This window comes from Streptomyces sp. H39-S7 (genome assembly GCF_027158205.1).
Classification (GTDB): domain Bacteria; phylum Actinomycetota; class Actinomycetes; order Streptomycetales; family Streptomycetaceae; genus Actinacidiphila.
Window position 1 is genome coordinate 173,015 of record NZ_JAPVLU010000010.1, and the last position, 49,944, is coordinate 222,958.

Genomic DNA, 49,944 nt, shown 5'->3' on the forward strand with positions numbered 1-49,944 from the left:
GCGGCCTGGCCGGGTACCGCGCGGTGCTCGCGGAGCCGGGGCACCGGCGCGCGGTACGGGCGCTGGCCGCCGACGGCGACCTGCGGACCCGCCGCTTCGGCATGGAACTGGCTTTGGAACTGGGGGAGTACGTACGCGGCGACCTGTTGAGGACCGCGCTGCACGACCGGGACCAGGCGTGCCGGCGGCTGTGCGCGGAACGGCTGCTGGAGATCGATCCGGAGCAGGCGGGCCAGCTGATCGCGGCGCACAGCGCGGTGGTGCGGGAGCTGGCGGTGGCCGCGCTGCCCTCCGATGTGCCGGCCGCGCGCCTGGTGGCCGTGCTCGCCGATCCGGCCCGGATGGTGCGGGCACAGGCGCGGTGGCAGCTCTACCGGCGCGGTGATCCGCCGGCCCGGGTCTACCGCCGGCAGCTCGCCCGCTGCGCGCCCGGCGTTCCGGCGGGGCTGGTGGCCGGGCTGCTGACCGGCCTGGGGGAGTGCGGGGACGGGACGGACGTTCCGGCGCTGCTGCGCTTCACCGAGCCGGGGCCGCCCGCCCGGCCGCCGCGGGTGCGGCGCTGCGCCGTGCGGGCGCTGGGGCGGCTCGCGCCCGCGGAGGATCTGGTGCGGTTGCTCGCGCCGCTGGCGCCCGACCCGGACGCGGGGGTGGCCAGGGAGGTGTTCGACGCGCTGGCGCGGGTGGCGGCGCAGGTGCCCGCCGAAACGGTCCGGGCGGGGCTGACCCGTACCGAGCCCGCGGTGCGCAGGGCGGCCGAGCGGCTCGCGCCGGACGGGGGCGCCGCGTCCGTCAGGAGCAGTCGGGGCACAGACCGCGGAAGGTGACCTCGACCGCGGCGACGGTGAAGCCGTAGCGCTCGGTCGCCGGAAGGCTCGCGAGCGGGTCGCCGGAGGGGTGCACGTCGCGGATCGTGCCACAGCGCGAGCAGATCAGGTGCTGGTGCGGCCGGTGCGCGTTCGGGTCGTACCGCTTGGCGCGGCCGTCCGTCGCGACCTCGATGACCTCGCCGAGGGTCACCATCTCGCCGAGCGTGTTGTAGACGGTCGCCCGGGAGATCTCCGGCAGCCGGGAGGCGGCGCGGGCGTGCACCTCGTCGGCGGTCAGGTGGACGTGCTCGCCGTCGAGGACCTCGGCCACCACCCGCCGCTGGGCGGTGAGCCGCCAGCCGCGTTCGCGCAGTCGTCCCAGTAGGTCACTCATGCGGGCCAGCTTAACAGTGCTCGGTCCGGAGTCCGAATGAGTCTGGTGATGGTTCTCTTCTTGACTTAGACTCTGTCTATCGTAGGATCGAATCCGGCGACAGCCGAGGACAGGTCGATCAGGATCCAGGGAGACGTACGTGACGGTTCAGGAAACGGGCCCGCTGACCACCGAGGCCGGCGCGCCGGTGGCGGACAACCAGAACAGCCAGACGGCGGGACCGGGCGGCCCGGGGCTGATCCAGGACCAGTCGCTGCTGGAGAAGCTCGCGCACTTCAACCGGGAGCGCATACCGGAGCGCATCGTGCACGCCCGCGGCGCCGGCGCCTACGGCACCTTCACGCTGACCCGCGACGTCTCGCAGTGGACCCGGGCGAAGTTCCTCTCCGAGGTCGGCAAGCGGACCGAGACCTTCCTGCGGTTCTCCACCGTGGCGGGCAACCTGGGATCCGCGGACGCGGTGCGCGACCCGCGCGGCTTCGCGCTGAAGTTCTACACCGAGGACGGCAACTACGACCTCGTCGGGAACAACACCCCGGTGTTCTTCATCAAGGACGCCATCAAGTTCCCCGACTTCATCCACACCCAGAAGCGCGACCCGTACACCGGCTCCCAGGAGGCGGACAACGTATGGGACTTCTGGGGTCTGAGCCCCGAGTCGACGCACCAGGTGACCTGGCTCTTCGGTGACCGCGGCATCCCGGCGACGCTGCGCCACATGAACGGCTACGGCTCGCACACCTACCAGTGGAACAACGCCGCGGGCGAGGTCTTCTGGGTGAAGTACCACTTCAAGACCGACCAGGGCATCAAGAACCTGACGACGGCCGACGCCAACCAGCTCTCCGGCATGGACCCCGACTCGCACCAGCGCGACCTGCGCGAGTCGATCGAGCGCGGCGACTTCCCGTCCTGGACGGTGCAGGTCCAGATCATGCCGGCGGCCGACGCGGCGAACTACCGCTTCAACCCGTTCGACCTCACCAAGGTGTGGCCGCACGCGGACTACCCGCCGATCGAGATCGGCAGGCTGGAGCTCAACCGCAACCCGGAGAACATCTTCGCCGAGGTCGAGCAGTCGATCTTCTCCCCGGCACACTTCGTGCCCGGCATCGGCCCGTCCCCCGACAAGATGCTCCAGGGCCGGCTCTTCGCGTACGGCGACGCCCACCGCTACCGCGTCGGGATCAACGCCGACCACCTGCCGGTGAACCGCCCGCACGCCACCGTGGCGCGGACGAACAGCCGTGACGGCCACCTGTACGACGGCCGCCACAAGGGCACCAAGAACTACGAGCCGAACAGCTTCGGCGGCCCGCGCCAGACCGACGAGCCGCTCTGGCAGCCGATCCCGGTCACCGGTACCGACGGCGCCCACGAGGCGCCCTCGCACGCCGAGGACAACGACTTCGTGCAGGCCGGCAACCTCTACCGCTCGCTGTCCGAGGACGAGAAGGAGCGCCTGGTCGACAACCTGGCGCAGTTCATCTCCAAGGTGTCGCGCGACGACATCGCCGACCGCGCGGTGAACAACTTCCGCCAGGCGGACCCCGACTACGGCAAGCGGCTGGAAGCCGCGGTCCAGGCCCTCCGCGGCTGACCGGACGCTTGCCGTAACGACCCGGGGGTTCCCCCCGGGTCATGGACCGAAGAGGCCGGACGCCACGGGGCTCCGGCCTCTTCGCCGTCCTCAGCCGGCCAGCACGCCCTGGGCTCCGGCGCCGGCGCGGGCCGGGGCCCAGCAGCGGATGATGTCGCGGACCGACACGATCCCGACCGGTTCGCGGCCGTCGAGCACGATCAGATGCCGGAAGCCGCCGTGCACCATCGCGGACGCGGCGTCCTCCAGGGTCCACTCGGGCGTCGCGAAGACGACGTCGGTGGTGGTGTGGTCGTGGGCGGTCTCGACGTCCGGGTCCAGTCCGGTGCCGACGGCGTTGAGGATGTCGCGCTCGGTGAGGATGCCGAGTCCCCAGGTGTCGGAGTCGAGGACGACGGCCGCGCCGATCCGTCGGGCGGCCATCAGGCGGGCGGCCTGGCGCAGTGTGTGGGCGGGTCCGATGGTCAGGACGACGGTGCTCATGGCGTCTCGGACGAGCATGGGCTACCCCTAGAGAATGCGTTCACAAGTTCACAAGCTCGGGCATTCTCATGTTCACATGCTCCGCTCCGCGCAGCAAGGGGGCGCGGAGCGGTTCGTTCAGCCCGTGCGCCCGAGGTACCCCAGCAACTCCTCGTGGAGGAGCCCGTTCGACGCCGCCGCGTTCCCGCCGAACGGGCCGGGCACGCCGTCCAGGCTGGTGTACCGCCCGCCGGCCTCCTGGACGATCACGGCGGGCGCCGCCATGTCCCACAGGCTCAGCTCCGGCTCGGCGCAGATGTCGACCGAGCCCTCGGCGACCATCATGTACGGCCAGAAATCGCCGTAGCCACGGGTGCGCCAGCAGTTCCTGGACAGGTGCAGGAAGCCGTCGAGGCGGCCCTGCTCCTCCCAGCCGCTCAGCGAGGAGTACGCGAAGGACGCGTCGTCCAGCTTGTTGATCTTCGACACCTGCAGTCGCGTGGCGGCCGACAGGCTGCGCCCCGTGTACGCGCCCCGGCCCTTGGAGGCCCACCAGCGCCGCCCGAGCGCCGGTGCGGAGACCACGCCCACGACACCCTCGTCACCGTTCTCGCCGCTCACCACCAGCGAGATGAGAGTCGCCCAGACGGGGACCCCGCGCACGTAGTTCTTGGTGCCGTCGATCGGGTCGACGATCCACCGGCGCGGCCCGTTGCCGTGGCTGCCGTACTCCTCGCCGAGCACCGCGTCCCGGGGCCGGGCGCGGCCCAACTGACTCCGGATCAGCTCCTCCGCCGCTTTGTCCGCCTCGCTGACCGGCGTCATGTCGGGCTTGGTCTCCACCTTGAGGTCCAGAGCCTTGAAGCGCTCCATGGTGGTGGCGTCGGCGGCATCCGCGAGGATGTGGGCGAGGCGCAGGTCGTCGTTGAAGTCGGGCATAACGCGAACAGTAGCGATCGCAACCGGCCGAGGTCACGCGGACCGTGCGCGGAGCCTTGACAGGGGTCTGCGGCGCGTCAATTCTTTGCCCACGGCCGCTGTCGGGGCATATGCGGGGCCTTGGAGGCAATCGATGCCTACTGCGCGGGAATCATTACTGGACGCGGCTCTGGCCGCACTGGGCGCCCGGCCCTGGGCGGCGGTGCGGATGGTCGACGTGGCCGTGTCGGCCGGGGTGTCCCGGCAGACCCTCTACAACGAGTTCAGCAGCAAGGAAGGCCTCGCCCGCGCGCTCGCGCGCCGCGAGGCCGACGTGTTCCTGGCGGGGGTCGAGAACGCCCTGGCGGAAGCGGAACGGCACGGCGCGGACGCCGGCGACTGCTTCGCCGCCGCGACGGCCTGGACGCTGCACAGCGCGCGCCGCAGCCCGCTGGTCCGTGCCACGCTGACGGGCTGCCGCAGCGACCGGCTCCCCGCCGCGGTGGTCGCCGGGATCCCGGTGCAGCGCTCGCCGCATTCGGGGCGAACCGCTTCTGCGCACACCCCGGGGGCGCGCACCCCGGCGGCCGCGGCCCCGCCCTCGCCGACCGAACTCGTCACGGAGATCCGCGACCGGGCCGTCGGCGCCCTCGAACACGGTTACCCGAAACTGGACCTGGCCGACATCGGCTGGGCGTGCGAGGTCGCGGTCCGGCTCACGCTCGCCCACGTCGTGGCCCCTTCGGCCTCCGACGAGGACGCCTGCCGGCAGGTCGCACGGCTGGTCCGCGGGCTGCTGGCGCGCGGCTGGTGAGCCGTGGCCTCCGGCCCGGCGTCAATGCGAGGAGCCGGACAGCTGGAGGCCCACAACTCCCGCCAGCACCAGGCAGATCGAGACGATCTTGAGCGTCGAGACGATGTCGCCGAGGAAGACCATGCCGTAGATGGCGGTGCCCGAGGCGCCGATTCCCGTCCACACCGCGTACGCGGGACCGACGTCGAGCTTCTTCAGGGAGAGCGTGAGCAGGCCGAAGCTCCCGAGGGCGAAGACCGCGAAGGCGATCGTCGGCCACAGGCGGGTGAACCCGTGGGAGAGCTTGAGACAGACCGCGAAGCCGGTCTCCAGGATGCCTGCGACCACCACGAGCAGCCATGCCATTCGGGGTGCCTCCCGTTCCGTCGCCGTGCCCGCCGTCCGAGGAGCCGCCGTCGGACTGATGGATCATCACACAGCATGCCCAGAAATGGCGGCATCGCTCCTCGGATGAACGGGCAAACGGGCGAACGGACGGACGGACGAGCGGGCGGGGGATCAGTCGCCCTCGCGGCGTTCGCGGGTCGCGAGCAGCCGGCGCAGCGAGTCGAGCCGGGCCGGATCGGCGTGCCCGGCGGCGACCCACGCGTCCAGCGCGCACTCGGGTTCGTCGTGGCTGCAGCCGCGCGGGCACTCCTCGGTCCCGGCCACCAGCTCGGGGAAGGCCAGGATGACGCGTGACGGGTCGATGTGGTGCAGACCGAAGGAGCGCACGCCCGGGGTGTCCACGACCCAGCCGTCGTCGCCGGGCAGCGGGAGCGCCAGCGCCGACGTGGTGGTGTGCCGGCCGCGGCCGGTGACCGCGTTGACGATGCCGGTGGCGCGCTGCCGCTCGACGAGCGCGTTCACCAACGTCGTCTTGCCGACACCGCTGTGCCCGACGAACGCGGTGATCCGGCCCTTGAGGCGCTCACGGACCGCGTCCACCCCGCCGGTCAGGAAGTTGTCCCGGTTGGTGACCACGTAGGAGACGCCCAGCGTGGCGTAGGTCTCCAGCAGCTTGTCCGGCGAGGCCAGATCGGACTTGGTCAGCACGAGCAGCGGCTCCAGGCCCGCGTCATACGCCGCGACCAGACAGCGGTCGATCATGCGGGGGCGCGGCTCGGGGTCGGCCAGCGCGGTGACGATCGCGAGCTGGTCGGCGTTGGCGACGACCACGCGCTCGTACGGATCGTCGTCGTCGGCGGTGCGCCGCAGCACGGACTTGCGCGACTCGACCCGCACGATCCGCGCCAGGGTGTCCTTGCCGCCGGACAGGTCGCCGACGACCGCGACCCGGTCGCCCACCACGGCGCTCTTGCGGCCCAGTTCACGGGCCTTCATCGCGACGATGGTCCGGTCGCCGATCAGTACGTGCAGCCGGCCGCGGTCCACGGTGAGGACCATGCCCTCGGCCGCGTCCTCGTGCTTGGGCCGGATGTTGGTGCGGGGACGGTTGCCCTTGGTGTTCGGGCGGACCCGGATGTCGTCCTCGTCGGGGTTCTTGCCGTAGCGGCGCATGGCGCGGTCAGCCCCGCCCCGCCGTGACGGAGGAGGCCCCGAGCATCTCGGCCCACAGCTCCGGGAACTCCGGGAGGGTCTTGGCGGTGGTGGCGACGTTCTCCACCTGGACGCCGGGGACGGCCAGGCCGAGCACGGCCGCCGCCGTCGCCAGCCGGTGGTCCTCGTAGGTGTGGAAGACCCCACCGTGCAGCGTCCGGGGCCGGATCCGCAGGCCGTCCTCGGTCTCGGTGACGTCGCCGCCCAGGCCGTTGATCTCCGTGACGAGCGCCGCGAGGCGGTCCGTCTCGTGCAGCCGCAGGTGCGCGACCCCGGAGAGCACGGACTCCGACTCGGCGAGCGCGGCGACCGCCGCGATGACCGGCGTCAGCTCGCCGACCTCGTGCAGGTCCGCGGTGATCCCCAGGACCCGGCCGGTGCCGGTGAACGTCAGGCCCAGCTCGGTCAGCTCACAGGTACCGCCCATGCGGGTGAAGATCTCCCGCAGCGCCTCGCCCGGCTGGGTGGTCCGCTCCGGCCAGTCCGGCACGGTGACCCGGCCGCTGGTGACCAGCGCCGCCGCGAGGAACGGCGCCGCGTTCGACAGGTCCGGCTCCACCGTCAGGTCCCGGCCGAGCAGCGCGCTCGGCGCGACCCGCCACACGTCCGGCTCGCCGCCGTCCTGCGGGGAGTCCACCTTCCCGCCCGCGAGCCGCAGCATGTCGATCGTCATGCGGATGTGGGGGAGGGAGGGGAGGGTGCGGCCGGTGTGCCGCAGCTCGAGGCCCTGGTTGAAGCGCGGCCCGGACAGCAGCAGCGCGCTCACGAACTGCGAGGACGAGGACGCGTCGACCTCCACCGTCCCGCCGGACAGCGAGCCGGCGCCCTGCACGGTCAGCGGCATCGCGCCGCGTCCCTCGTCGTCGATCCGGGCCCCCAGCGTGCGCAGGGCGTCGATGACGCCCTGCAGCGGCCGCTCGTACGCCCGCGGGTCGCCCTCGAAGCGGACCGGGCCGTCGGCCAGCGTCGCGACCGGCGGCAGGAAGCGCATGACGGTGCCGGCGTTGCCGACGTCGACCCGTGCCGGGCCGCGCAGGCCGGCCGGGATGACCCGCCAGACCTCGCCGCTGCCGACGGTGTTCACCTGCTCGTCGATCTGCACGCCCATGGCGCGCAGCGCGTCCGCCATCAGTACGGTGTCGCGGCTGCGCAGCGGGCGCCGGATCCAGCCGGGCTCCGACGCGTGTGCCGCGAGCACCAGCGCGCGGTTGGTGACCGATTTGGATCCGGGCACAGTGACCGTCGCGTCGACGGGGCCGGGGGCGACGGGGGCGGGCCAGAGAGCGGTGTGCGGGGAACTGTCGGTCATGGGAGCCAAGCCTAGGGCCTGTCGTCACATTGGCGGCGTCCGCCCGCAGGGCGGGCCCGGCGGCGTCCGGTGCGTGCGATGGCAAGGCGGAGGGTCGCCCCTGTACTGGACGTACTGGGGCGGGCCCGACAACGCAGCCGGCGTGCGTGCCAGGCGGCGCCGGGCAGGCGCCAATGTGAGGACAGGCCCCGTGGCTGGCGGCGGACCCGCTCCGGGTGCGGAGGCCGGGCCGGCGGCCGCGGGGAGGCGTACCCGCGGAGGCCGGGTCGGCGGCCGCGGGGAGGCGTACCGGAGTCCGATCACGGCCCCGTGGGGCTCACAGGCCGAGCAGCCAGCGCCCCCCGCCGACGAGCGCGCAGACGGCCGTCGCGTAGAAGAGCAGTAGCCACAGCCCCACCGGCGTGTGTGTCAGCCGGCCCAGCTGGTCCGCGTCCGAGGTGTTCGACCGTTCGCGTCTGCGGGTGCGCTGCAGCTCGAAGACCGGGCGCGAGCCGCCGAGCAGCAGGAACCACACCACGAGGTACGCGAAGGCCGCCTGCACCTGCGGCCCGGTCAGCCAGGAGACCAGCAGGAACGCGGCGCCGGTGATCAGTACGGTGAGCGCCCCGTAGGCGTTGCGGATCATGACCAGCATCGCCAGCAGCAGCGCCGTGGCCCCCCACAGCAGTGCCGTGATGTGCCCGGCGGCCAGCAGCGCGGCCCCGGCCAGGCCCAGCAGGGGCGGCGCGGTGTACCCGGCGGCGGCCGTCAGCACCATGCCGAGCCCTGAGGGCTTGCCGCGCGAGACGGTGAGGCCGGAGGTGTCCGAGTGCAGCCGGATGCCCTCCAGGCTGCGTCCGGTCAGCAGCGCGAGCAGGCCGTGGCCGCCCTCGTGCGCGATGGTGATCGCGTTGCGGCTCAGCCGCCATATGCCGTCGGGCAGCACGGCGGCCAGTGCTATCAGCGCCGTACCGCCGACCAGCCAGGCCGACGGATCGGGCTGGGTGCCGACCACGCGGTCCCACAGTTCCGTGAAGCTCTTGATATCCATCGTTCCCCTGCAACGTGCGGCGTGGTGTCGGAGTGCCGTGGCAGTCTGGCACTCATGTGCGGTCGATATGCGGCGAGTCGGCAACCCGAGGACCTGGCGGCTCTCTTCGAGGTCCGGCAGCAGGCTCCCGAGGAGGAGCCGGCGCCGAGCTGGAACGTGGCGCCGACCGCCTCGGTGCACGTCGTGCTGGAGCGACCGGTGAAGGGCGCGCCGAGCCCGGAGCCGGTGCGGCAGCTGCGGCGGCTGCGCTGGGGGCTCGTGCCGTCCTGGGCGAAGACCCCGGACGTCGGGGTGAAGATGATCAACGCGCGGGCCGAGACGGTGCACGAGAAGCCGTCCTTCCGCCGCCCCTTCACCGCCCGCCGCTGCCTCATACCCGCCGACGGCTACTACGAGTGGGTTACCGCGAAGGAGGAGCGGCAGCTGGAGGAGCAGGGGAAGAAGAAACGGGCGCGCAAGCAGCCGTACTTCGTGACCCCCGCCGACGGCTCGGTGATGGCGATGGCCGGCCTCTACGAGTTCTGGCGGGACCGGACGCTGCCCGACGACCATCCGCAGGCCTGGTGGTCCACCTGCACCGTCATCACGACCGAGGCGGAGCGGACCGCGCCCGCCGGATTCACCGGCGAGGGGCCGGCCTCCCTGGCCGACATCCACCCCCGGATGCCGCTGGTGCTCACACCGGACCGGTGGGACGCCTGGCTGGACCCGGCCAGCACCGACCCCGACGCGGTGCGCGCCCTGCTCGTGCCGCCGCCGGCCGGGGCGATGCGGGTGTACCCGGTGGGCACGGAGGTCAGCAACGTCAGGAACAACGGGCCGCGGCTGATCGACGCGCTCGCCGCTCCCGAGGAGGAAACCCTTTTCTGACCGGTACCGGCAGGATGGGGCGGGTGATCGACACCCCGGCGGGCGAGGCCCGCGTGACGTGGCATGACGGCGGGCGCGACGCGCGGGCGGTCCTCGCGCTGGGACACGGCGCCGGGGGTGGGATCGAGGCGCGCGACCTGGTCGCGCTGGCCGCCGCGCTGCCCGCCCTGGGGGTGAGCGTGGCGCTGGTGGAGCAGCCGTGGCGGGTGGCGGGGAAGAAGGTGGCGCCCGCGCCGAAGACGCTGGACGTGGCGTGGCGCGCGCTGTGGCCCGTCCTGGCGGAGCCCGGCCTGCCGGTGATCGCGGGCGGCCGCAGCGCCGGAGCCCGGGTCGCCTGCCGTACGGCCGTGGAGCTGGGGGCGGTCGCCGTGCTGGCGCTGTCGTTCCCGCTGCACCCGCCGGGCAGGCCGGAGAAGTCGCGGGCCGCCGAGCTGCTGGGCGCCGGCGTTCCCACCCTGGTGGTGCAGGGCGGCCGGGATCCTTTCGGGCCGCCGGAGGAGTTCCCCGGCGGGACGGAGATCGTCCCGGTTCCCTACGCGGACCACGGCTTCGCCGTGCCGAAGAAGGCCGACCTCTCCCAGGAGGACGCACTCACCGTGATCACGGACGGTGTCGGGGCCTGGCTCTCCGGACTCGGCCACACGTCTGTTCGCACACGGGCGCGGGGGTGACGGGAATGACGGCCGGGACGCGTGCGTTGTCCGGATCACCGGTACGAAAACACAGAGTGAGGAAGTCAGCCGCATGGTTTCAGCCGCATGCCAGCCACGCGCGAACGCGAAGGCGAAGGCACCTTACCTGGACTGGGCCCAGTGGCCCGCGACAGGCGGCGGGACCGGCACGCCCGGCACGCCGATCTCCAGCGGGATATCCTCCGAACCGAGCGGGTCCGGCTTCGGCCCCGTGACCGTTTTGGAGGAGGTGGTTCCGGTCACCGGCACCGACGACGGCACAGCGGGTGCTGCGGGCACGGCCGGCGAGGAAGCACAGGAGAGCTCCGCGGAGCGCAACGAGCGTTTCGAGCGCGACGCCCTCACGTTCCTCGACCAGATGTACTCGGCCGCGCTGCGGATGACCCGCAACCCCGCGGACGCCGAGGACCTGGTGCAGGAGACGTACGCGAAGGCGTACGCGTCCTTCCACCAGTTCCGCGAGGGCACGAACCTCAAGGCGTGGCTCTACCGCATCCTCACCAACAGTTTCATCAACTCCTACCGCAAGAAGCAGCGCGAGCCGCTGCGCAGCGGGTCGGAGGAGATCGAGGACTGGCAGCTCGCACGAGCCGAGTCGCACATGTCGACCGGCCTGCGTTCGGCCGAGTCCCAGGCACTCGACCACCTGCCCGACTCCGACGTGAAGTCGGCGCTGCAGGCGATCCCCGAGGAATTCCGCATCGCGGTCTATCTCGCGGATGTCGAGGGCTTTGCGTACAAGGAGATCGCCGACATCATGGGGACACCCATCGGCACGGTGATGTCCCGACTGCACCGCGGGCGGCGCCAGTTGCGCTCGATGCTCGAGGACTACGCCCGTGAGCGCGGGCTCGTCCCGGCCGGCGCGGGAGACGAGAAGGGCTCAGGGACATGAGCTGCGGCAACGCACATGAGACGGACTGCTCCGAGGTGCTCGACCACCTCTACGAGTACCTCGACGAGGAGATGTCCGACGACGCCTGCGCCAAGTTCAGGGAGCACTTCGACGAGTGCCACCCCTGCTTGGAGAAGTACGGCCTCGAGCAGGCGGTGAAGAAGCTCGTCAAGCGCTGCTGCGGCCATGACGACGTTCCCACCGACCTCAGGTCGAAGGTCATGATGCGGATCGAGCTGATCCGTTCCGGCGAGATCGCGCCGGTGCCGGAACAGGCACCCGAGATCATCGCCGGGAGCGGAGCCGAAGCTCACCCGTAAGGGTGACTGACGACGGCGCCATTCCGCCCAAACCGCACATCGGTCTCCCGCCCGACAGGCGCGGCCCTATCCTCCGAGGACTCATCGGGGGCTGAGCCGCGCCCGTCGCAGGCACTGGGAGGCAGGGTGCTGGGTTCGAGGATCCTGGCGGGCCGCTCGGCGGTCGGGGCGAACCGCCTGCGGTCGAGGATCGGCGTGAGTCTGCGGACCCTGCCGCCGATCGCCCGCGGCTACATCGCGGTGGTCCTGCTCGGGGCCGCCCTCTGCGCGGCCCCGGCGCTCGACGGCCGGACGCCCTGGCCGACGGTCGGTGTCCTCGCCGTCCTCTACGCGGTCTGCGAGCTGGGCTTCCTGCCCGCGGGACGCGGGGACCAGCCGGCCGCGGGCCGGGACACCGGGGGCGACGCGCCCGCCGGGATCGGCTCGTTCTACCCCGTGCTGCTCGCCGCGGCCCTGATGCTGCCGCCGTCCGCCGCCGCGCTCGTCGCCCTGCCGGGATCGCTGGTCGGCCGGGTCGGACGGAGCCCGCGGTGGCTGAGGCGCTTATGGCGGGCCGGCCAACTCGCCGTCGCCACCTTCGCCGCGGGTCACGCGCAGCGGCTGCTGGACGGCGAACGCGCCCTGCGCGAGCTCGACTTCCCGTATCTGCTGCTGCCTGCCGCCGCGGCCGCGCTCACCTTCTGCGCGGTGGCGACCACGCTCGTGGGCGGCGTGCTCGTCACCGCCGAGCGCTGCCCGCCGCGTGCCGCCTGGGCCACCCCGCTGCTGGGATCGATCGCCCCGCACCTGACCTACGGGATGGTCGGGCTGATGATGGCGGCGCTGTGGCGCGGCTCGTACGGGGCCTTCGCCGCCGTCCTGGTGCTGCTCCCCATGCACATCGCCTGCTGGGTCTTCGCGCAGGTCCACCGGGAACACACCGCACACCGGGCCACCGTCCGGGCCCTCGTGCAGGCCGTCGAGATCAAGGACCGCTACACGCGCGGCCACAGCGAACGCGTCGGCCGCGCCTCGGTGTTCATCGCCCGCGAGCTGGGCATGGCCGAGGACCGGGTCGACGCGCTGCGCTTCGCCGGGATCCTGCACGACATCGGCAAGATCGGCGTTCCCACCCGGCTGCTGCGGAAGAACGGGCCGCTGACGCCGGAGGAGCGCCGGGTGATCGAACTGCACCCGGAGTACGGCCATGAGGTGGTGCGCGGCATCGCGTTCCTCGGCGAGGCCCGCGCCGCGATCCTGCACCACCACGAACGGATGGACGGCCGCGGCTACCCCTTCGGGCTGACCGGCGACGAGATCCCCGAGTTCGCCCGTGTCGTCGCCGTCGCCGACGCCTTCGACGCGATGACGTCCACCCGCAGCTACCGCCGGGCCAGGGGCGTCGGCGAGGCGCTGGCCGAACTCCGCCGCTGCGCGGGGAGCCATTTCGACCCGGTCATGGTCACCGGCCTCATCAGCGCGCTCGACCGGCACGTCTGGACCCCCACCGCGACGGCCGACGTGCCCGACCTGCCCGCCCCCGGCGCTCCCGACCTCCCGCCGCCGCGCTCCGCGGGCAGCGCCACCACCCCCGCACCGGACCGCCGCCCATGACGGCGCCCCGGGACGATTCCGCCGCCCGGCCACCCCGATGGCCCCCGGCCGGCAGACCCCGGCACGGACGGCACGGCCAGGGCACGTCCCGAGGCCCCCGCACGCCCGCCGTCGTGGGGGCCGCCTACGCGGCGACCACGCTGCTCACCGCCGTGGCGATCGGCTGGACGGCGTGGACCGGCGTCGCGGAGCCCGCGACGGCCGCCGCCTTCGGCGCGCTGGTCACGGTGGGGGAGGCGACCCGGATCCCGCTGCCCGGCGACCGCGAGGCGGCGCCGCTGGCCACCGCGGGGGCGCTGGCTTACGCGCTGCTCGGCGAGACGGATGGCAGCCGGACCTCGCACGGCGTTCTGCAGGTCGTCGCGGTCGTCGTGGTGGCCGCCGCGCTCGGCCGGTTCGCCCGTGCCCTGCCCTGCGCCCGCAGGGCCGTCCCCCGCGCCGCGGACGCCGGTGACGCGCGCTCCCCCGACCACGCCGCCCGCCGCGTCCTCGCCGTGGCCTTCGCCGCCACCTGCTTCCAGCCGCTCCACAACTCCGGCCTGCTGGTGCGGTTCCTCGACCCCGGCCCGCTCTACGCGCTGTTCCTGTTCGCGCTGCTCGCGCTCACCGCGCTGTGCGACGCCGTCCTGGCGGCCGTCCTCGCCACCGCCAGGACCGGGCACCCCTTCACCCCGGTCCTGCGAGACGAGCTGCGCGCGCTGGCCACCATCGGCTCCGCCGTCTGCGCGGGCGGTGTCGTGATGGCCCTGGCGGTCGGCGTCGCCGGGCTCTGGGCGCTACCCGTCTTCAGCCTCCCGCTGCTCCTCACCCAGGCCTCGTTCCGCCGCCACGCCGCGATCCGGGCCACCTACCGGCAGACCATCGCCTCCCTCGCCCGCGCCACCGAGGTGGCGGGCTACACCCCCGCCGGCCACGCGCGCCGGGTGACCGCCCTCAGCCGGGAGGTCGGCCGGGAGCTGGGGATGGCGCAGCGCGAGCTGCTGCTCCTGGAGTACGCCGCCCTCATGCACGACATCGGCCAGCTCTCCCTCGTCGACCCCGTACCGGGCGGTGCCACCGAGCCGCTCGCATCCGGGGAGCAGCGCCGCATCGCGCTGCTGGGCGGTGTCGTAGTCCGGCAGACCGGCGTTCCGGCCGAGGTCGCCGTGATCGTCGAGAGCCAGGCCGACCCGTACCGCGAACAGCCCCTTGCCGGCCGTATCGTCCGCGCCGTCAACGCGTACGAGGACCTCACCGGCGGGTCGGCGGCCCTGGAGCGCCGTCTGGCGGCCGTGGAGCGGCTGCGGCTCTCCACCGCCAGGGACTACGATCCGGCCGTCGTGCGCGCGCTGACCCGGGTTCTCGCCCGTGGCGGGGCGGGCGGGCCACCGGGGGGAAACGGACGGTAATGAGCGGTGCCCGCGACCGGCATGGTTGGATGCGGCTGGGGATGGCAAGGAGGAGTGGTGAGGGCCGGAATCCGGGCTGAGACCACGGCCGATATGTGGAAGGTTGTCACTGACCGGGGAGACAACCTGCGGGGGAACGGGAGCGTCGTCATGCTGGAGACCGTGGAGCGGGAAATCCCGGTACTCACCGAGATGCCGGGAATCGTCACCGGGCTGAAGGTGTCCGAGGGGGACGTGGTGCGGAAAGGCGACGTCCTGGCCGTGATCGGCTGAGCAGGCAGGCGGGAATCGTGAGGATCTTCGGCAGAGTGCGGCACCGGCCCTCCCCTACGTGGCGGCAGGCCACCGACCGCGCCTTCTCGCTCATCGGCGACGGGCGCTACGAGGATGCGGGAGCGCTGCTCACGCGTGCCGCCGACATGGAACCGTGGCTCTCGGAGTCCTGGTACAACCTCGCGCTGCTCCACAAGTTCCGCCACGACTGGGAGCAGGCCCGCACGGCCGGGCTGCGCGCCGTGGCCCTGCTGGACCGTGACGCGGGCGCCCCGGACTGGTGGAACCTCGGCATCGCGGCCACGGCCCTCCAGGACTGGCCGCTGGCCCGCCGCTCCTGGCAGGCGTACGGGCTGCGGCTGCCGTCCGGCTCCGCGGAGACCGCGTCCGAGGAGGCGGTCCGGCTGGCACTGGGCAGCGCCGCCGTCCGGCTGTCGCCGGAGGGCGAGGCCGAGGTCGTCTGGGGCCGCCGGCTGGATCCGGCGCGCATCGAGGTGCTGAGCATCCCGCTGCCGTCCTCCGGCCGCCGCTGGGGCGAGGTCGTGCTGCACGACGGCGTCCCGCACGGTGAGCGCGCGACCGCGGAGGGCTCCGCGAAGTCGGTGTACCCGGTGTTCGACGAGATCGAGCTGTGGGCGCCCTCGCCGGTGCCCACGTGGCTGGTCCTGCTGGAGGCCGCCACCGCTGCCGACCGGGACGCCCTGGAGCGGCTGGCCGCCGACGCGGGCTTCGCCGCCGAGGACTGGTCGTCGTCCGTGCGGCTGCTGTGCCGTACCTGTTCGGAGAGCCGGATGCCCACCGACGACGGCTCCTCGACCTCCCGGGACCCCCACGACCACGGGGAGCCCGGCCACCCGGGCCATCTCAGCCACCACAGCGCGGGCTCCTTGTGGGTCCCCGAACGTGAGTGCGGCATAGCGGCACCCGCCGCCCTCGTACGGGGCCTTCTCGACAGCTGGATCGCCGACAGCCCGGACACCCGGGACTGGCGGGATCTGGAGGAGGTCTGCTGACCTTGCGCGGCCCCGTACGCTTGACGGGTCTATGACGGAACTGGGAAGGCGTACGGCGGAACATGTCGCAGCAGGAATCCGAGAAGCAGCAGGACCGGCACGTCCACGTGCACGATGAGGCGTCGGGGTTCCTCGACGACGTCACGGACGCCGAGGCGCGCGAGCTGGCGTACCGCGAGCGCGGGACGGCCCGCCCGATCACCGTCGTGGGCAACCCGGTGCTCCACAAGGAGTGCCGCGACGTCACGGACTTCGACGACGCGCTGGCCGCCCTCGTGGACGACATGTTCGCGAGCCAGAAGGCCGCCGAGGGTGTCGGCCTGGCCGCCAACCAGATCGGTGTCGACCTCAAGGTCTTCGTCTACGACTGCCCGGACGACGACGGCCTGCGCCACACCGGCGCCATCTGCAACCCCGTCCTCGACGAGATCCCCGCCGACCGGCGCGTGCTCGACGACTCCAACGAGGGCTGCCTCTCGGTGCCCGGCGCCTACATGGAGCTGGCCCGCCCGGACTACGCGATCGTCCGTGGCCTGGACCTCCAGGGCAACCCCATCGCCCTGGAGGGCACCGGCTACTTCGCCCGCTGCCTCCAGCACGAGACCGACCACCTCTACGGCCGCCTCTACATCGACCGCCTCTCCAAGCGCGACCGCAAGGACGTCCTGCGCCAGATGGAAGAAGCCACCCCGAAGTTCGAAACGGTCCCCAACGACTGACCGCCGCTTTCAGCAACGCGTAAGGGCCCCGCTCCTGGAGCGGGGCCCTTACGCGTTGCCCGGCGCGCCGTCTAGAAGTCGTCGTCGAAGGCGACCGTGCCCTCGACCGCCACCTGGTAGGCGGAGGCGCGGCGTTCGAAGAAGTTGGTCAGTTCCTGGACGCCCTGGAGCTCCATGAAGGAGAAGGGGTTCTCGGAGCCGTAGACCGGCTTGATGCCGAGCCGGGCGAGGCGCTGGTCGGCGACGCACTGGAGGTACTCGCGCATCGACTCGGTGTTCATGCCCGGCAGGCCGTCACCGCACAGGTCGCGGCCGAACTGCAGTTCCGCCTCGACGGCCTCGCGGATCATGTCGGTGATCTGCTGGTCGAGTTCCGCGTCGAAGAGGTCCGGCTCCTCCTCGCGGACGGTGTCGACGAACGCGAACGCGGCGTCCATGTGGCCGGTCTCGTCCCGGAAGACCCAGTTGGTGCCGGTCGCCAGGCCGTGCAGCAGGCCCCGCGAGCGGAACCAGTAGACGTAGGCGAAGGCGCCGTAGAAGAACAGCCCCTCGATGCAGGCCGCGAAGCAGATGAGGTTGAGCAGGAAGCGGCGGCGGTCGGCCCTCGACTCCAGCCGGTCGATCTTCTCGACCGAGTCCATCCACTTGAAGCAGAACTGCGCCTTCTCGCGGATCGACGGGATGCTCTCGACCGCGTCGAACGCGGCGGCCCGGTCGTCCGGGTCGGGGAGGTACGTGTCGAGCAGCGTCAGATAGAACTGGACGTGCACGGCCTCCTCGAAGAGCTGGCGGGACAGGTAGAGCCGGGCCTCGGGCGAGTTGATGTGCTTGTAGAGCGTGAGCACGAGGTTGTTGGAGACGATCGAGTCGCCGGTCGCGAAGAACGCGACGAGACGCCCGATCATGTGCTGCTCACCGGGGGAGAGCTTGGCGAGGTCCGCGACGTCGGAGTGGAGGTCGACCTCCTCGACGGACCAGGTGTTCTTGATCGCGTTGTGGTAGCGCTCGTAGAACTCCGGGTACCGCATGGGGCGCAGGGTCAGCTCGAAGCCCGGGTCCAGCAGGTGCTTCTCTTGGTTCGTTGTGGTCGGCATTACTGGCAGGCCTCGCAGGACTCGGGGTTTTCCAGGGAGCAGGCGACGGCGTCGTCGTCGGTCGTCTGCTGGAGGGGGATGGGTGCGGCCACCGGTGCCGCCGGGGCCGCCGCGGCGGCGCGGGCGATCCGGGTAGCGGGGCGGGACCGCAGGTAGTACGTGGTCTTCAGGCCCTGCTTCCAGGCGTACGCGTACATCGAGCTGAGCTTGCCGATGGTCGGCGAGGCCATGAAGAGGTTCAGCGACTGGCTCTGGTCCAGGTACGGGGTGCGCGCCGCGGCCATGTCGATCAGGGCGCGCTGCGGCAGCTCCCAGGCGGTGCGGTACAGGGCCCGCACCTCGGCCGGGATCCAGCTGAAGCCCTCGACGGAGCCGTTGGACTCGCGCAGGGCCTCGCGGGACTGGGCGTCCCAGACGCCGAGTTCCTTGAGCTCGTTCACCAGGTAGGAGTTGACCTGGAGGAACTCACCCGACAGCGTCTCGCGCTTGAAGAGGTTGGAGACCTGCGGCTCGATGCACTCGTAGACGCCCGCGATCGAGGCGATCGTCGCGGTCGGCGCGATGGCCAGCAGCAGGGAGTTGCGCATGCCGGTCTTCGCGATCCGGGCGCGCAGCGCGTCCCAGCGCTCCGGCCAGAGCGAGTCGGCGGTGTCGTAGTGGTCGGGGTGCAGCACGCCCTGGGCGGTACGGGTCTGCTCCCAGGCGGGGTGCGGGCCGTGGCGCTCGGCGAGGGTGGCGGACGCCTCGTACGCGGCGAGCATGATCCGCTCGGAGATCCGGGTGGAGAGCGTCCGCGCCTCGGCGGAGTCGAACGGCAGCCGCAGCTTGAAGAAGACGTCCTGCAGGCCCATCAGGCCCAGGCCCACCGGCCGCCAGCGGGAGTTCGACGAGCCGGCCTGCTCGGTCGGGTAGAAGTTGATGTCCACCACGCGGTCGAGGAAGGTGACGGCGGTGCGGACCGTCGCGTCGAGCTTCTGCCAGTCCATCTCACCGTCGGTACCGAGGTGCTGCGAGAGGTTGACCGAGCCGAGGTTGCAGACGGCGGTCTCGCCGTCGTCGGAGACCTCCAGGATCTCGGTGCACAGGTTCGAGGAGTGGACGACGTTGCCGGGCAGCGCCGTCTGGTTGGCGGTGCGGTTGGCGGAGTCCTTGAAGTTCAGCCAGCCGTTGCCGGTCTGCGCGAGGGTGCGCATCATCCGGGCGTAGAGCTGGCGGGCCGGGATGGTCTTGATCGCCAGGCCGGCGTCCTCGGCCTTGCGGTAGGCCGCGTCGAAGTCGCCGCCCCACAGGTCGACGAGCTCGGGCACGTCGGCGGGGGAGAACAGCGACCAGTCCGTGTCGGCGTCCACCCGGCGCATGAACTCGTCGGGGATCCAGTGCGCGAGGTTGAGGTTGTGCGTGCGCCTGGCCTCCTCGCCGGTGTTGTCGCGCAGCTCCAGGAACTCCTCGATGTCGGCGTGCCACGTCTCCAGGTAGACGGCGGCGGCGCCCTTGCGCCGGCCGCCCTGGTTGACGGCGGCGACGGACGCGTCGAGGGTGCGCAGGAACGGGACGATGCCGTTGGAGTGCCCGTTGGTGCCGCGGATCAGCGAGCCGCGGGAGCGGATCCGGCTGAACGGGATGCCGATGCCGCCGGCGTGCTTCGACAGCCGGGCGACCTGGTGGTAGCGGTCGTAGATCGAGTCCAGCTCGTCGAGCGGGGAGTCCAGCAGGTAGCACGAGGACATCTGCGGGTGCCGGGTGCCGGAGTTGAAGAGTGTGGGGGAGCTGGGGAGGTAGGAGAGCGTGCTGGTCAGCGCGTAGAGCTCGCCGACCTCGACGAGGGCGCGCACCGAGTGGTCCTCGGCCAGGCCGCAGGCGACGCGCAGCAGGAAGTGCTGCGGGGTCTCGATGACCTGGCGGGTGATCGGGTGCCGGAGCAGGTAGCGGCTGTGCAGGGTGCGCAGGCCGAAGTACTCGAGGCGGTCGTCGGCCGTGTCGTCGATCATCGCGTCCAGGCGGGCGGCGTGCAGCAGGACGAACTCGGCCGTGGCGTCGGCGATCAGGCCTTCGCGGTGCCCGACGGCGATGGAGGCGGAGAAGGAGACCGCGCCCTGCCCCGCCGCCTCGTCGGCGACGGCGCGGGCCAGCAGCCTGGCCGCGAGCCGGCTGTACTGGGGGTCCTCGGAGATGAGCCCGGCGGCGGCCTCCGTGGCCAGCGCCCGCAGTTCGGCCTCGTCCGATCCGGCGTTGCGGCCGCGCAGGGCCGCGGCGGCGACCCGGCCGGGGTCGGTGTCGGGGAGGTCGACGGTCAGTTCCGTCAGGGTGTGCAGCAGGATGGTTCCTGCTGAGGCGGGGGCTGCGGGCGCGATGGTCACGTTGGTGCTCTCTCCCTCGAACGCGGCGACGGCGTCGCGAGGGGAGGAGCAGGCGCGTTCGGGCACACCGCATCAGCGCAGGGGTGTGCCATGTCGCGTCCGCCGACCCAACCCGCGAGGCCCGGACAACACTGCATCCGGAAGGCAGGACCGGATGCGCCGTCGGCAGGTGGCCGGACTGTGCGGGCGTGCGCAGGCACGACCGCTCACCGTTGCGGGGCAGTGCCGGATTCTCACCGGCTTCCCCTGCGTGGACAGCGGTCCTGAGCATACATCTAGTGGCGCCTCGCAGCGTTACCCCCAGATGTTGTGTCTGGTGTGTTGCGCGGTGGACGGTATGCGTCGCAAGGGGAGGGCGTGCCCGGCACGTTGCCGCGCTACAGCGGCAGGGCGTACGTGAACAGGTCGACGTTCGGAACGGGCGACCAGTCGCGCTCCGGGGTGCGCCGGAACCCGAGCCGTTCGTAGATGCGGTGGGCGCCGCTCATCGACTGCTGGGTGGACATCACCAGTTGCCGGACGCCCAGGGCGCGGGCCCGCTCCACGCAGGCCAGGACGAGGGCCTCGCCGGCGCCGCGGCCGCGCGCGGCGGGGTCGACGCCGAGCATCCGGAACTCCGCCTCGCCGTCCCGGGCTATGTCGCCCCATGGGCTGCCGGGAGGGGCGAACGTCACACAGCCGAGGAGCGTGTCGTCCGCCGCGTCGACCGCGACGAGCACCTCCGCTGCCGAGGCGCGGGCGCGGGCGTCCCGCAGCTTGGGGGCGTAGGTGCCGTCGGGCGAGGTGTGGCCGTCGGCGATGAAGGCCTCGGCGGTGATGCGGCCCGCCTCTTCGAGCTCGTCCGCTCGCGCGGGGCGGATGACGATGTCCATCCCCGCAGTCTGCCGCATGGCCCGTGGTTGCCCGTGTCGGCCCGTGGGGAGCGGCGCGTGGGGGTTCAGACGATCGGGCTGAAGGAGCCGCGGGTGAGTTCCTCCCCCACCCTCCGGGCGGGGGTGCCCCCAGTGCGGGCGGTCGCCGACTGCTCCTCGAGACGCCGCTCGGCGGCCCGGGCGGCGCGGATCTGACGGGAGATGCGCAGCTCGGCCCGGAAGGCGATCAGGGACGGCAGAGCGACCAGGAGGATCAGGGCGGTGGCGGCCAGGAAGCCGAGGAATGTGTTCATGCATCTATTTTCGCGGGGGCCGCCCCGGACCGGGAGTGGCAGGACTGACGCGCTACCGCAAATTACTGCCAACCGAGACTGCCCAGGGGAACCGCCGGGTGAGATGCTGGGGCCATGCTGGAAAACGTGGCAGTGGTTCTGATGGAGGGCGGACACACCTTCGAACTGGGCGTCGTCTGCGAGGTCTTCGGCATCGACCGCAGCGAGCAGGGGCTGCCCGTCTACGACTTCGCCGTCGTCGGGATCGGCGCCTCCCCCGTCCGGCTGCAGAACGGCATGGACGTCACGGCGCCCTACGGCGTCGACCGGCTGGAGGAGGCGGACCTCATCGCCGTCCCGGCCGGGTGCGACTTCCCCGATCGGGCGGAGTACCCGCCGGAGCTGCTGCGCGCGCTGCGCGGCGCGGTGGAGCGCGGCGGCCGGGTGCTCAGCGTGTGCTCGGGAGCGTTCGTGCTGGGCGCGGCCGGGCTGCTGGACGGGCGGAGCTGCACCACGCACTGGCGGCACACGGAGGCGCTGGAGCGCCGTTTCCCGCTCGCGCGGGTCGAGGCGGACGTGCTGTACGTGGACGACGACCCGGTGATCACGTCGGCCGGCACGGCGGCGGGCATCGACGCCTGCCTGCACCTGGTCCGCAAGGAGCAGGGCAGCGCGGTCGCCAACGGCATCGCGCGGCGCATGGTGGTGCCGCCGCACCGGGAGGGCGGCCAGGCGCAGTACGTGGACCGGCCGCTGCCGCGCGGCCAGTGCGACACCGTGGGCGCCGTGCTGACCTGGATGGAGCGCCATCTGGACCGCGAGGTCACCGTCGAGGAGCTGGCGACCCGCGCCCACATGTCGCCGCGCACCTTCGCGCGCCGCTTCCAGCAGGAGACGGGCACCACCCCGTACCGCTGGCTGCTGGGGCAGCGCGTGCTGCTGGCGCGCGAGTTGCTGGAGGGGACGGACGAGACGATGGACGCGATCGCCGCCCGCGCGGGCTTCGGCAGCGCGGCGACCCTGCGCCACCACTTCGTCCAGTGGGTGGGCACCACGCCGCAGTCCTACCGCCGGACGTTCAGGGACCCGGTGCCCGCGCCGAGCGCGTGACACCGGGTCCCCGGGAAGCGGGCCTCAGGCGGTCGCCAGAGGCAGTTCCTCCTTGACGCCCGGCTCGCCGGAGTCCGCCGTGTAGTCGGACGGGGACGTCTCGTCGACGCCCTCGGGCGCCTTGAGCGCCTTGAGGACGAAGGTCAGGACGACCGAGATGACGATGTTGATCACGAAGGCGGTGAGCCCGATGTACCCCTTCTCACCGATGTACGGGATGAGGTCGGCGTTGCCGGCGAAGTGGTTCTGCGCCGGGGTGTGCTGCTCGTACGCCTTCCACGTGCCGTAGGCCATGCCCGCGGCCCAGCCCGCCAGCAGCGCCCAGCGGTGGAACCACCGGGTGAACAGGCCACCGACGATGGCGGGGACGGTCTGCAGGATCCAGATGCCGCCCAGCAGCTGGAAGTTGATCGCGACCGTCTTGTCCATGGTGAGGACGAATATCAGCGCGCCCACCTTCACCAGCAGCGACACCAGCTTGGAGACCTTGGTCTCCTGCGCGGGCGTCGCGTCGGGCTTGATGAAGTCCTTGTAGATGTTGCGGGTGAACAGGTTGGCCGCGGCGATCGACATGATGGCCGCGGGCACCAGTGCGCCGATGCCGATGGCGGCGAACGCCACTCCCGCGAACCAGTCGGGGAACATGTTCTCGAACAGCTGCGGGATCGCCGTCTGCGGGTTGTACCCCTTCACCCCGACGCCGACGCCGGCCGCCAGCGCCATGAAGCCGAGCATGGCGAGCAGGCCCAGCATCAGGGAGTACAGCGGCAGGATGGTGGTGTTGCGGCGGATGACGTTGCGGCTCTTGCCGGACAGCACCGCGGTCACCGAGTGCGGATACAGGAACAGCGCCATGGCCGAGCCGAGCGCCAGCGTCGCGTACGCCCACTGCGCCTGCGGCCCGGAGACCAGCGAGCCGCGGGGCTTGCCGGTCGCCGGGTTGACGGTGGCGTACGCCTTGCCCGCCTTGTCGAAGACGTCGTCGAAGCCGCCCAGCTTGTACGGGATGTAGATGATCGCCACCGCGATGACGATGTAGATCAGCGCGTCCTTGACGAACGCGATCATCGCGGGCGCGCGCAGCCCCGAGGAGTACGTGTACGCCGCGAGCACCCCGAACGCGATCAGCAGCGGGAGGTCCTTCATGAACCAGCTGGCGTTCTCACCGCCGCCCACGCCCATCACGTCCAGGACCGCCTGGATCCCGACGAGCTGCAGCGCGATGTACGGCATCGTGGCGAGGATGCCGGTGACGGCCATCGCCAGCGACAGGCCCTTGGAGCCGAAACGGCCGCGGATGAAGTCCGAGGACGTGATGTAGCCGTGCTTGTGCGAGATCGACCAGAGCCGCGGCAGGAAGAGGAAGACCAGCGGGTACGTGATGATCGTGTACGGCACCGCGAAGAAGCCGGCCGCGCCCGCCGCGTAGATCGCCGCCGGGACGGCGACGAAGGTGTACGCGGTGTAGAGGTCGCCGCCGAGCAGGAACCAGGTGATCCAGGTGCCGAAACTCCGGCCGCCCAGCCCCCATTCGTCGAGGCTCAGCGAGTTCTCCGCGCGCCGCCAGCGCGCCGCCAGGAATCCCATGGCGGTGACCGCCACGAAGAAGAAGATGAAGACGCCGAGCGCCACACCGTTGACGCCACCACTCATGACGAGGCCCCCTTGCGTGCGCGTTCCTCACGGCGGACCAGGAGGTAGGCGATCGTGGTCAGTCCGGCCGAGATGAAGACCCAGGCCATCTGGTACCAGTAGAAGAACGGGATGCCGATGAACTCCGGCGTCAGGCGCGCGTAGGAGCTGACCCACAGCATCGCGATCAACGGGATGACCAGGCATACACCGGCCACCACACGCGAAGGTGTGACGACCGGTGTGCGGTTGGGCGTAGGCGGTGTTTCCGGTGGTGCTGACATCTTCTCGGCTCCGTCCCCTAGAGCGAATCTCCTGCGTAATGCGCAGGAAATCTAGGGCAGCACTCCGCCACACGTCACTAGCGGTCCGCATATCGGTACGGACTCGATCCCCGACGAGGGGGGAATCGGGTGGATCGGTGCGGTTATCGGCCGGGAGCCGGCCCGGGTCGGGCCCGCGTTCAGTCGGTGGGGCGGCTCAGCCTGGCGACGAACTTGTACCGGTCGCCGCGGTAGACGGAACGCACCCATTCGACCGGTTCGCCCGTGGTGTCGATGGAGTGCCGGGACAGCATCAGCATCGGCAGGCCGACGTCCGTGCCGAGCAGCCCCGCCTCGCGGGGGGTGGCCAGCGAGGTCTCGATGGTCTCCTCGGCCTCCGCCAGCCGCACGTCGTAGACCTCCGCCAGCGCCGTGTACAGCGAGGTGTACTTGGCGAGACTGCGGCGCAGCGCGGGGAAGCGCTTCGCCGACAGGTGGGTGATCTCGATTGCCATCGGCTCGCTGTTGGCGAGCCGCAGCCGCTCGATGCGCAGCACCCGGCCGCCGGCCTTCATGTCGAGGAGGCCGGCGAGCCGGTCGTCCGCGGTGATGTAGCCGATGTCCAGGAGTTGCGACGTGGGCTCCAGGCCCTGGGCGCGCATGTCCTCGGTGTACGAGGTGAGCTGCAGTGCCTGGGAGACCTTCGGCTTGGCGACGAAGGTGCCCTTGCCCTGAATGCGTTCGAGCCGCCCTTCGACCACCAGTTCCTGCAGGGCCTGCCGCACGGTGGTGCGGGAGGTGTCGAACTCCGCCGCGAGCGTGCGCTCGGGCGGGACCGGTGTGCCGGGCGGCATCGTCTGGGTGATGTCCAGCAGATGTCGCTTGAGGCGGTAGTACTTGGGCACACGCGCGGTGCGCCCGGCGGCGCCCGCCGTCTCCGGCACGTCCGATGCCGGCGTGCCGCCGCCCCCGTCGCTGTCCATGACGTCTACTCCCGACTGCTGTCGTGCTGCCGTCACCGGCTCCTCCGTCTATCGCGGCTCACATGGTGGCACGGGCTGCTGTGGTGGAGGGAGGCGATGGCAGGTGACGTCCCCCTCAGGTGTCGGTCCGATAACAGACCTAACAGCGCTTCTTATACACCCTTGACACCCCTAAAGGTCTAGGCCAAGCTGCGCTCACTGGTCTAAACCATTAAAGACCAATCCCAGACCCACAAGCAGGACGCGGCATTTGTCGTGTCTCGCGGCAGCCGGATTTCGGGCCGTGGGGGGTGGTTTCGGGCATCCTGAGGAGGGTGGCATGAAGCGTAAGCTCATCGCGGCAATCGGTGTCGCGACCATGATCGCTGGCGTCGCGGCCTGTGGCAGCGACAAGAAGGACGACGCGGCCGCGAAGCCGGCGGACCGCAAGGACACGGTGACCGTCTGGCTCATGAGCGACGCTCAGAGCACCTGGCCGGAGCTGGTCAAGAGCGTCAATGACGAGTTCAAGGCGAAGTACCCGAACGTCACCGTGAAGGTGCAGTACCAGCAGTGGAGTGACAAGGTCCAGAAGCTGGACGCCGCGCTCTCCGGCTCCAGCGCTCCGGACGTCGTCGAGCTCGGCAACACCGAGACCATGACCTACATCCTCAACGGTGCCCTCGCCGAGGTCGACAAGACCAAGTTCGAGAACTCCGCCACGTGGATCAAGGGCCTTGAGGACACCTGCTCGTACCAGGGCAAGCTCTACTGCGTGCCCTACTACGCCGGTGCCCGCGTGGCGATCTACAACACCGCCATCTTCAAGAGCGCCACCGGTTCGGCCGACCTGCCGAAGACCGAGGCCGACCTGACCGCCGCCCTGGACAAGATCCAGGCCGCGAAGGGCGGGGACAAGGCGTACTCGCCGCTCTACCTGCCGGGCGAGTACTGGTACGCGGCCATGTCCTACGTCAAGGCGTACGGCGGCCAGATCGCCAAGTACGACGGCGGCAAGTGGACCGGCACCCTGTCCTCCCCGGAGGCCCAGGAAGGCCTGAAGCACTTCATCGAGCTGGTCACCAAGTACAACCACGGTGACAAGACGAAGGACGAGGCCGACCACGCCGCGGTCATGGCGCAGGAGAAGACCGCGCTGATCTACGGCAACGGCTGGGAGTCCGGCAGCGTCGTCGACACCAAGGCGCCCGGCAACCCGAAGCTGAAGGACGTCATCAAGACGGCCGGCATGCCCGGCCCGAACGGCAAGGCGCTGCCGTCCTTCATCGGTGGCTCGGACCTCGCCGTCGTCGGCAAGTCCAAGGCCCAGGACCTCGCCAAGGAGTGGATCGCCGCCTTCACGAGCGAGAAGTCCGAAGCCGTGCTGGCGAGCAAGAAGATCCTCCCGAACAACACCAAGCAGCTCGAGCCGCTGAAGACCGACCCGGCCACCGCGCCGATCGCCAACGCGGTGCCCGACGCCTGGTTCACCCCGATCGCTCCGGGCTGGGCCACCATCGAGAAGCAGAACATCCTGAAGAACATGCTGCTCGACATCATCAAGGGCAAGTCCATCGCGGACGCCACCAAGGCGGCCGACGACAAGATCAACTCGCTGATCAACAACGCCTCCTGATCCCAGGCCCCGCCCGCGGGCGGGGAGAACGGCCTGAGGGGCGGACGGTCCACAGTCGTGGGCCGTCCGCCTCCGCACCCGGCCTGGACGACGAAGAAAGGTCAGCGAGATGAGTGCCGCCGACACGCATGCCACCGAGCCGCTGGAGCGGGGTCTCGCGAAGAGCCCGCCATCGGCTCAGGACCTGCCCGCGCGAGGGCGGGGCGGCCGCCGCCGGCCGGCCACCCGGCAGAACAGAACCCTGCCGTACCTGCTGATCGCCCCGGCCCTGCTGGTCATGGCGGGTGTGCTCGGCTGGCCGCTGATCGACACCGTGGTGCTGTCCTTCCAGGACATGCGCCGCAACAACCTCTGGGGCGGAACGACGCCCCCCTGGGTCGGCTTCGACCAGTACACGGAGATCCTCGGGGACTCCGAGTTCTGGCACGTGTTCATCCGCACGGCCGTCTTCGTCATCGTCTGCGTCTTCTTCACCATGCTGTTCGGGCTGCTCATAGCCATGCTGCTGCAGCGGGTGTCGCCCTGGCTCCGAGTGATGATCACGAGTGCGATGGTCGCCGTCTGGGCGATGCCGCTGCTGGTCTCCACCTCGGTCTTCAAGTTCATGTTCGACTCGGACTACGGGCTGGTCAACGAGCTGCTCAGCAAGCTCCCCGGAGTCGACTACGCCGGGCACAACTGGTTCCTCAACCCCACGTCCGGCCTGGCGATCATCGCCGCCCTGGTGGTCTGGGCGGCCATCCCCTTCATCGCCATCAGCCTGCACTCGGCGCTCACCCAGGTGCCCAAGGAGCTGGAGGAGGCGGCAAGGATCGACGGCGCCAGCGGCTTCGGCATCTTCCGGTTCGTCACCTTCCCGGTGATCAAGCCGGTCTTCGTCATGACCACCACGCTGTCGATCATCTGGGACTTCGGGGTGCTCGGCCAGGTGCTGCTGATGCGCAACAACCACCCGGAGCCGGACTACCAGCTGCTCGGCCTCTACTCCTTCACCCAGGCGTTCACCAGCAACTCCTTCAGCAGGGGTGCCGCGATCTCCATCATCACCGTGGTGATGCTGTCCGGTGTCTCCGTCTACTACCTGCGCCAGCTGATGAAGATCGGAGAGGTCGAGTGACTACCGCCGTCAAGGTCACCTACAAGAGCAAGAAGAAGAACCGGGCCGGCTGGAACGTCCTCGGCCTGCTCGTCTTCGTGGTCATGGGCTTCCCGGTCTACTGGATGGTCATCACCGCGCTGCGGCCCAGCACCGAGATCCTCAGCTACCACCAGAAGCTCTGGCCGAGCTCGATCACGTTCGACCAGTTCGACCGGGCGATGGACATGCCCAACTTCTGGGACAACGTGAAGAGCAGCGTCATCATCTCGGTGTTCGCCGTCCTGATCGCCATCGGCGTCGGACTGCTCGCCGCCTACGCGCTGGGCCGCTTCCACTTCTGGGGCCGCCGCGGACTGATGATCACGCTGCTGCTGATCCAGATGATCCCCGGCACGTCGATGCTGATCCCGATCTACATCCAGCTCAACGACATGGGCGGGCTGAACGAGTACTGGGGCGTCATCATCGTGTACGCGGCGACGACGCTGCCCTTCTCGGTGTGGATGCTGCGCGGATTCATCGTCAACATCCCCAAGGAGCTGGAGGAGTCGGCCATGGTCGACGGCTGCAGCCAGATGGCGGCCTTCCGCCGGGTGGTCTTCCCGCTGCTGGCCCCCGGGCTGGTCGCCGCCTCGATCTACGCCCTCATGACGGCGTGGAACGAATATCTTTTCGCCTACGTCCTGCTTCAGGACAACGACAAGTACACACTCAGCATTTGGCTGCTGAACTTCACCGGTCAGCGCGGCACCGACTTCGGCGCGCTGATGGCGGGCTCCATCCTGGTGGCCCTGCCCGTGGTGATCTTCTTCGTCATGGTCCAGCGCAAGGTCGCTTCCGGTCTGACCGCCGGGGCGGTGAAGGGATGACCGTCATTTCTACCGACTCCGCCCCCGACACTCTGACGCGGGACGCGCTCGCCGTCCTGCAGCCGGGGTTCATCGGGACCACCGCGCCCGAGTGGCTGCTGCTCCGGCTCGCCGAGGGGCTCGGCTCCGTGGCGCTCTTCGCCCGGAACATCGAGTCTCCCGAGCAGCTGTCCGCACTCACCGCGCAGTTGCGCGCGGTACGGGAGGACGTGCTGGTCGCCGTCGACGAGGAGGGCGGCGACGTCACCCGCCTCGAAGCGCGCACCGGGTCGTCCTTCCCCGGCAACCTCGCGCTCGGCGCGGTCGACGACGCGGACCTGACGCAGGAGGTGGCGGCGGAGCTCGGCCGCCGGCTCGGCACCTGCGGGGTCAACTTCAACTGGGCGCCGGTCGCCGACGTCAACTCCGACCCCGGCAACCCGGTGATCGGCGTACGGTCCTTCGGCTCCGACCCGCACCTGGTCGCGCGCAACACCGCCGCGTACATCACCGGTCTGCAGTCCGCCGGGGTGGCGGCCTGCACCAAGCACTTCCCCGGCCACGGTGACACGGCCGTCGACTCGCACCACTCGATGCCCAACATCGAGGTCGGCCTGCAGACCCTTCAGGACCGTGAACTGGTGCCCTTCCGGGCCGCCGTCGCCGCCGGGACCAAGGCCGTGATGAGCGCCCACATCCTGGTGCCGGCCCTCGACCCGGACCGGCCGGCCACGCTCAGCCCCAGCGCGCTCAACGGGCTGCTGCGCGCGCCCGTCGCGGACGGCGGCCTGGGCTACGACGGCGTCATCGTCACCGACGGCATCGAGATGCAGGCCATCGCGGCGACGTACGGCATCGAGCGCGGCACCGTCATGGCGCTGCTGGCCGGCGCCGACGCCATCTGTGTCGGCGGAGGTCTCGCCGACGAGGAGACCGTGCTGCGGCTGCGCGACGCCATCGTGCGTGCGGTGCGCGACGGCGATCTGCCCGAGGAGCGGCTCGCCGACGCCGCCGCCCGGGTGCGCTCGCTCGCGGCATGGACGGCCGAGCGGTCGGGTGCGGCGGAGGGGACCGCACCCGACCCCGAGGTCGGCCTCATCGCGGCCCGCCGGGCCGTCCGGGTGACCCGGACGGAGGAGTACGTGCCGGTCGCGACCGCGCCGTACGTGGCCGCCTTCACCCCGGTCGCGAACATCGCCGTCGGTACCGAGACGCCCTGGGGCGTGGCGGCGGAACTGGAGCGGCTGCTGCCCGGCACCGTGACGGGCACCTTCCGCGTGGCGGACATCGAGGACGGCGGAGTGGAGGGCCTGCGCGCGAAAGTGCTGCAGTCCGCGTCCGACCGTAGGATCGTCGCAGTGGTTCGTGACGTCCACCGCCACCCGTGGATGGCCGACGCGCTGGACGCCCTGCTCGCCGCCCGGCCGGACACGGTCGTGGTGGAGATGGGAGTGCCCCAGGCGCCGCCGTCCGGCGCGCTGCACATCGCGACCCACGGCGCGGCCCGTGTGTGCGGGCAAGCAGCCGCGGAGGTCATCGCCGGCAAGGAAGCCGGGGTCTGACCGGCGCGGACGACACGCAACAGCCTGGAGGCCCACCGCATGTCCGCCCCGACGCCGGCCCGGCAGATCCTGATGCCGGGCCGGATCATGTCCGGCGAGATGGCCGAGCAGCCCGCCGTGCTGCGACGCATCCTGGAGCGGGGGGCGCCCCGGATCCGCGCGGTCGCCGCGAAGGTCGCGGCGCGCGACCCGCGCTTCGTGCTGCTCACCGCCCGCGGCACGTCCGACAACGCGGCGCTGTACGCGAAGTACCTGATCGAGGTGCTGCTCGGCAAGCCCGCGGGGCTGACCTCCATGTCCACCACCACCGCGTACGGCGCCAAGCCGGACCTCACGGACTGCCTGGTGATCACCGTCAGCCAGTCCGGCGGCTCGCCCGACCTGGTGGCCTCCACCCGGGCGGCCCGCGAGGCCGGTGCGATCACCGTCGCGGTGACGAACAACCCGGACTCCCCGCTCGCCGAGGTCTCCGAGTTCCACATCGACGTGCTGGCGGGTCCGGAGAAGGCGCTGCCGGCGACCAAGACGTACACCGCCGAGCTGCTGGCCCTCTACCTGTTCGTCGAGGGGCTGCGGGGCGGCGACGGCGGGGCCGCCACGGTCCTGCCGGACCTCGCCGAGGGGATCCTGGCGCGCGGCGCCGAGGTCAAGGCGCTGGCCGGCCGCTACCGCTTCGCGGAGCGCATGGTCATCACCTCTCGCGGCTACGGCTACCCGACCGCGAGGGAGGCCGCGCTGAAGCTCATGGAGACCAGCTACATCCCGGCCCTGGCGTACTCGGGTGCGGACCTGCTGCACGGCCCGCTGGCCATGGTCGACAACATCTCGCCGGTGATCGCCATCGTCACCGAGGGCAAGGGCGGGGAGGCCCTCCAGCCGGTCCTGGACCGGCTGCGCGGCCGGGGCGCGGACCTGGTGGTCATCGGCCCGCAGGCGCAGGTGGACGCCGCCTCCGCGGGCTTCGCCCTGCCGACGAAGGGCGTCGCCGAGGAGGTCCAGCCGATCCTGGAGATCCTGCCGCTGCAGATGCTGGCCTACGAGGTCACCATCGCCCGCGGCCAGGACCCGGACGCCCCGCGCGCGCTCGCCAAGGTGACGGAGACGCACTGACCCCCACGGGTCGGACCGAACGTGAGAGGCCCCGTCGCGTGCTGCGACGGGGCCTTCCGCATGCGGTGGGGGTCTGCGTATGCGGTGGGGGCGGCCGGAACGGTGCCGGAAAACGCCACGGGCCGCGGCGCCGGGAAGGGACCCTCAGCCCTTCCAGCACCGCAGCCCGGAGCTGATGTCGACGCCGTGGCCGACGGGGTGTGCGGTTCCCCGTGGCCCATCAGGAGCCGACCGGTGAGGCCGCGGCGTAGTCAGGGCAGAGAACGCCTGGCCTCGATCCACCCTCCTGTGCGGGGAGGATGGAGGTCTGTTCGGTCCATTCTGGACTAGACCATTCTCCCTTGTCCATGCCATCGCTGGCATCGGTGGAAAAAAGGCCGGGCACGGATGGCGCGAATTGGCCTGTACGCTCGCAGACGTGCCCTCCATGAACGACCTCGTACGCCAGCACACCGGCCTGGACGACTCCGATCTCGAATGGCTCCACCTGCTGGTCTCGGAGTGGCAGCTGCTCTCCGACCTGTCCTTCGCCGACCTCGTCCTGTGGGTGCCGACCCTGGACGGCACACGCTACGTCTCGGTCGCCCAGATGCGGCCGAACACCGGGCCGACCTCGTACCAGGACGACATGGTCGGCCACCTGGTCCCGCGCGGCCGCCGCCCCATGCTGGACGCGGCCCTCGACGAGGGCCGGATCGTCCGCGAGGGCGACCCCGAATGGCGTGACGAGGTCCCGGTCCGGGTCGAGTCGATCCCGGTCCGCCGCGAGGGCCGGGTGCTGGGCGTCATCGCCCGCAACACCAACCTGCTGACCGTCCGCACCCCCAGCCGGCTCGAGCTGACCTATCTGCAGAGCGCCTCCGACCTGGCGCAGATGATCGCCGCGGGATCGTTCCCGTTCCCCGCCGAGCAGGTCGACATGGACGCGGCGCCGCGCGCCGGCGACGGCCTGATCCGGCTCGACGCGGACGGCGTCGTGCAGTACGCCAGCCCCAACGCGCTCTCCGCGTACCACCGCCTGGGCCTCGCCGCCGACCTGGTCGGCCTGCACCTCGGCAAGGCCACCACCGAACTCGCCCCCGCCCGCGGCCCGGTGGACGAGGCGATGGTCAAACTCGCCAGCGGCTGGGCGCCCCGTGAGGCCGAGGTCGAGGGCGGCGACGGCGTCATCCAGCTGCGCACCATCCCGCTGCGGCCCAAGGGCACCCACATCGGCTCGCTGGTCCTGCTGCGCGACGTCACCGAGCTGCGGCGCCGCGAGCGCGAGTTGATGACCAAGGACGCCACCATCCGGGAGATCCACCACCGGGTGAAGAACAATCTGCAGACCGTCGCCGCGCTGCTGCGGCTGCAGGCCCGCCGGATGGATTCCGACAAGGCGCGCGAGGCGCTGGAGGAAGCGGTCCGCCGGGTCGGCTCGATCGCGATCGTGCACGAGACGCTCTCCCAGAACCTGGACGAACGCGTCGAGTTCGACGACATCGCCGACCGGGTTCTCGCGATGGTCGCCGAGATCTCACCCGGTCGGGTCACCGCCCGCCGCACCGGCCGGTTCGGCATCCTGACCGCCGAGGTCGCCACCCCGCTGGCGATGGTCCTCACCGAACTCCTGCAGAACGCGCTGGAGCACGGCTTCGGCCCGGGGGAGAGCGGCACGGTCGAGGTGGGGGCGACGGTCGGCCGCGAAAAGCTGATCATCACCGTGCAGGACAACGGCCGCGGGCTGCCGGAGGGCTTCGACCCGCAGCGGGCCGGAAATCTCGGGCTGCAGATCGTCCGCACCCTGGTGGTGGGCGAACTGTCCGGCACGTTCGACATGGTCCCGGCGCCGGAGGGCGGCACCAGGGTCGTCCTGGAACTTCCCGCCGAGGCCTAGCGTTTGGGGTGCGGTCGTCGGGGGCGAACAGCAGTAAGCCCCGACCGCCAGGCGGTCGGGGCTTACTGGATGCTGTGTGCTGCGCGTACGAATTCGGGTGCTGCGCGCTGCGGCTCGGGGGTAAGGCGCGGGCGTCAGACGCTGGCGTTGCGGGCCCTGTTGCGGGCGGCGCGGCGCTTCATTGCGCGACGCTCGTCCTCGCTGAGGCCGCCCCAGACGCCTGCGTCCTGGCCGCTCTCCAGCGCCCACTGCAGGCACTGCTCCATGACGGGGCAGCGGCGGCAGACGGCCTTGGCTTCCTCGATCTGCAGCAGCGCAGGACCGGTGTTGCCGATGGGGAAGAAGAGTTCCGGGTCTTCCTCGCGGCAAACGGCGCGATGACGCCAGTCCATGGCTGCTCCAACTCCTTTGTGACAAGCACGTTGCTTGTGAATGTGAACGCTTTCACGAATCCCCTCACAGGGCACGGAACTACGCCCAGTTTCCTGGTGCAGTCTCGCTGATGTGAGGTGGTGGATTCGGGCTCTCAAGGGACTCCGGTTGTTGGCCGTCCCGATCGCCATGTAGAGACTCGCAAACCTGGGCTGCGGATACAACCCTTTCAGGAAAGTTTTTTTTGATTCCTCGGTGTCGCCTGCATCACAGCCGTACTTCCATGGGGTGCAGGGCAGCCTAAACGTTCGAGTAAAAGGACTTTGGGCTCTTCCGCTTACACAATCACACGCAGTGCACGGCGTACGCCTGTGAAGGTTGCGCTGGTACGCAGCCCCAGGTGGTCACCGTCCACCTGGAAGGGGAGCGGCGCCTGCGAATGCAAGGTGAAGTCGGTCAGGTCGTGCAAGGAGGCCACATGCTTGCCGTGCGGGCCTCGATCGGGGGTCGAACGGAGCAGTTGCGTGGCGTAGCGCATCGCTGACGATGTCGACATCTTGGACACCCCCAGCACATCGAGACCGGTGTCGAAGGAGGCGTCGGGGGAGGCGTACACCGGACGATTGCCCAGGTAGGTCCACGGAGCGGTGTTGCAGACTATCGACAGCACCAGCCCTCGGACGGGGTCCTCGTCCGGCCGCTCCAGCGTGATCGAACCGACGCCCCGGTGCGTCTCCGCCAGGAACTGGCGCATCACCTGGCGCATGTAGAGCGCGTGCGTCGAGCGCTTGCCCATGTCGCGTTGCTGTTCGACCCGGCCGACCACGCCGGCGTCGAAGCCCAGCCCGGCGCAGAAGGTGAACCAGCGCGACGGGACTCCCTCGTCCTCCGTGCCGGGCGTGCCGCTCACCAGGCCCAGGCCGACCGTGCGCGACGACCGGTCGTGCAGGGCGTCCAGCAGTGCCCCGGTCGCCTCGACGGCGTCGTTGGGCAGTCCCAGGGCGCGCGCGAACACATTGGTCGATCCGCCGGGCACCACGGCCAGCTGCGGCAGCCGGTCCGGATCCGGACCGTTGTGCAGCAGTCCGTTGACCACCTCGTTGACCGTGCCGTCACCGCCGAGTGCGACGACCAGTTCGATCTCGCCGCCCTCCGCTGCCTGACGGGCGAGGTCCCGGGCGTGGCCGCGGTACTCCGTGGCCGCCACGTCCAGCTTCAGATCGCTGGCGAGGGCGTGGGCCAGAACGTCACGTACCCGCGCACTGGTGGTGGTGGCAGCAGGGTTGACCACGAGAAGTGCGCGCATGAGGGGAAGCGTACCTACCCATAAGTACACCGGGCTACGCTGGCCGGTGTGAGCCAGATCCCCTCGACCCCGTCACCCCGACCGCGCCGGCTGACCGCCGCCGCGGGCCTCGCGGCCCTGGAAGGCCTCGCCCTGGCCGGCTGCGGGCTCGTCCTGCTGGTGCTGGCGCTGACCGGGCACTCCGACAACGTCCGCAACGCCGTGGTGGGTGCGGTCACCGTCCTCGCCCTCGGCGCGATCCCGCTGGCGGCGGCGTACGGGCTGCTGCACGCCCGGCGCTGGAGCCGGGGCCCCGCGCTGATCATCCAGCTGCTGGCGCTGCCGGTGGCCTGGACGCTGCTGCACGCCGCGGCGGCGTTCGTGGCGGCCGGCGTGGCCCTGGCCCTCATCGCCCTGGCCGGGCTGGTCCTCCTGGTCCACCCCGCGACGACCGCCGCCCTCGGCATCGGCGAACGCGGCGAGGCCTGAACCAGGACTCGAACCACGACGGCCGGACAGATCCTGGGATCTGTCCGGCCGTCGTCGTCACGGGCTGCTCCCCGGTTACTCCTCGACGAGGAGCTTCTCGCGGAGCTGCATGAGGGTGCGGGCCAGGAGCCGGGAGACGTGCATCTGGGAGATGCCGACCTCGATGGCGATCTGCGACTGGGTCATGTTGCCGAAGAACCGCAGCATGAGGATCTTCTTCTCCCGGGGCGGCAGCGACTCCAGGAGCGGTTTGAGCGATTCCCGGTACTCGACGCCTTCGAGGGCCTCGTCCATGGCCCCGAGGGTGTCCGCGACGGCGGGGGAGTCGTCGTCGGTGTCCGGGACGTCGAGCGAGAGGGTGCTGTAGGCGTTCGCGGATTCGAGGCCCTCCAGCACCTCCTCCTCCGTGATCTTGAGCTGTACCGCCAGCTCGTGCACGGTCGGTGCCCGGCCGAAGCGCTGGGAGAGCTCTCCGGTGGCGGTGGTGAGGGCCAGCCGCAGCTCCTGGAGCCTGCGGGGGACGCGGACGGCCCAGCCCTTGTCCCTGAAGTGGCGTTTGATCTCACCGACGACCGTGGGAGTCGCGTACGTGGAGAACTCCACGCCGCGGTCCACGTCGAAACGGTCGACGGACTTGATCAGACCGATGGTGGCGACCTGGGTGAGGTCGTCCAGCGGTTCCCCGCGGTTGCGGAAACGCCGCGCCAGGTGCTCCACCAGGGGCAGGTGCATACGCACCAGCCGGTTGCGCAGCTCGGCGCGTTCCGGTGAGCCGTCCGGGAGCTTGCTCAGCTCCACGAAGAGCGCTCGGGCGCCGGCCCGGTCATGCGGGTCGTGCTGCTCTTGCTGGTCCATGGGATCCGCCTGCTCCGCCGCGTCCATTGCATCCGTACGGGACCCGGGGTGCTGCCGCGCCGAGTACCGCCCGGCCGCCCCGGCGGGCGACGCCTGGGCCGGCACGGCGGGACGGCCCCGCACCGCGGGCATGCCGCTGTCCGCCGGGGGTCCGGGAGCTGCCTCCCGGGATAGATCAGCACTCATGGCGTTTCCCCGTTCCGTGCACGGTTGTACCGTTACCGGCCCTTCGGGGGACCGGGACACGCTGACCTGCTTCGGGTCCGCGCCTGCGGGCTGCCTGCATCTGGGGACCTCACGACTGTCCGGGGCCGGCACCGCGCTTCTTGTGCAGGCTGATGCTGACGGTCTTGTCCTCCGCGACCGTGGCATCCACCTCGCCGGCCAGTGCGGAGAGCACCGTCCAGGCGAAGGTGTCCCGCTCCGGAGCACGACCATCGGTCGTGGGCGCCGAAACTCTCACCCACAGAGCGTCCCCGACGAGTCGGAAGACGCAACTCAGTACGCTGCCGGGAACGGCCTGCTGCAGCAGGATGGCGCACGCCTCGTCCACGGCGATGCGCAGGTCTTCGATCTCGTCGAGGGTGAAGTCCAGCCGTGCTGCGAGACCGGCCGTAGCCGTACGCAGTACCGACAGATAGGCCCCCGCCGCGGGCAGCCGGACCTCAACGAAGTCCTTCGTCCCGGGCTCGCCTGCGATCTGGGACACCCTCACCTCCAAGGTGGCACACAGTGATTGCTCTGGTTCGCCAGCGACGCTATCGCGATCTGTGCCCCGATGTCGCCCGGACGGAGCACTGCCGCCGCCATGAGTGAGCCCTGACCCGGCACCCCACGACTGTCACCCATGGTAAGCGTATGAGTACACTCCGTGGCTAGGGGTATGCGGTCTCAATTCGAAAGAGATGTCGCATCGTTGCCCACGCTCGGGTGGAGTGCCAGGTCGGCGAGGGTGTGCAGCGGTTCGCCGGTCAGTCGTTGCACGGTCCAGCCGTCCTGTCCGAAGGCGCCGATGGAGCGGTAGAAGCCGATCGCGGGATCGTTCCAGTCCAGTACTGCCCATTCGAAGCGCTCGTAGCCGCGGGTGACGCAGATCGAGGCCAGTTCGGCCAGCAGTGCCTTGCCGTGGCCGCCGCCGCGCGCCTCGGGCCGTACGTACAGGTCCTCCAGGTAGACCCCGTGCGTACCCGTCCAGGTGGAGAAGTTCCGGAACCACAGGGCGAATCCCACCGTGCGGTCCCCGGAGTTCGTCCTGGAATCCTCCGCGGATTCCGCTTCCGCGATCAGCGCGAAGACCGCCGGGTGCTCGCCGAAAAGGGCGTCGTGCAATTGCTCCGGCGTCGCGCGGGCCTCCTCCAGCGCCTTTTCGTACTCCGCGAGTTCGCGGATCATGGCGTGGATCGCCGGGACGTCGGCGGGGGTGGCGGCTCTGATCATGAGCCAAGGTTACGTCGTCGCCGGCGGCGGGGGAGTGGCGCAGATCACCTCGAATTCGGCGACGGCCGGCACCCGTCAGGGCCGGCGTCTCATCCGGTCACGACGGCCGCGAGGCGGGTGCCGGGGGCAAAGGCGCCCTCGTCCGCCAGGGTGAACAGGCCGTGCAGCATCTTCGCCACGTAGACGCGGTCCGGGACCAGGCCGTGCCGGACGGCGAAGTCCTCGGCGAAGGCGTCGAGCTCGGGGGTGGTGCGGGCGTAGCCGCCGTGGTGGAAGCGGTCGTCGAGCCGCCAGTCGCCCGTCCGGCCGCCGAACGCGTCCTCCTGCAGCCGCCGCACGGCGCCTTCGAGGAAGCCGCCCCTGAGCACCGGGAAGCCGATCGCGCGCTGGCTCCCCTCCGCCAGTCCCGCGGCCAGCCCGGCGAGCGTGCCGCCGGTGCCGCAGGCGACCGCGACGACGTCCGCCGCGCCGCGCAGTTCCCCGCCCAGGTCGGCGCAGCCGCGGGCCGCCAGGGCGTTGCTGCCGCCCTCCGGCACCACGTAGCAGCGGCCGAAGCGCTCCCGCAGCTCCTCGACGACGTCCGGCTCCGCCTTGCGGCGGTACGTGGTCCGGTCGATGAAGGCCAGCCGCATGCCATCGGCCGCGGCGCGGACCAGCGAGGCGTTCAGCGGGCGCGTGGCGAGCTCGTCGCCGCGTACGACGCCGACGGTCGAGAAGCCCAGCAGACGGCCGGCGGCGGCGGTCGCGCGCAGATGGTTGGAGTAGGCGCCGCCGAAGGTCAGCAGGGTGTCGTGACCGGCGTCGGCGGCGGCCTGGAGGTTGAGCCGCAGCTTGCGCCACTTGTTGCCCGGCAGGTCCGGATGGATCAGGTCGTCCCGCTTCAGCAGCAGCCGGACGCCGTGCCGCGCGAGCCGGTCGTCCTCGATCGCGACCAGCGGTGAGGGCAGCCGGGGTCGCAGTGCGTCGAGCGGCAGGCCGGTGGCGGTCACCCCGTCATTGTCACCCGCACGGACGAGGTGGGCGGCTCGTGGGCGGCAAACCGCCGCAATGGCCTCAGAAGTCCCTCAGGGCACGGAAGAAGCTCCCGAAAAGGGCCGCCCCCGGTGCATTCTTCTCAGGTGAAGACGGACGGCACGAACGGCACAGACCCCTCCGGCGGCCCGGATCTGGAACGGGAGCGGGAGCGGGATTCCCCGCACTTCCCGCCGTCCCCGACCGGGCCAGGTGACGGGCTCGCCGCGACGGTACGCGGGCTGCTGCCCTCCCTCACGCCCGCCTCCGCACGCATAGCCCGGCTGATCGTCGAGGACCCCGCCCAGGTCGCCCGCAGCACCATCTCGGAACTGAGCGCGCTGGCGGGCACCAGCGACTCCTCGATCGTCAGGACCGCCAGGGCGCTGGGCTTCTCGGGCTACCCCGAACTCCGGCTGGCGCTGGCCGCCTCGGCCGCCCGGCAGGCCCCCCGCTCGACCCTGACCTCGGGGATCACCCGGCAGGACTCACCCGCGGAGGTGATGGCGAAGCTGGTGCACACCGAGTCCCAGGCGGTCCTGGAGACCGAGACCCAGCTCGATCCCGGACAGCTGCTGGGCGCCGTGCTCGCGGTCTGCGGAGACGGCCAGCTGCACATCGCCGGCGTCGGCGCGTCCGGGCTGGTCGCCCAGGACCTGCACCAGAAACTGCAGCGCATAGGGCGGCCCTGCCACGCCCACGGCGACTCCCAGTCCGCCCTGACGAGCGCGGTGCTGCTCGGGCCCGGTGACGTCTTCCTCGCCGTGTCGCACTCCGGCGAGAGCCGCGACGTCCTGGAGCCGCTGCGCCGGGCCGCCGACCAGGGCGCGACCACCGTCGTCATCACCAACCACCCGCAGTCGACCGCCGCCCGCCTCGCCGACTTCGTGCTGGCCTCGGCGGGCCGCGAGACCACCTTCCGGCCCGGCGCGATGGCCAGCCGGATCAGCCAACTGGTCGTCGTCGACTGCCTCTTCGTCTGCGTGGCGCAGCGCACCTACGAGAAGTCCGACCATGCGCTGCGGGTCACGCACCAGGCCCTGGAGCACGACCGCTCCTGAACTCCCCGGCGCGGAACGCCGGAACGCCCGTACCGGGTCCGCGAACGCGGACCGGGTACGGGCGGACAGGTGTGTGACCGTGGTGTTGTCACAGGTGGTCGGTCTCAGCGGAAGGCGGCGACATTGCGGGCGGCCCAGTCGGCGAAGGGGCGCGGGGCGCGGCCGAGGACCTGCTGGACGTCCGGGCTGATGCGCAGCTCGGCCGGGTTCGGGGAGCCCAGGATGTCCAGGGTGTCGTTCGCGAGCTCTGCCGGCATGCTCCGGGTCATCGCGGCGGCGGCCTCGTCGCGGGTGAGTTCGTGGAACCTCACCGGCGAGCCCAGCGCGGCGGCGAGGGCCGCCGCCTGACCGCGCGGAGTGATCACCTCCGGTCCGGTCAGTTCGTACACGCTGCCGGTGTGCCGGTCTTCCAGCAGGCAGGCCGCCGCGACCTCGGCGATGTCCGCCGGGTCGATGATCGGCACCCCGACGTCGCCGAAGGGCGCGGCGACGACCTGTTGGGTGCGCACGGACTCCGCCCACCACAGGGCATTGGAGGCGAAGCCGCCCGGCCGCAGGATGGTCCACTCCAGGCCGGACTCCCGCAGCACGTCCTCCAGTGCGCGCATCGCGATCCGCGTGCGGCCGGAAGGCCTGGTCACCACGCCCAGCGTGGAGAGCAGGACGACCCGGCGGACCCCGGCGGCCGCAGCCTCGCTGATGATGTCGGCAGGATTGGCTCCAATGGCGTGCAGGTCGCCGGACAGCAGCAGGAACAGCGCCTTCGCCCCGGCCAGTGCGGGCTTGAGGCCGGCCGGCTCGGCCAGGTCGGCCACCATGTGGCGGACGCCGTCGGGCACGGCCGCCGCGTTCCGCGACACCGCCGTCACCTGCTGCCCCGCCTCGGCCAGTGCCTGCGTCAACGGCCGGCCGATATTGCCGGTAGCCCCGGTTACCACGATCATGATGAGCTCCTCGTCGTAGGTCCTCTGTGGCCCTGACGTTAGGAGCGCGGCTAACTTTTAGTAAGGACATACCCCGAGGTAAGCTCATGACATGACGGGAAGCGTGCAGCCCAGGCAGGCCGAGGTTCCGCAGCGGTATGACGTGTTTCACACCGACTGCCTCGCGCGCGACGTGGTCGACCATGTGACCAGCAGGTGGGGCGTCTGGGTGCTGATCTCTCTGCGGAGCAACAGTCTCCGGTTCTACGAGCTGCGCGAGAGCATCCAGGGCATCAGCGAGAAGATGCTCGCCCAGACGCTGCGCGCGCTGGTGCAGGACGGCCTGGTCTGGCGGGAGGTCGAGCCGACGACGCCGCCTCAGGTCACCTACGGGCTGACCGAGTTCGGCCGGGAGGTCGGCGAGCCGCTCACGGAGCTGTTCGACCGGATCACACGGCGGCTGTCGCCGAACGGCGAGGGTTAGACGAACGCACCCGGCCCGTCATGGACTCCGTGCTGGAATCCCTGCGGACCGGGTGCGGACGGTTGACCTGTGTCGGTGGTGTCGTCGCAGGTCGAAAGGCCTAAAAGAGCATCAGGCCTTCTTGGTCTCCCAGAAGATGGTGTCGATCCGGGCGATCAGCTCGAGGAGCTTCTCGCCCGTCTTCGGGTCGTTCGACGCCTTGGCAGCACTGCCTGCCTTGAGGGCGTCGTTGATGAGCTGGTGCAGCTCGGGGTACTTCTCGAAGTGCGGCGGCTTGAAGTAGTCGCTCCACAGCACCGAGATGTGGTGCTTGGCGAGCTCCGCGCGCTGCTCCTTGATGATGATCGCCCGGGTCCGGAAGTCCGGGTCCTCGTTGGCCTGGTACTTCTCCTGGACGGCCTTGACCGACTCGGCCTCGATGCGGGCCTGGGCCGGGTCGTATACGCCGCAGGGCAGGTCGCAGTGGGCGCTGACCTTGACCTTGGGCGCGAACAGGCGAGAGAACATGGCTGTCCTTCCTTGTGATCGTCTTTCCAGGTGGGAGATTACTCCCTAGGAGAGTCGTTTTCTCGGGTGCCCCATGTGGCTTAGGACAAAAGTCTGGTGTCACCCTGGGGCTGGTGGAGGAAGGGACGAGGAGGCACAGCATGCGGGAGCGGCGAGTCCGGCGGGGCTACGCGGTCGAGGTGACCGGCCCTTCGATGGTCCCGACGCTGTACGAGGGCGATCGGCTGTTCGTGCGAGACGTGAGCGGTCCGGCCGACGTCCGGGAGGGTGACGTCGTGATCCTGCGGCACCCGTTGCAGCAGGATCTGCTCATCGTGAAGCGGGCGGTCGAGCGCCGTGAGGGCGGCTGGTGGGTGCTGGCCGACAACCCGTTCGGGTCGGTCGCGGACAGCAGCGTGTTCGGCACGGTGCCGGACGAGCTGGTGCTCGCCCGGGCCCTGGTGCGGTTCCGGCCGCCGCGGGAGCTTCAGAGGTCGGTGGCGGGGGTGCTGTCGTGGGCGGCGTCCTGTGTGCGGCCGCTGAGCGCGGACCGTTCGTTCTCCAGGCGCTTGCGGGCGCGGTAGGCCGCGACGTTCGCGCGGGTCGCGCAGCGGTCGGAGCAGTAGCGCCGGGACCGGTTGGTCGATGTGTCGACATAGGCGTTGCGGCAGGGGGCGGCCTCGCAGATGCCGAGCCGGTCCACGCCGAGTTCGGTCAGCTGGAAGGCCAGCCCCATGCAGGCGGTGGCGGCGTATCCGGCGGTGGCGGTCGCGGCGTGGTCGGCGAGGTGCATGTGCCAGTCCGGGCGGCCCGTCTCGTCGAGGTGCTCGTGCCCGGAGATCTGCGGGCTGACGGGGAACTCCAGCAGCAGCGCGTTGAGCAGGTCCACCGCGCGTACCTCGTCGCCCTCGTCGGCGGCCTCGAAGACCCCGCGCAGCCGGGTGCGCACGGCGCGCAGCCGGGGCACGTCGGCGTCGGTGCTGCGCGCGGCGGCCTGGGTGCTGGTGCCGAAGAGCGCACGGACGGCGTCGACCCCGCTGAGGCCGTCCGTCCCGCGTTCCGGCTCCTCGCTGTTCACCAGGCGCACGGCGTAGTCCGAGTAGTAGGCCAGTTCCACGTGTGATCCTTACCCGTGCGTTCTAGGCTCAGTAATGACCGAGGTAGCTATCAGGGTATTACGGCTCGGTGAACGGCGATGACGGTACGCCGACGCCGCCGACGACGGCGCCGTCCACGCGCGCCGCGGACAGGCCGAGGCCGGACGGCCGGGCTTCTCGCCCGGCCGTCCGGCCTCGTCCCTTCGGGTCACAGCACCTTGGACAGGAATGCCTTGGTGCGCTCGTGCTGCGGGTTGTTCAGGACGTCGCGGGGGCTTCCCGCCTCGACGACGATGCCGTCGTCCATGAAGACCAGTGCGTCGCCCACCTCGCGGGCGAAGCCCATCTCATGGGTGACGACGATCATCGTCATGCCGTCCTCGGCGAGACCCCGCATGACGTCGAGGACGTCGCCGACGAGCTCCGGGTCGAGGGCCGAGGTCGGCTCGTCGAAGAGCATCAGCTTCGGCTCCATCGCCAGCGCGCGGGCGATGGCCACCCGCTGCTGCTGCCCGCCGGACAGCTGCGACGGGTAGTTGGCCGCCTTGTCGGCCAGGCCGACCCGGTCCAGCAGACGTTCCGCGCGGGCCCGGGCGGTCGCCTTCGACTCGCCCTTGACCTGCATGGGGGCTTCCATGACGTTCTCGATCGCCGTCATGTGCGGGAAGAGGTTGAAGCGCTGGAACACCATGCCGATGTCCCGCCGCTTCGCCGCGACCTCGCTGTCCTTCAGCTCGTAGAGCTTGTCGCCCTTCTGCCGGTAGCCGACCAGCTCGCCGTCGACCCACAGGCGGCCGGCGTTGATCTGCTCCAGGTGGTTGATGCACCGCAGGAAGGTGGACTTGCCCGAGCCGGACGGGCCGACGAGGCAGAACACCTCGCGCGGCGCGACCTCCAGCTCGATCCCCTTGAGGATGTGCGCCAGGCCGAAGGACTTGTGCACGGCCTCGGCCTTGACCATGGGCTGAACGGTCATCGGGCCACCTCCGGACGGCGCAGCGTGCTGAGATTCGCCTTGATCTTCTGCCACGGGGTGAGCGGCAGACTCCGCAGCGAGCCCCGGGCGAAGCGGCGCTCCAGGTAGTACTGGCCAACGCTGAACACGCTGGTCAGGGCGAGGTACCAGATGGACGCGACGAAGAACATCTCCATGGTCGCGAAGGAGCTCGCGGCGATGTCCTGGGCGCTGCGCAGCAGGTCCTGGTACTGGACGGCGACGACCAGCGAGGACGTCTTGAGCATGTTGATGAACTCGTTGCCGGACGGCGGAATGATCACCCGCATGGCCTGCGGAAGCACCACGCGGCGCATCGTCTGGCCCTGCTTCATGCCCAGCGCGTGCGACGCCTCGGTCTGGCCCTCGTCGACCGACTGGATGCCGGCGCGCACGATCTCGGCCATGTAGGCGCCCTCGTTCAGACCGAGCCCCAGCAGGGCGGCCACGAACGGGGTCATGACCTCGACCATGTTGTTCTTGTAGATCGGGCCGAGGTTCAGCACCGGGAAGATCAGCGCCAGGTTGAACCAGATGAGCAGCTGCACATAGACCGGGGTGCCGCGGAAGAACCAGATGTAGAGCCAGGCGACGCCGCCCGTCACCGGGTTCTTGGAGAGCCGCATGACGGCGAAGAGCACGCCCAGCAGCAGACCCATCAGCATCGACAGGACGCTGATGAGGACGGTGTGCCACAGGCCGGTCAGGATGGAGTGGTCGAACAGCTTCTCCGGCACGGTCGCCCAGCGCACGTCGCCCTGGGAGAACGAGTACACGAGCCCGAGCAGCACGGCCACGACCACGACAGCGCTCACCCAGCGCCCGTAGTGGCGTACGGGGATCGCCCGGATAGCCTCCGCCGGGACCGCGGTGGCGGTCCCGGCCGACCCGCTCGGCGGAGCGTCGGCGGGTTCCTTCTCGAATTTGTCAGTCACGGTGACTGCCCTTCAGTGGAGCGCGTGGGGTCAGGATCCGCTGTTGATCGCGGCCTTGATGATCGCGCCGTCGCCGGCGCCCCACTTGTCGAGGGCTGCCTTGTACGTGCCGTCGGCGATGATCGCGTCCATCGCCAGCTTGAGGGCGTCTCGCAGCTGCGTGTTGCTCTTGTCCACGGCGATGCCGAACGGCCCGGCGTCGGACTTGTTGGCCACGGACTCGAAGTCGTTGCCGCCACCCGCGGTCTTGGCGATGTACGCGGCGACCGGGGAGTCGTTGAGGTCAGCGACGGCTCCGCCGGCCTTGACGCGGGTCTGGGCCTCGGCGTCGGTCGGGAAGGACTCGATGGAGATCGCCGACTTGCCGCCGGTCGTGCACTTCTTCGAGAGGTCCTTGGCAGCCTGCTCGAACGTCGTACCGCGCTGGACGGCGAGCTTCTTGCCGCACAGGTCGTCGACGGAGGTGATGTGCTCCGGGTTGCCCTTCTTGACCAGGATGCCGGTGCTCGCGGTGAAGTAGTCGACGAAGTCGACGCCCTTACCGGTCTTCTGCCCCTTGTCGTCCAGGCCCTCCTGGCGGGCCTTGGTGTCGCTCACGGAGGACATGACGAGGTTGTAGCGGCCGGTCTGCATCGCGGCGAGGAGGCCGTCGAAGGTGCCGCTGGTGAACTTGAACGTCACGCCGAGCTGCTTGCCGAGTGCGGCGGCCACGTCGGGGTCGACGCCGACGATGGTGCCGCCCTGCTTCAGCTCCATCGGGGCGTACGTTGCGTCCGTGCCGACGGTGATGACGCCGGCGTCCTGGATCGTCTTGGGCAGCTTGCTGAAGAGCGGAGCGCTGTTCCCCTTCGTCGAGGTGTCGCTGCCGCTGTCCTTCTTGGTCTGGTCGCCACAGCCGCTGAGCAGCAGGGTGCCCGCGACCGCGATCGCGCCGACCGCTGTGATCCGAGAGGTGGCGGTCGAGCGAAGGGTGGTGCGTGCGGTCATTGCTGGTTCCTCCTGCGGAATGTGGGCGGAGTGGGGAAGCCGATGGGTGGAGACCCCTGTTCGAGTGTCGCCACCCGGTGTGATGTGCGCATCTTGCCATCCGGACAGACCCAGTCAGTGGTCCAGTTGTGTCAAAATCGGATAACGGGCGATCCCCGGGCTCTCACCGGGCCGGCACACCAAGGCCGGACCGCGGTGGGGCCACGCCGACCAGTCGCACACAGTATCCGCGGCTTCTCCCCATTCGGGTCTTTTGCCGCGCTGTCTGCCGTTATTTCCGATTCGTTCCCTGTTGACGGACCCGAATTGGACTCGTCAGCGGAATCGGTCTTCCGGTAGAACGGACCCTTACCCCTCATCCCGGGGCCCACGGCATGCGTGCGGCATGCCTGGCGCCGGTGCCTTCAGGACCACTCAAGTGCCTGGGTGTACCGATGCCGAGCCCGCCTATCTCCATTTCTGGAGGTAGTACCCTCGAAACCAAATCAGACAAAGGGGTCAATTGTGGCAGCGGAGATCGTCAATCCTCGGACCGATACGGACGCATTTCCCATCGATCCGGTCTTCGCCCTGCACCGCGGCGGAAAGATGGAGGTGACCGCGACCGTGCCGGTGCGCGACGCGGACGATCTCTCCCTCGCCTACACGCCGGGTGTCGCGAAAGTCTGCACGGCCATCGCCGAGCAGCCCGATCTGGTGAACGACTACACCTGGAAGTCCAACGTCGTGGCCGTCGTCACGGACGGCACCGCGGTGCTCGGACTCGGTGACATCGGCCCGGAGGCATCCCTGCCGGTCATGGAGGGCAAGGCCATCCTCTTCAAGCAGTTCGGCGGGGTCGACGCGGTCCCCATCGCGCTGGCCTGCACGGACGTCGACGAGATCGTCGAGACCGTGGTGCGGTTGGCGCCGTCCTTCGGCGGCGTCAACCTGGAGGACATCTCCGCCCCCCGCTGCTTCGAGATCGAGCGGAAGCTGCAGGAGCGCCTCGACATCCCGGTCTTCCACGACGACCAGCACGGCACCGCCGTCGTGACGCTCGCCGCGCTGCGCAACGCCGCCAAGCTCACCGGCCGGTCGTTGGGCCAGTTGCGCGCGGTGATCTCGGGCGCGGGAGCGGCCGGGGTCGCGATCGCCAAGATCCTCATCGAGGCGGGAATCGGCGACGTCGCCGTCACCGACCGCAAGGGGATCGTGCACGGCGGCCGTGATGACCTGAACTCCGTCAAGCGCGAGCTGGCCTCGTACACCAATAAGGCTGGTCTTTCCGGTTCGCTGGAGACCGCCCTGGAGGGGGCCGACGTGTTCATCGGCGTCTCCGGCGGAACCGTGCGGGAGGAGGCGGTGGCCACCATGGCGGAGGGCGCCTTCATCTTCGCGATGGCCAACCCGACCCCGGAGATCCACCCGGACGTCGCCCACAAGTACGCGGCCGTCGTCGCCACCGGCCGCAGCGACTTCCCGAACCAGATCAACAACGTCCTGGCGTTCCCCGGCATCTTCGCCGGCGCCCTCCAGGTGCGTGCCTCGCGCATCACCGAGGGCATGAAGATCGCCGCCGCCGAGGCGCTGGCCGCCGTCATCGCCGACGAGCTCAGCGCGGACCACGTCATCCCGTCGCCGTTCGACGCGCGCGTCGCCCCTGCCGTCACCGCGGCGGTCGCCGCGGCCGCCCGGGCCGAGGGCGTCGCCCGCCGCTGACCGCCTCCGGGCGGACCGTCACAGGACAGCGAGGTACGGCGGGCCGGCACCCACGGGGTGCCGGCCCGCTGTCGCCAGGGTCAGCGCCCAGGCAGCCGTACGAGCAGCTCCGGGCGCAGCGCGAGCTCGCGGAGCTGCGCCAGGGTCAGCGGCGGCTCGGCCATCCAGGCGGGGTCGGAGGGGCGGCCGGACAACGTGTCCCCGCCCTGGATCTGGATGAACATCGACCGGCCGTCGGGAAGGGACAGGCCGGCGCAGTAACCCGCGATGGTCTTCCAGCGGGCGTCCTCGTCGCGCAACCGGATGCCGGGCAGGATGCGCCACGTCCACAGCGTGCGGCCGCCGCTCAGTTCCGTCCTCCCGCACTCCGCCGTCCAGGGCTTCGTGTCGAACTCGGCGCAGACGTCGTGCGGCCCGGACCCGTCCGGGGCGAAGTTGTAGATCGAGATCTCGCCGTACTTCCCGCCCTTGGTCACCCGGTACGTCCCGTCGCCGATCGCGACGTCCTTGCCGTGGTCGGCCTTGCCGTTCTCCTCGATCCTGCCCACCTCCGGCGGGAGCAGCTTCCTGAGCAGCGCGGTCTGCGTCGGCCCGCTGTACCCGGCAGCGTCCTGTACCCGCCGTGCTTCCCCTGCACCCGGCATGAGCAGCAGGCCGGCGGTCACCGTGCCGGCGAGGGCCAGTGCGGAAACGGCGATCCGGGCCCGTGTGCGGCGCCGCCGCACGCTTCGGGCCCGGGCGAAGATGCGTTCGGTCGTACCGTTCGGCGCGGGGACGACACCGTCGACGGCCCGCTGCAACAGCTCCCTGACCGCTTGGTCCTGATTCATACCCGTTCCTCCCGCATCTCGGCGCGCAGCGCCGCCATTCCGCGTGCCGCATGGCTCTTGACGGTGTTCTCGCGCATGCCGAGCGCCTCGGCGGTGGCCTCGACGCTCAGGTCCTCCCAGTACCGCAGGACGAGCACGGCGCGCTGCCGCGGCGTGAGCCGGGCGAGTGCGGCGCGTACGGCCACACCCGTGTCGGTGTCGGTCTCGCGGTCCGTCCGCTCGGGCAGTTCGCCGTGCGGGAGCTCCCGGTGCCAGAAGCGGCGCCGGGAGGCGATGAAGGTGTTGACGAGGGTCTTGCGGGCGTACGCCTCGACGTTGTCCAGACGCTCCAGCCGGCGCCAGCCCAGGATGACCTTCACCAGCGTGGTCTGCACGAGGTCGTCCGCCTCGTCGCGGTCGCCGCACAGCAGGTAGGCGCTGCGGAACAGCGCGTACCGTCTGCCGGCGATGAACGCGTCGAGCGCGTCATCGGTGCGGTCGGCACCGGCCTCCTGCGTCATGTGGTCCCCTCCGTCGCCCGCGGCCGGGCGGACAGCCCGTCACTGTGTCAGTGCGCCGGAGGGTGCGGGAGGTTGCACGGCCGGGCGGCGGATTCGGGGTGACGTATGTCGCTTCGTACGGCGGGCCCTTCACCGGACGTGGATCACGCCGATAGTTTCTGCTGCATGTTCGCTGCCTATGCCGCACGTATCGACCGTGACCAGCCGCTGAACGGCCTGGAGCTGGGGGAGCGCCCCGAGCCGGAGCGCCGGGAGGGGTGGACGACGGTCACGGTGCGGGCCGCGTCACTCAACCACCACGACCTGTGGTCGCTGCGCGGGGTGGGCCTCGGGCAGGAGCGGCTGCCGATGATCCTCGGCTGCGACGCGGCGGGCGTCGACGAGAACGGGGACGAGGTCGTCCTGCACTCCGTCATCGGCCAGTCGGGACACGGCGTCGGACCGGACGAGCCGCGCTCGATCCTCACCGAGCGGTACCAGGGGACGTTCGCCGAGCGGGAGTCGGTGCCGTCCTGGAACGTGCTGCGCAAACCGCCGGAGCTCTCCTTCGAGGAGGCGGCCTGTCTGCCGACCGCGTGGCTGACCGCGTACCGGATGCTCTTCACCAACGCGGGCGTGCGGCCGGGCGATTCCATCCTGGTGCAGGGCGCGGGCGGCGGCGTCGCGACCGCGGCGATCGTGCTCGCGAAGGCCGCGGGGCTGCGGGTGTTCGCGACGAGCCGGGACAAGGCCAAGCGCGAGCGCGCGGTGGAGCTGGGCGCCGAGGCGGCCTTCGAGCCGGGCGCGCGGCTGCCGCGGCGGGTCGACGCGGTGATCGAGACGGTGGGCGCGGCGACGTGGTCGCATTCGGTGAAGTCGCTGCGGCCCGGCGGCACGCTGGTGATCTCGGGCGCCACGAGCGGCTCGAACCCGGAGGCCGCCGAACTCACCCGGATCTTCTTCCTGGAGCTGAAGGTCGTCGGCTCCACGATGGGCACCAAGGACGAGCTGGAGGATCTGCTCAGCTTCTGCGCGGCCACCGGCGTCCGGCCGGTGATCGACTCGGTGCTGCCGCTGGACCGGGCCCGTGAGGGCTTCGAGAAGATGGCGGGCGGCGAGCTGTTCGGGAAGATCGTGCTGACGACGGGCTGAGCCACCGGCGCGGGGTGCGGGTTCCGGAGGACGGAACC

At 70.7% G+C, this 49,944-nt stretch carries 53 protein-coding genes and 1 riboswitch (1 of these 54 running past the window's edge); of the genes, 25 read left to right on the top strand and 28 right to left on the bottom strand.

Going from position 1 to position 49,944, the window contains the following annotated elements:
• Positions 1-824 carry the 3' portion of a hypothetical protein gene (locus O3X23_RS12215; RefSeq protein WP_269271323.1) on the top strand. The gene continues 538 nt to the left of window position 1, outside the view, so 824 of the gene's 1,362 nt are visible here — the last part of the coding sequence; the start codon falls outside the window, past its left edge; the stop codon is at positions 822-824.
• Here the strand turns inward: O3X23_RS12215 and O3X23_RS12220 are convergent.
• Complete coding sequence (locus O3X23_RS12220; RefSeq protein WP_269271324.1) at positions 790-1,200, bottom strand: Fur family transcriptional regulator; 411 nt, start codon at positions 1,198-1,200, stop codon at positions 790-792. The genes O3X23_RS12215 and O3X23_RS12220 overlap by 35 nt on opposite strands.
• 139 nt (positions 1,201-1,339) lie before the next feature.
• Between O3X23_RS12220 and O3X23_RS12225 the strand changes: the two genes are divergently transcribed.
• Entirely contained in the window at positions 1,340-2,800 is a 1,461-nt protein-coding gene (locus O3X23_RS12225) for a catalase (RefSeq protein ID WP_269271325.1), read from the top strand.
• Between the two features lie 90 nt (positions 2,801-2,890).
• Here O3X23_RS12225 and O3X23_RS12230 read toward each other — a convergent pair whose 3' ends face one another.
• Both O3X23_RS12230 and hisN read right to left on the bottom strand, forming a co-directional pair.
• Complete coding sequence (locus tag O3X23_RS12230) at positions 2,891-3,301, bottom strand: CBS domain-containing protein (RefSeq protein WP_269271326.1); 411 nt, start codon at positions 3,299-3,301, stop codon at positions 2,891-2,893.
• Positions 3,302-3,400: 99 nt separating this feature from the next.
• Entirely contained in the window at positions 3,401-4,201 is an 801-nt protein-coding gene (hisN, locus tag O3X23_RS12235) for a histidinol-phosphatase (RefSeq protein WP_269271327.1), read from the bottom strand.
• A gap of 133 nt (positions 4,202-4,334) precedes the next feature.
• Here hisN and O3X23_RS12240 point away from each other — a divergent pair, with 133 nt between their 5' ends.
• Entirely contained in the window at positions 4,335-4,994 is a 660-nt protein-coding gene (locus O3X23_RS12240) for a TetR family transcriptional regulator (protein WP_269271328.1), read from the top strand.
• 21 nt (positions 4,995-5,015) lie between these two features.
• On the opposite strand, the gene O3X23_RS12245 is transcribed toward O3X23_RS12240, so the two are convergent.
• From O3X23_RS12245 to O3X23_RS12260, 4 genes are all read right to left on the bottom strand, one after another.
• A complete protein-coding gene (locus O3X23_RS12245) occupies positions 5,016-5,339 on the bottom strand; it encodes a DMT family transporter (protein WP_138351078.1) in 324 nt (107 codons plus the stop codon).
• A 153-nt stretch (positions 5,340-5,492) separates the two neighbouring features.
• Complete coding sequence (gene rsgA / locus O3X23_RS12250; RefSeq protein ID WP_269271329.1) at positions 5,493-6,494, bottom strand: ribosome small subunit-dependent GTPase A; 1,002 nt, start codon at positions 6,492-6,494, stop codon at positions 5,493-5,495.
• A 7-nt stretch (positions 6,495-6,501) separates the two neighbouring features.
• On the bottom strand, positions 6,502-7,842 hold the full coding sequence (aroA, locus tag O3X23_RS12255; RefSeq protein WP_269271330.1) for a 3-phosphoshikimate 1-carboxyvinyltransferase: 1,341 nt from the start codon (positions 7,840-7,842) through the stop codon (positions 6,502-6,504).
• Between the two features lie 316 nt (positions 7,843-8,158).
• On the bottom strand, positions 8,159-8,872 hold the full coding sequence (locus O3X23_RS12260; protein WP_269271331.1) for a M50 family metallopeptidase: 714 nt from the start codon (positions 8,870-8,872) through the stop codon (positions 8,159-8,161).
• Positions 8,873-8,926: 54 nt separating this feature from the next.
• Here O3X23_RS12260 and O3X23_RS12265 point away from each other — a divergent pair, with 54 nt between their 5' ends.
• From O3X23_RS12265 to def, 9 genes are all read left to right on the top strand, one after another.
• The gene (locus tag O3X23_RS12265; protein ID WP_269271332.1) at positions 8,927-9,742 is read left to right on the top strand and encodes an SOS response-associated peptidase; all 816 of its coding nucleotides are present in this window, start codon (positions 8,927-8,929) and stop codon (positions 9,740-9,742) included.
• Positions 9,743-9,756: 14 nt separating this feature from the next.
• The gene (locus O3X23_RS12270) at positions 9,757-10,413 is read left to right on the top strand and encodes an alpha/beta hydrolase family protein (RefSeq protein ID WP_269271333.1); all 657 of its coding nucleotides are present in this window, start codon (positions 9,757-9,759) and stop codon (positions 10,411-10,413) included.
• A gap of 250 nt (positions 10,414-10,663) precedes the next feature.
• Positions 10,664-11,329 carry a sigma-70 family RNA polymerase sigma factor gene (locus O3X23_RS12275; RefSeq protein ID WP_443047833.1) on the top strand — a complete coding sequence of 222 codons (666 nt, stop codon included), beginning with the start codon at positions 10,664-10,666 and terminating at the stop codon, positions 11,327-11,329.
• Positions 11,326-11,649, top strand: coding sequence for a mycothiol system anti-sigma-R factor (gene rsrA / locus O3X23_RS12280; RefSeq protein ID WP_269271335.1), 324 nt, complete (start codon positions 11,326-11,328; stop codon positions 11,647-11,649). Before O3X23_RS12275 ends, rsrA begins: the two co-directional genes overlap by 4 nt.
• 201 nt (positions 11,650-11,850) lie before the next feature.
• On the top strand, positions 11,851-13,242 hold the full coding sequence (locus O3X23_RS12285; protein WP_269271378.1) for an HD-GYP domain-containing protein: 1,392 nt from the start codon (positions 11,851-11,853) through the stop codon (positions 13,240-13,242).
• Between the two features lie 113 nt (positions 13,243-13,355).
• Positions 13,356-14,630: an HD domain-containing protein gene (locus tag O3X23_RS12290; RefSeq protein WP_269271336.1), complete on the top strand. Its 1,275-nt coding sequence runs from the start codon at positions 13,356-13,358 to the stop codon at positions 14,628-14,630.
• A gap of 93 nt (positions 14,631-14,723) precedes the next feature.
• Positions 14,724-14,903, top strand: coding sequence for a biotin/lipoyl-containing protein (locus O3X23_RS12295; protein WP_269271379.1), 180 nt, complete (start codon positions 14,724-14,726; stop codon positions 14,901-14,903).
• A 17-nt stretch (positions 14,904-14,920) separates the two neighbouring features.
• Positions 14,921-15,916 carry a tetratricopeptide repeat protein gene (locus tag O3X23_RS12300; protein ID WP_269271337.1) on the top strand — a complete coding sequence of 332 codons (996 nt, stop codon included), beginning with the start codon at positions 14,921-14,923 and terminating at the stop codon, positions 15,914-15,916.
• Between the two features lie 62 nt (positions 15,917-15,978).
• Positions 15,979-16,635: a peptide deformylase gene (gene def, locus O3X23_RS12305; protein WP_269271338.1), complete on the top strand. Its 657-nt coding sequence runs from the start codon at positions 15,979-15,981 to the stop codon at positions 16,633-16,635.
• Positions 16,636-16,706: 71 nt separating this feature from the next.
• Here the strand turns inward: def and O3X23_RS12310 are convergent, their stop codons facing one another.
• The 4 genes from O3X23_RS12310 to O3X23_RS12325 all read right to left on the bottom strand — a co-directional run bounded on the left by O3X23_RS12310 (position 16,707) and on the right by O3X23_RS12325 (position 21,251).
• Positions 16,707-17,729, bottom strand: a complete 1,023-nt coding sequence (locus O3X23_RS12310; RefSeq protein WP_269271339.1) for a ribonucleotide-diphosphate reductase subunit beta — start codon at positions 17,727-17,729, stop codon at positions 16,707-16,709.
• Positions 17,729-20,086: a ribonucleoside-diphosphate reductase subunit alpha gene (locus O3X23_RS12315; RefSeq protein ID WP_269271380.1), complete on the bottom strand. Its 2,358-nt coding sequence runs from the start codon at positions 20,084-20,086 to the stop codon at positions 17,729-17,731. Before O3X23_RS12315 ends, O3X23_RS12310 begins: the two co-directional genes overlap by 1 nt.
• Positions 20,087-20,254: 168 nt before the next feature.
• A riboswitch (cobalamin riboswitch) is annotated at positions 20,255-20,332 on the bottom strand.
• A gap of 131 nt (positions 20,333-20,463) precedes the next feature.
• Positions 20,464-20,958 (bottom strand): GNAT family N-acetyltransferase, encoded by a 495-nt coding sequence (locus O3X23_RS12320; RefSeq protein ID WP_269271340.1) that lies wholly within the window; start codon positions 20,956-20,958, stop codon positions 20,464-20,466.
• A gap of 65 nt (positions 20,959-21,023) precedes the next feature.
• The gene (locus tag O3X23_RS12325) at positions 21,024-21,251 is read right to left on the bottom strand and encodes a hypothetical protein (RefSeq protein ID WP_269271341.1); all 228 of its coding nucleotides are present in this window, start codon (positions 21,249-21,251) and stop codon (positions 21,024-21,026) included.
• Between the two features lie 114 nt (positions 21,252-21,365).
• Here O3X23_RS12325 and O3X23_RS12330 point away from each other — a divergent pair, with 114 nt between their 5' ends.
• Positions 21,366-22,340 (top strand): helix-turn-helix domain-containing protein, encoded by a 975-nt coding sequence (locus tag O3X23_RS12330; protein ID WP_269271342.1) that lies wholly within the window; start codon positions 21,366-21,368, stop codon positions 22,338-22,340.
• Between the two features lie 24 nt (positions 22,341-22,364).
• On the opposite strand, the gene mctP is transcribed toward O3X23_RS12330, so the two are convergent.
• The 3 genes from mctP to O3X23_RS12345 all read right to left on the bottom strand — a co-directional run bounded on the left by mctP (position 22,365) and on the right by O3X23_RS12345 (position 25,218).
• A complete protein-coding gene (mctP, locus tag O3X23_RS12335; protein WP_269271343.1) occupies positions 22,365-23,993 on the bottom strand; it encodes a monocarboxylate uptake permease MctP in 1,629 nt (542 codons plus the stop codon).
• Positions 23,990-24,256 (bottom strand): DUF3311 domain-containing protein, encoded by a 267-nt coding sequence (locus O3X23_RS12340; RefSeq protein ID WP_269271344.1) that lies wholly within the window; start codon positions 24,254-24,256, stop codon positions 23,990-23,992. Before O3X23_RS12340 ends, mctP begins: the two co-directional genes overlap by 4 nt.
• Positions 24,257-24,435: 179 nt before the next feature.
• Entirely contained in the window at positions 24,436-25,218 is a 783-nt protein-coding gene (locus O3X23_RS12345; protein WP_269271381.1) for a GntR family transcriptional regulator, read from the bottom strand.
• Between the two features lie 319 nt (positions 25,219-25,537).
• Here O3X23_RS12345 and O3X23_RS12350 point away from each other — a divergent pair, with 319 nt between their 5' ends.
• The 6 genes from O3X23_RS12350 to O3X23_RS12375 all read left to right on the top strand — a co-directional run bounded on the left by O3X23_RS12350 (position 25,538) and on the right by O3X23_RS12375 (position 33,328).
• Complete coding sequence (locus tag O3X23_RS12350) at positions 25,538-26,833, top strand: extracellular solute-binding protein (protein ID WP_269271345.1); 1,296 nt, start codon at positions 25,538-25,540, stop codon at positions 26,831-26,833.
• 109 nt (positions 26,834-26,942) lie between these two features.
• Complete coding sequence (locus tag O3X23_RS12355) at positions 26,943-27,950, top strand: carbohydrate ABC transporter permease (RefSeq protein ID WP_269271346.1); 1,008 nt, start codon at positions 26,943-26,945, stop codon at positions 27,948-27,950.
• Positions 27,947-28,801, top strand: coding sequence for a carbohydrate ABC transporter permease (locus O3X23_RS12360; protein WP_269271347.1), 855 nt, complete (start codon positions 27,947-27,949; stop codon positions 28,799-28,801). Before O3X23_RS12355 ends, O3X23_RS12360 begins: the two co-directional genes overlap by 4 nt.
• Positions 28,798-30,342, top strand: coding sequence for a glycoside hydrolase family 3 protein (locus O3X23_RS12365; protein ID WP_269271348.1), 1,545 nt, complete (start codon positions 28,798-28,800; stop codon positions 30,340-30,342). Before O3X23_RS12360 ends, O3X23_RS12365 begins: the two co-directional genes overlap by 4 nt.
• A 39-nt stretch (positions 30,343-30,381) precedes the next feature.
• Entirely contained in the window at positions 30,382-31,452 is a 1,071-nt protein-coding gene (locus tag O3X23_RS12370) for an SIS domain-containing protein (protein ID WP_269271349.1), read from the top strand.
• 427 nt (positions 31,453-31,879) lie between these two features.
• Positions 31,880-33,328 (top strand): sensor histidine kinase, encoded by a 1,449-nt coding sequence (locus tag O3X23_RS12375; RefSeq protein ID WP_269271382.1) that lies wholly within the window; start codon positions 31,880-31,882, stop codon positions 33,326-33,328.
• A 134-nt stretch (positions 33,329-33,462) separates the two neighbouring features.
• On the opposite strand, the gene O3X23_RS12380 is transcribed toward O3X23_RS12375, so the two are convergent.
• Positions 33,463-33,720 (bottom strand): WhiB family transcriptional regulator, encoded by a 258-nt coding sequence (locus tag O3X23_RS12380; RefSeq protein WP_138350912.1) that lies wholly within the window; start codon positions 33,718-33,720, stop codon positions 33,463-33,465.
• A gap of 317 nt (positions 33,721-34,037) precedes the next feature.
• Positions 34,038-35,006 (bottom strand): diacylglycerol/lipid kinase family protein, encoded by a 969-nt coding sequence (locus tag O3X23_RS12385; protein ID WP_269271350.1) that lies wholly within the window; start codon positions 35,004-35,006, stop codon positions 34,038-34,040.
• Between the two features lie 48 nt (positions 35,007-35,054).
• On the opposite strand from O3X23_RS12385, the gene O3X23_RS12390 reads away from it, so the two are divergent.
• Positions 35,055-35,474: a hypothetical protein gene (locus O3X23_RS12390; protein ID WP_269271351.1), complete on the top strand. Its 420-nt coding sequence runs from the start codon at positions 35,055-35,057 to the stop codon at positions 35,472-35,474.
• Between the two features lie 75 nt (positions 35,475-35,549).
• On the opposite strand, the gene O3X23_RS12395 is transcribed toward O3X23_RS12390, so the two are convergent.
• The 4 genes from O3X23_RS12395 to O3X23_RS12410 all read right to left on the bottom strand — a co-directional run bounded on the left by O3X23_RS12395 (position 35,550) and on the right by O3X23_RS12410 (position 38,755).
• Positions 35,550-36,461, bottom strand: a complete 912-nt coding sequence (locus O3X23_RS12395) for an RNA polymerase sigma factor SigF (RefSeq protein WP_443047834.1) — start codon at positions 36,459-36,461, stop codon at positions 35,550-35,552.
• 163 nt (positions 36,462-36,624) lie between these two features.
• Positions 36,625-37,038, bottom strand: a complete 414-nt coding sequence (locus O3X23_RS12400; RefSeq protein ID WP_138350908.1) for an anti-sigma regulatory factor — start codon at positions 37,036-37,038, stop codon at positions 36,625-36,627.
• A gap of 182 nt (positions 37,039-37,220) precedes the next feature.
• Positions 37,221-37,766: a GNAT family N-acetyltransferase gene (locus tag O3X23_RS12405; protein WP_269271353.1), complete on the bottom strand. Its 546-nt coding sequence runs from the start codon at positions 37,764-37,766 to the stop codon at positions 37,221-37,223.
• 89 nt (positions 37,767-37,855) lie between these two features.
• Complete coding sequence (locus O3X23_RS12410; RefSeq protein WP_269271354.1) at positions 37,856-38,755, bottom strand: 1-aminocyclopropane-1-carboxylate deaminase/D-cysteine desulfhydrase; 900 nt, start codon at positions 38,753-38,755, stop codon at positions 37,856-37,858.
• 129 nt (positions 38,756-38,884) lie between these two features.
• Here O3X23_RS12410 and O3X23_RS12415 point away from each other — a divergent pair, with 129 nt between their 5' ends.
• Positions 38,885-39,838, top strand: coding sequence for a MurR/RpiR family transcriptional regulator (locus tag O3X23_RS12415; RefSeq protein ID WP_269271355.1), 954 nt, complete (start codon positions 38,885-38,887; stop codon positions 39,836-39,838).
• Positions 39,839-39,942: 104 nt separating this feature from the next.
• Here O3X23_RS12415 and O3X23_RS12420 read toward each other — a convergent pair whose 3' ends face one another.
• Positions 39,943-40,782, bottom strand: coding sequence for an SDR family oxidoreductase (locus O3X23_RS12420; RefSeq protein ID WP_269271356.1), 840 nt, complete (start codon positions 40,780-40,782; stop codon positions 39,943-39,945).
• A gap of 91 nt (positions 40,783-40,873) precedes the next feature.
• Here O3X23_RS12420 and O3X23_RS12425 point away from each other — a divergent pair, with 91 nt between their 5' ends.
• Positions 40,874-41,245 carry a winged helix-turn-helix transcriptional regulator gene (locus tag O3X23_RS12425; RefSeq protein WP_269271357.1) on the top strand — a complete coding sequence of 124 codons (372 nt, stop codon included), beginning with the start codon at positions 40,874-40,876 and terminating at the stop codon, positions 41,243-41,245.
• 111 nt (positions 41,246-41,356) lie between these two features.
• Here the strand turns inward: O3X23_RS12425 and sodN are convergent, their stop codons facing one another.
• The gene (gene sodN / locus O3X23_RS12430) at positions 41,357-41,752 is read right to left on the bottom strand and encodes a superoxide dismutase, Ni (protein ID WP_164298766.1); all 396 of its coding nucleotides are present in this window, start codon (positions 41,750-41,752) and stop codon (positions 41,357-41,359) included.
• 140 nt (positions 41,753-41,892) lie between these two features.
• Between sodN and sodX the strand changes: the two genes are divergently transcribed.
• Complete coding sequence (gene sodX / locus O3X23_RS12435) at positions 41,893-42,315, top strand: nickel-type superoxide dismutase maturation protease (RefSeq protein ID WP_269271358.1); 423 nt, start codon at positions 41,893-41,895, stop codon at positions 42,313-42,315.
• Here sodX and O3X23_RS12440 read toward each other — a convergent pair.
• The 4 genes from O3X23_RS12440 to O3X23_RS12455 all read right to left on the bottom strand — a co-directional run bounded on the left by O3X23_RS12440 (position 42,219) and on the right by O3X23_RS12455 (position 45,744).
• The gene (locus tag O3X23_RS12440; protein WP_269271359.1) at positions 42,219-42,848 is read right to left on the bottom strand and encodes a CGNR zinc finger domain-containing protein; all 630 of its coding nucleotides are present in this window, start codon (positions 42,846-42,848) and stop codon (positions 42,219-42,221) included. The two genes, sodX and O3X23_RS12440, sit on opposite strands and share 97 nt — an antisense overlap.
• A gap of 188 nt (positions 42,849-43,036) precedes the next feature.
• Positions 43,037-43,804, bottom strand: coding sequence for an amino acid ABC transporter ATP-binding protein (locus O3X23_RS12445; RefSeq protein ID WP_269271360.1), 768 nt, complete (start codon positions 43,802-43,804; stop codon positions 43,037-43,039).
• Positions 43,801-44,757 (bottom strand): amino acid ABC transporter permease, encoded by a 957-nt coding sequence (locus O3X23_RS12450; protein WP_269271361.1) that lies wholly within the window; start codon positions 44,755-44,757, stop codon positions 43,801-43,803. Before O3X23_RS12450 ends, O3X23_RS12445 begins: the two co-directional genes overlap by 4 nt.
• A gap of 30 nt (positions 44,758-44,787) precedes the next feature.
• Complete coding sequence (locus O3X23_RS12455) at positions 44,788-45,744, bottom strand: ABC transporter substrate-binding protein (RefSeq protein WP_269271362.1); 957 nt, start codon at positions 45,742-45,744, stop codon at positions 44,788-44,790.
• 504 nt (positions 45,745-46,248) lie between these two features.
• Between O3X23_RS12455 and O3X23_RS12460 the strand changes: the two genes are divergently transcribed.
• The gene (locus O3X23_RS12460) at positions 46,249-47,445 is read left to right on the top strand and encodes an NAD(P)-dependent malic enzyme (RefSeq protein WP_269271363.1); all 1,197 of its coding nucleotides are present in this window, start codon (positions 46,249-46,251) and stop codon (positions 47,443-47,445) included.
• A gap of 80 nt (positions 47,446-47,525) precedes the next feature.
• Here the strand turns inward: O3X23_RS12460 and O3X23_RS12465 are convergent, their stop codons facing one another.
• Together O3X23_RS12465 and O3X23_RS12470 are read right to left on the bottom strand one after the other, a co-directional pair.
• Positions 47,526-48,275 carry a hypothetical protein gene (locus tag O3X23_RS12465; protein ID WP_269271364.1) on the bottom strand — a complete coding sequence of 250 codons (750 nt, stop codon included), beginning with the start codon at positions 48,273-48,275 and terminating at the stop codon, positions 47,526-47,528.
• Positions 48,272-48,775: a SigE family RNA polymerase sigma factor gene (locus O3X23_RS12470; protein WP_269271365.1), complete on the bottom strand. Its 504-nt coding sequence runs from the start codon at positions 48,773-48,775 to the stop codon at positions 48,272-48,274. Before O3X23_RS12470 ends, O3X23_RS12465 begins: the two co-directional genes overlap by 4 nt.
• A gap of 165 nt (positions 48,776-48,940) precedes the next feature.
• On the opposite strand from O3X23_RS12470, the gene O3X23_RS12475 reads away from it, so the two are divergent.
• Complete coding sequence (locus O3X23_RS12475) at positions 48,941-49,906, top strand: zinc-binding dehydrogenase (RefSeq protein WP_269271366.1); 966 nt, start codon at positions 48,941-48,943, stop codon at positions 49,904-49,906.
• Positions 49,907-49,944 lie beyond the last annotated feature (38 nt).

Bases quoted from the DNA above. Each gene is read 5' to 3' on its own strand.
- O3X23_RS12220 (WP_269271324.1), bottom strand. From the start codon at position 1,200: ATGAGTGACCTACTGGGACGACTGCGCGAACGCGGCTGGCGGCTCACC.
- O3X23_RS12230 (WP_269271326.1), bottom strand. From the start codon at position 3,301: ATGCTCGTCCGAGACGCCATGAGCACCGTCGTCCTGACCATCGGACCC.
- hisN (WP_269271327.1), bottom strand. From the start codon at position 4,201: ATGCCCGACTTCAACGACGACCTGCGCCTCGCCCACATCCTCGCGGAT.
- O3X23_RS12240 (WP_269271328.1), top strand. From the start codon at position 4,335: ATGCCTACTGCGCGGGAATCATTACTGGACGCGGCTCTGGCCGCACTG.
- O3X23_RS12245 (WP_138351078.1), bottom strand. From the start codon at position 5,339: ATGGCATGGCTGCTCGTGGTGGTCGCAGGCATCCTGGAGACCGGCTTC.
- rsgA (WP_269271329.1), bottom strand. From the start codon at position 6,494: ATGCGCCGCTACGGCAAGAACCCCGACGAGGACGACATCCGGGTCCGC.
- aroA (WP_269271330.1), bottom strand. From the start codon at position 7,842: ATGACCGACAGTTCCCCGCACACCGCTCTCTGGCCCGCCCCCGTCGCC.
- O3X23_RS12260 (WP_269271331.1), bottom strand. From the start codon at position 8,872: ATGGATATCAAGAGCTTCACGGAACTGTGGGACCGCGTGGTCGGCACC.
- O3X23_RS12265 (WP_269271332.1), top strand. From the start codon at position 8,927: ATGTGCGGTCGATATGCGGCGAGTCGGCAACCCGAGGACCTGGCGGCT.
- O3X23_RS12270 (WP_269271333.1), top strand. From the start codon at position 9,757: ATGGGGCGGGTGATCGACACCCCGGCGGGCGAGGCCCGCGTGACGTGG.
- rsrA (WP_269271335.1), top strand. From the start codon at position 11,326: ATGAGCTGCGGCAACGCACATGAGACGGACTGCTCCGAGGTGCTCGAC.
- O3X23_RS12295 (WP_269271379.1), top strand. From the start codon at position 14,724: ATGTGGAAGGTTGTCACTGACCGGGGAGACAACCTGCGGGGGAACGGG.
- def (WP_269271338.1), top strand. From the start codon at position 15,979: ATGTCGCAGCAGGAATCCGAGAAGCAGCAGGACCGGCACGTCCACGTG.
- O3X23_RS12310 (WP_269271339.1), bottom strand. From the start codon at position 17,729: ATGCCGACCACAACGAACCAAGAGAAGCACCTGCTGGACCCGGGCTTC.
- O3X23_RS12320 (WP_269271340.1), bottom strand. From the start codon at position 20,958: ATGGACATCGTCATCCGCCCCGCGCGAGCGGACGAGCTCGAAGAGGCG.
- O3X23_RS12325 (WP_269271341.1), bottom strand. From the start codon at position 21,251: ATGAACACATTCCTCGGCTTCCTGGCCGCCACCGCCCTGATCCTCCTG.
- O3X23_RS12330 (WP_269271342.1), top strand. From the start codon at position 21,366: ATGCTGGAAAACGTGGCAGTGGTTCTGATGGAGGGCGGACACACCTTC.
- mctP (WP_269271343.1), bottom strand. From the start codon at position 23,993: ATGAGTGGTGGCGTCAACGGTGTGGCGCTCGGCGTCTTCATCTTCTTC.
- O3X23_RS12340 (WP_269271344.1), bottom strand. From the start codon at position 24,256: ATGTCAGCACCACCGGAAACACCGCCTACGCCCAACCGCACACCGGTC.
- O3X23_RS12345 (WP_269271381.1), bottom strand. From the start codon at position 25,218: ATGGACAGCGACGGGGGCGGCGGCACGCCGGCATCGGACGTGCCGGAG.
- O3X23_RS12350 (WP_269271345.1), top strand. From the start codon at position 25,538: ATGAAGCGTAAGCTCATCGCGGCAATCGGTGTCGCGACCATGATCGCT.
- O3X23_RS12355 (WP_269271346.1), top strand. From the start codon at position 26,943: ATGAGTGCCGCCGACACGCATGCCACCGAGCCGCTGGAGCGGGGTCTC.
- O3X23_RS12365 (WP_269271348.1), top strand. From the start codon at position 28,798: ATGACCGTCATTTCTACCGACTCCGCCCCCGACACTCTGACGCGGGAC.
- O3X23_RS12370 (WP_269271349.1), top strand. From the start codon at position 30,382: ATGTCCGCCCCGACGCCGGCCCGGCAGATCCTGATGCCGGGCCGGATC.
- O3X23_RS12375 (WP_269271382.1), top strand. From the start codon at position 31,880: ATGAACGACCTCGTACGCCAGCACACCGGCCTGGACGACTCCGATCTC.
- O3X23_RS12380 (WP_138350912.1), bottom strand. From the start codon at position 33,720: ATGGACTGGCGTCATCGCGCCGTTTGCCGCGAGGAAGACCCGGAACTC.
- O3X23_RS12385 (WP_269271350.1), bottom strand. From the start codon at position 35,006: ATGCGCGCACTTCTCGTGGTCAACCCTGCTGCCACCACCACCAGTGCG.
- O3X23_RS12395 (WP_443047834.1), bottom strand. From the start codon at position 36,461: ATGCCCGCGGTGCGGGGCCGTCCCGCCGTGCCGGCCCAGGCGTCGCCC.
- O3X23_RS12405 (WP_269271353.1), bottom strand. From the start codon at position 37,766: ATGATCAGAGCCGCCACCCCCGCCGACGTCCCGGCGATCCACGCCATG.
- O3X23_RS12420 (WP_269271356.1), bottom strand. From the start codon at position 40,782: ATGATCGTGGTAACCGGGGCTACCGGCAATATCGGCCGGCCGTTGACG.
- O3X23_RS12425 (WP_269271357.1), top strand. From the start codon at position 40,874: ATGACGGGAAGCGTGCAGCCCAGGCAGGCCGAGGTTCCGCAGCGGTAT.
- sodN (WP_164298766.1), bottom strand. From the start codon at position 41,752: ATGTTCTCTCGCCTGTTCGCGCCCAAGGTCAAGGTCAGCGCCCACTGC.
- sodX (WP_269271358.1), top strand. From the start codon at position 41,893: ATGCGGGAGCGGCGAGTCCGGCGGGGCTACGCGGTCGAGGTGACCGGC.
- O3X23_RS12445 (WP_269271360.1), bottom strand. From the start codon at position 43,804: ATGACCGTTCAGCCCATGGTCAAGGCCGAGGCCGTGCACAAGTCCTTC.
- O3X23_RS12455 (WP_269271362.1), bottom strand. From the start codon at position 45,744: ATGACCGCACGCACCACCCTTCGCTCGACCGCCACCTCTCGGATCACA.
- O3X23_RS12465 (WP_269271364.1), bottom strand. From the start codon at position 48,275: ATGAATCAGGACCAAGCGGTCAGGGAGCTGTTGCAGCGGGCCGTCGAC.
- O3X23_RS12470 (WP_269271365.1), bottom strand. From the start codon at position 48,775: ATGACGCAGGAGGCCGGTGCCGACCGCACCGATGACGCGCTCGACGCG.
- O3X23_RS12475 (WP_269271366.1), top strand. From the start codon at position 48,941: ATGTTCGCTGCCTATGCCGCACGTATCGACCGTGACCAGCCGCTGAAC.